The sequence below is a fragment of the Mycobacterium scrofulaceum genome, assembly GCF_001667885.1.
Taxonomy (GTDB): Bacteria; Actinomycetota; Actinomycetes; order Mycobacteriales; family Mycobacteriaceae; genus Mycobacterium; species Mycobacterium scrofulaceum_C.
In genome coordinates this window covers 1-57,176 of sequence record NZ_LZJW01000083.1, presented here as the reverse complement: position 1 = coordinate 57,176, position 57,176 = coordinate 1, and the positions used below count along the sequence as shown (strand labels likewise).

Below are 57,176 nucleotides of genomic sequence, written 5' to 3'. Positions count from 1 at the left end.
GGCGCCAGGGCGACAAGCAGCTGGGCAACCTGGCGGTGTCCTCGCCGTTCGAGCCGGGCTCGGTGAACAAGGTCATCACCGCGTCGTCGGTCATCGAGTACGGCCTGTCCAACCCCGACGAGGTGCTGCAGGTGCCCGGCTCGATCAACATGGGCGGCGTCAACATTCACGACGCATGGGAGCACGGCGTGATGCCCTACACGACCACCGGTGTGTTCGGGAAGTCCTCCAACGTCGGCACGTTGATGCTCGCCCAGCGCGTCGGGCCGGAACGCTTCTACGACATGGTCCGCAAATTCGGGCTGGGGCAGCGCACCAACGTGGGCCTGCCCGGTGAGAGCGCCGGGCTGGTGCCGCCGATCGACCAATGGTCGGGCAGCACCTTCTCCAACCTGCCGATCGGGCAAGGCCTTTCGATGACGCTGCTGCAGATGGCCGGCATGTACCAGACGATCGCCAACGACGGGGTGCGCATCCCGCCGCGGATTGTCAAGGCCACCATCGCCCCCGACGGCACCCGCACCGAGGAGCCGCGTCCCGAGGGCGTGCGGGTGGTGTCGCCGCAGACGGCCCAGACCGTGCGCAACATGCTGCGCGCGGTGGTGCAACGCGACCCGATGGGCTACCAGCAGGGCACCGGCCCCTCAGCCGCGGTGACGGGCTACCAGATGGCCGGCAAGACGGGCACAGCGCAGCAGATCAACCCGGCCTGCGGCTGCTACTTCGACAACGTCTACTGGATCACCTTCGCCGGCATGGCGACCGTCGACAATCCGCGCTACGTCATCGGCATCATGATGAACAACCCGGATCGCAACGCCGACGGGACGCCGGGCCACTCGGCGGCCCCGCTGTTCCACAACATCGCCGGCTGGCTGATGCAGCGCGAGAACGTGCCGCTCTCGCCGGACCCGGGTCCGCCGCTGACCCTGCAGGCGACCTAGCCCGCCGCGGGCCCGGGCCGTCGATCGTGCGCCCAGGGCGGGAATCAGGCCCGAATCACGTCATGAGTGCACACTGACGGCCCCCGACGCACACTCGACCGACGAGGCCACCGGGGCGGCGGCTGCCTCTCGGTAGGGTGTCATGGCCGATCATGAGGACCACGCGTGTGGACGGGAGGTGTGCCGTGCCCACTGATTTGCGCCCCAGCGCCGGGGCGGGCACGCGCCTGCCCGCGCTGGCGGCCCAGGTCGGGGCGGTACTCGCCGACCCGGGCGCGGCGGTGCCCGACGTGGCCGTCACCGGGGTGACGCTGCGCGCCCAGGACGTGCGCCCCGGCGACCTGTTCGCCGCGCTGACGGGCGCCTCGACGCACGGGGCCCGCTACGCGGCGGAGGCGATCGAACGCGGCGCCGTCGCCGTCCTCACCGACGCCGCCGGCGTCGCGGAGATGGGCGCCTCGGCTACGGGTGTCCCGACGCTGGTTCACCCGGCGCCCCGCAGCGTCCTCGGCGCCCTGGCCGCGACGGTGTACGGGAACCCGTCGGAGCGCACGACCGTCATCGGGATCACCGGAACCTCGGGCAAGACCACCACCACCTACCTGGTCGAGTCCGGGCTGCGCGCCGCGGGCCGCAAAGCCGGGCTGATCGGCACGATCGGCATCCGGATCGACGGCGTCGACGTTCCGAGCGCGCTGACCACGCCGGAGGCGCCCGCGCTGCAGGCCATGTTCGCGGCGATGGCCGAGCGCGGGGTGGACACCGTCGTCATGGAGGTGTCCAGCCACGCGCTGGCGCTGGGGCGGGTGGACGGCACCGGATTCGCGGTGGGCGGCTTCACAAACCTGTCCCGCGACCACCTCGACTTTCACCCGACCATGGCCGACTACTTCGAGGCCAAGGCGAAGCTGTTCGATCCGGCGTCACCGCTGCGGGCCCGGCGCGCGGTGGTCTGCGTCGACGACGACGCCGGGCGCGCCATGGCGGCGCGGGCCGGTGACGCCATCACCGTCAGCGCCGCCGGTGAGCGCGCGCACTGGCGCGCCATGGACGTGATGCCGATGGGCGCCGGGGGACAGCAGTTCACCGCGATCGACCCCGCCGGGGTGCGTCATCGGGTCGGCATCCGGCTGCCGGGGCATTACAACATCGCTAATTGCCTTGTCGCACTGGCAATCCTGGACGCGGTCGGGGTGTCGCCCGAGCAGGCGGCGCCGGGACTCCTGGAGACCCGGGTGCCCGGCCGCATGGAAGACATCGACTGCGGCCAGGATTTCCTCGCGCTGGTGGACTACGCGCACAAGCCGGGCGCGCTGCGGGCGGTGCTGACCACCCTGGCGCGACCGGGTCGCCGGCTGGCGGTGGTGTTCGGCGCCGGCGGCGAGCGCGACCCGGGCAAGCGGGCGCCGATGGGCGCGACGGCCGCCGAGCTGGCCGATCTGGTTGTCGTTACCGACGACAACCCCCGCGGCGAGGACCCCGCGGCGATCCGCCGCGAGATCCTGGCCGGTGCGGCCGAGAGCCGTGGTGCGGCGGAGGTCGTCGAGATCGGCGACCGGCGCGCGGCGATCGAACACGCGGTGGCCTGGGCGGGGCCGGGCGACGTGGTCCTGGTGGCGGGCAAAGGCCACGAAACCGGTCAGCGCGCGGCGGGGGAGGTCCGCCCCTTCGACGACCGGGTTGAACTGGCCCGGGCGCTGAAGGCACGGCGATGATCGACCTCACCGTCGCGCAGATCGCTGACATCGTGGGCGGCACGCTGGCCGACATCTCGCCGCAGGCCGCGGCCGAGCTCCGCGTCACCGGAACCGTCGAATTCGATTCGCGCGCGGTCGGTCCCGGCGGCCTGTTCCTCGCGCTGCCGGGGGCCCGCGCCGACGGCCACGACTATGCGAAGTCGGCGGCGGCGGCCGGCGCGGCGGCGGTGCTGGCCGCCCGGCCGGTGGGGGTGCCGGCCATCGTGGTGCCCCCGAAGCCGCGGGCGGCCGGGCGCGCCGGCCTGGCCGGGGTGCTCGAACACGACACCGACGGCTCGGGCGCGGCGGTGCTGGCCGCGCTGGCCAAGCTGGCGAAGGCGGTGGCCGCGGAGCTGGTGGCCGGCGGCCTGACGATCATCGGCATCACGGGTTCGTCGGGCAAGACGTCGACCAAAGACCTCGTCAAGGCTGTGCTCGAGCCGCTGGGCGAGGTGATCGCCCCGCCCGGGTCGTTCAACAACGAGCTGGGGCACCCCTGGACGGTGTTGCGCGCGACGCGGGACACCGACTACCTGGTCCTGGAGATGTCGGCCCGCCATCCCGGCAACATCGCCGCGCTGGCCGAGATCGCACCGCCGGCGATCGGGGTGGTCCTGAACGTGGGCACCGCCCACCTGGGCGAGTTCGGCTCGCGGGAAGCCATCGCGCGGACCAAATCCGAACTGCCGCAATCTGTTCCGTCGTCGGGTGTGGTCATCCTGAACGCCGACGACCCGGTCGTGGCGGCGATGGCCCGGGTCACCGGGGCCCGGGTGGTGCGGGTCGGCCGGTCCAGCCGCACCGATTCGGGTCCCAGCGACGTCTGGGCGGACGGAGTGTCGCTGGACGAACTGGCCAGGCCGCGCTTTACCCTGCACGCGATGGACAGCGCGGTCGAGGTCGAGCTCGGCGTGTTCGGCGACCATCAGGTCACCAACGCGCTGTGCGCCGCCGCCGTCGCGCTGCAGTGCGGCGCGACGGTCGACCAGGTGGCCGCCGCGTTGACGCAGGCGGGCCCGGTGTCGCGGCACCGGATGCACGTGACCACCCGGGCGGACGGGGTCACGGTGATCGACGACGCCTACAACGCCAACCCCGACTCGATGCGGGCCGGCCTGCAGGCGCTGGCCTGGATCGCCCACGGCGCCACCGAAAAGCGCAGGAGCTGGGCGGTGCTGGGCGAAATGGCCGAGCTCGGCGACGACGCGGTGGCCGAACACGATCGCATCGGCCGGCTGGCGGTGCGCTTAGATGTGTCTCGACTTGTCGTCGTGGGAAGTGGGAGGTCGATGAGCGCCATGCACCACGGAGCGGTCATGGAGGGCTCGTGGGGAGCCTCCGGCGATCGGGGGGCCGTCAGCGTGGCCGACGCAGACGCCGCCCTGGCGCTGTTGCGGGCCGAGCTGCAGCCCGGCGACGTGGTGTTGGTCAAGGCCTCCAACTCGGCGGGGTTGGGAGCGCTGGCCGACGCGCTGGCCCGTGACGATCGCGAGGGCGGCGAAGCCGGGCGAAGCGGGTCGTCACGAATGACCACTGACGATCGCGAGGGCGGCGAAGCCGGGCGAAGCGGGTCGTCACCGACCGACGGGGGGACGGGCTCGTGAGGCAGATCCTGATCGCCGTCGCGGTCGCGCTCGCGGTGTCAATCCTGTTGACGCCGGCGCTGATTCGCTTGTTCACCAGGCAGGGCTTCGGCCATCACACCCGCGAGGACGGGCCGCCCAGCCATCACGCCAAGCGGGGCACGCCGTCGATGGGCGGCGTGGCGATCCTCGCCGGGATCTGGGCGGGTTACCTCGGGACGCACCTGGCCGGGCTGGCGTTCGACGGCGAGGGCGTTTCCGCGTCGGGCCTGCTGGTGCTGGGCCTGGCGACCGCGCTGGGCGGCGTCGGGTTCCTCGACGACCTGATTAAGGTGCGCCGGTCGCGCAACCTGGGGTTGAACAAGACGGCCAAGACCATCGGGCAGGTCGCCGCCGCGGTGCTGTTCGGCGTGCTGGTGTTGCAGTTCCGCAACGGCAACGGCTTGACCCCGGCCAGCGCGAACTTGTCCTACGTGCGCGAGATCGCCACCGTCACATTGACTCCCGCGCTGTTCGTGTTGTTCTGCGTGGTCGTGGTCAGCGCCTGGTCCAACGCGGTCAATTTCACCGACGGGCTGGACGGCCTGGCCGCCGGCAGCATGGCGATGGTGTCCGCCGCCTACGTCCTGATCACGTTCTGGCAGGCGCACAGCGCCTGCGTCAGCTCGCCGGGGCTGGGCTGCTACAACGTGCGCGACCCGCTGGACCTGGCGCTGGTCGCGGCCGCCACCGCGGGTGCGTGCATCGGCTTTTTGTGGTGGAACGCCGCTCCCGCAAAGATTTTCATGGGCGACACCGGCTCGCTGGCGCTGGGTGGCATCATCGCGGGCCTGTCGGTCACCAGCCGCACCGAGATCCTCGCCGTCGTGCTGGGGTCGCTGTTCGTCGCCGAGGTCACCTCGGTGGTGTTGCAGATCCTGGCGTTTCGCACCACCGGGCGCCGGGTGTTCCGGATGGCGCCGTTCCACCATCACTTCGAGCTGGCTGGCTGGGCCGAAACGACGGTGATCATTCGCTTCTGGCTGCTCACGGCGATCACGTGTGGCCTGGGCGTGGCCCTCTTCTACGGTGACTGGCTGGGCGCGATCGGTGCCTGACGTGCCCGGGCTCGAGCCGCTCGCGCCGGGCGCGCCCGTGCTGGTGGCCGGCGGCGGCATCACCGGCAGGGCGGTGCTGGCGGCGCTGACCCGGTTCGGCGCGACGCCGACCCTGTGCGACGACGACGCGGCCACGTTGCGCCGCTACGCGGAGAACGGCGTGGCGACCTTGACCGTGTCGGCGGCGATGCGGGGGGTCGCGGAGTACGCGCTGGTGGTCACCAGCCCGGGATTCGCCCCGGACACGCCGCTGCTGGTCGCCGCCTCGGCGGCGGGCGTGCCGGTCTGGGGCGACGTGGAGCTGGCCTGGCGGCTCGACGCGGCGGGCCAGTACGGTCCGCCGCGGCGCTGGCTGGCCGTGACCGGCACGAACGGGAAGACCACCACGACGTCGATGCTGCACGCCATGCTGACCGCCGCCGGCCGGCGCAGCATCTTGTGCGGCAATATCGGCGACCCGGTCCTCGACGTCCTCGAGCAGCCGGCCGAGGTGCTGGCCGTCGAGCTGTCCAGCTTCCAGCTGCACTGGGCGCCGTCGGTGCGCCCCGAGGCGGGCGTCGTCCTCAACATCGCCGAAGACCACCTGGACTGGCACTCGACCATGGCCGACTACACGGCCGCCAAGGCGCGGGTGCTGGGTGGCCGGGTGGCGGTGGTGGGGCTCGACGACGCCCGGGCGGCCGCGTTGCTGGACACCGCCGCGGCGCCGGTGCGCGTCGGCTTCCGGCTCGGTGAGCCGGCGGCGGGCGAACTGGGCGTGCGCGACGGCCGACTGATCGACCGCGCCTTCGCCGAGGACCTCGCCCTCCTGCCGGTGGACTCGATACCGGTGCCCGGGCCCGTCGGCGTCCTCGACGCCCTGGCCGCGGCGGCGCTGGCCCGCAGCGTCGACGTGCCCGCCGAGGCAATCGCGGAGGCGATCGCCTCCTTCCGCCTGGGCCGGCACCGAGCCGAGGTGGTCGCGGTCGCCGGCGGCATCACCTACGTCGACGACTCCAAGGCCACCAACCCGCACGCCGCCGAGGCGTCGGTGTTGGCCTATCCGCGCGTGGTGTGGCTGGCCGGCGGTTTGCTCAAGGGCGCATCGGTGGACGCCGAGGTCGCCCGGATGGCCCCCCGGCTGGTCGGCGCGGTGCTCATCGGCCGAGATCGCCAAGAGGTTGCAGAGGCGTTATCGCGACACGCGCCGGATGTCCCCGTCGTCCAGGTTGTGACAGGCGAGGATGCTGATATGAATGCGACGGCTGTGGCCACTGGTGCAAATGTGACAGAAGTGAAACATTCGGGTGACGACCTCGGCGCTTCCGTCATGACCGCGGCGGTGGCCGCGGCCCGCGACCTGGCCCGGCCCGGCGACACGGTGCTGCTGGCACCGGCGGGCGCCTCGTTTGACCAGTTCACCGGGTACGCACACCGCGGCGACGCCTTCGCCGCCGCCGTCCGCGCGGCGACCCGGTAGGGCGGGCATGGGTAACCCGCTGGCCCGGCTCAGACGTCGGGGCAAAGACATCGCAGACGCCGGCTCGACCGAGACCACCGAGGGCGGCGCCCCGGAGCCGGCCGAGGCCCAGGCCCAGGCCCAGGCCCAGGCCGAGGCCGACGCGGCGACCGGCCCCGTCACCGCCGCCGGCAGCTCGGAAGCCAGACCGTCCACGAAACCGCAGGCGGGAGGGGACGGCCGTAACCGGTTCGGCGCCTGGCTGAGCCGCCCCATGACCTCGTTTCACCTGATCATCGCCGTGGCCGGGCTGCTGACGACGCTCGGCCTCATCATGGTGCTGTCCGCCTCGGGCGTGCGCTCCTACGACGCCGACGGGTCGGCCTGGGTGATCTTCGGCAAGCAGGTGCTGTGGACCGTGATCGGCCTGGTCGCCTGTTACGCCTCGCTGCGGATGTCGGTGCGCTTCATCCGCCGCGTCGCCTTCACCGGCTACGTCGTCACGGTCATCCTGCTGGTGCTCGTGCTGGTGCCGGGCATCGGCAACCTGGCCAACGGCTCCCGGAAGTGGTTCGTCATCGCCGGCTTCTCGATGCAGCCCTCCGAGCTGGCGAAGATCGCCTTCGCGATCTGGGGTGCGCATCTGCTGGCGGCCCGGCGGCTGGAGCGGGCCTCGCTGCGCGAGATGCTGATCCCGCTGGTGCCGGCCGCGGTCATCGCGCTGGCGCTCATCGTCGCCCAGCCCGACCTGGGGCAGACGGTGTCGCTGGGCATCATCCTGCTGGCGCTGTTGTGGTACGCCGGGTTGCCACTGCGCGTCTTCGCCACCTCGCTGGTGGCCGTCTTCATGGCCGGCGCCGTCCTGGCCATGTCCGCGGGCTACCGCTCCGACCGGGTGAAATCCTGGATGAATCCCGAGAACGACCCCATGGACACCGGCTACCAGGCCCGCCAGGCGAAGTTCGCCCTGGCCCACGGAGGTATCTTCGGCGACGGCCTGGGCCAGGGCGTCGCCAAGTGGAATTACCTGCCCAACGCCCACAACGACTTCATCTTCGCGATCATCGGCGAGGAGCTGGGCTTCGTCGGCGCGTTCGGGCTGCTGGTGCTCTTCGGATTGTTCGCCTACACCGGGATGCGCATCGCGCGCCGGTCGGCCGACCCCTTCCTGCGGCTGCTGACCGCGACCACGACGATGTGGGTGTTGGGCCAGGCGTTCATCAACATCGGCTACGTGATCGGGATTCTGCCGGTCACCGGTATCCAGCTGCCGCTCATCTCGGCGGGTGGAACCTCAACGGCCGCAACGCTTTTCATGATCGGGATCATGGCCAACGCGGCCCGTCACGAACCGGAGGCGGTGGCCGCGCTGCGCGCCGGCCGTGACGACAAGGTGAACCGGTTCCTGCGGCTGCCGCTGCCGCAGCCGTACGTGCCGACCCGACTGGAATCGTTCCGCGACCGCAAGCACGGCGGCAAGCAACCGGGCGACGGAAACCCGTCGCGCAACGGCGCGCGGAAGGCCGCCCAGGCGCCCGCCCGCAAGGGCGGCCGCAAGACGGCCCGCACGGCCGAGGAACCGCTGCGCCCGGCGTTCTCCCGCACAGCCGCACGGCCGGTACGCAGGGCGGTGCATCATGGATCTGGCCAGCGCTCCGCCGCTCGCGGAGCCGGCCAGCGTCAGGCACGGCGCGCACGCGCACTGGAAGGTCAGCGTTACGGGTGAACGACACGGTCAGCAAGCCGACCGGCGGGCGGGGGACAAGTCCCCAGCCCGCCGGTGCCGCGTTGTCGGCTTTTAAGCCCCTGTCGGTCGTGCTGGCCGGCGGCGGCACCGCTGGCCACGTCGAGCCCGCGATGGCGGTGGCCGACGCGCTCAGCGCCCTCGATCCGCAGGTCCGCATCACTGCGCTGGGCACCCACCGCGGGCTGGAGACGAGGCTGGTGCCCCAGCGCGGCTATCACCTCGAGCTGATCACGCCGGTGCCGCTGCCGCGCAAGCCCAGCGGTGACCTCGCGCGCCTGCCCCCGCGGGTGTGGCGCGCGGTCCGGGAGACCCGCGCCGTGCTCGACGCGGTGGACGCCGACGTCATCATCGGTTTCGGCGGGTACGTGGCCCTGCCGGCCTACCTCGCCGCCCGCGGGATTCCCCGCGGCCTCAGCCGTCGCCGCCGCGTCCCGGTGCTGATCCATGAGGCGAACGCCAGCGCCGGCCTGGCCAACCGCGTCGGCGCCCGCCGAGCCGACCGGGTGCTGTCGGCGGTGCCGGATTGCGGCTTACCGCGCGCGGAGGTCGTCGGCGTGCCGGTGCGGGCGGCCATCACGTCGCTGGACCGCGCGGCGTTGCGCGCCGAGGCGCGCAGGCATTTCGGCTTCGCCGACGACGCCCGGGTGTTGCTGGTGTTCGGCGGCTCGCAGGGCGCCGTGTCGCTCAACCGCGCCGTGTCCGGGGCCGCCGCCGGATTGGCGGCCGCGGGCGTGTCGGTGCTGCACGCGCACGGGCCGAAGAACACCCTCGAGCTGCGGGAGAGCCAGCCCGGCGATCCGCCGTATGTGGCGGTGCCCTACCTGGACCGGATGGACCTGGCCTACGCCGCCGCCGACCTGGCCATCTGCCGTTCGGGTGCGATGACCGTCGCCGAGGTCTCGGCGGTCGGGCTGCCCGCCATTTACGTGCCGCTGCCGATCGGCAACGGCGAGCAGCGCCTCAACGCGCTTCCGGTGGTCAACGCCGGGGGCGGCATGGTGGTCGCCGACGCCGCCCTGACGCCGGAGCTGGTGGCCCGCGAGGTGTCCGCCCTGCTCAACGATCCGCCCCGGTTGGCGGCGATGACGACGGCGGCCGCGCGGGTGGGGCACCCCGACGCGGCGCGCCAGGTGGCGCAGGCGGCGCTGGACATCGCCAGGAAGGCAGCGGCGGGAGGGCGACGGTGAACGCCGAACAGCTGCCGCCCGAGCTGCAGCGGGTGCACATGGTGGGCATCGGCGGGGCCGGCATGTCGGGCATCGCCCGCATCCTGCTGGACCGCGGCGGGCTGGTGTCGGGGTCCGACGCGAAGGAGTCGCGCGGCGTGCACGCGTTGCGGGCGCGGGGAGCGTCGATCCGCATCGGTCACGACGCGTCGTCGCTCGACCTGTTGCCGGGCGGCCCGACCGCCGTCATCACCACCCACGCGGCCATCCCGAAGACGAACCCCGAGCTCGTCGAGGCCCGGCGGCGCGGCATCCCGGTGATCCTGCGCCCGGTGGTGCTGGCCAAGCTGATGGACGGCCGCACCACGCTGATGGTCACCGGCACGCACGGCAAGACGACGACGACGTCGATGTTGATCGTGGCGTTGCAGCACTGCGGGCGCGACCCGTCGTTCGCGGTCGGCGGCGAGATGGGGGAGGCGGGTACCAACGCGCATCACGGCAGCGGCGACTGCTTCGTGGCCGAGGCCGACGAAAGCGACGGTTCGCTGCTCGAATACACGCCAAATGTCGCCGTGGTCACCAACATCGAGACCGATCACCTGGATTTCTACGGCAGCGCCGACGCCTATGTCCGGGTGTTCGACGCCTTCGTGGAGCGGCTGGCGCCCGGGGGGGCGTTGGTGGTGTGCGTCGACGATCCGGGCGCGGCCGCGCTGGCGGACCGCACCGCCGAGCTGGGAATCCGGGTGCTGCGCTACGGATCCGATGCGGGCGAAGACCGGGCCGCGACCCTGCTGTCCTGGGAGCAGCAGGGCACCGAGGCGGTCGCGCACATCCAGCTGGCGGGCGAGCGGCATCCCCGCGTGATGCGGCTGTCGGTGCCCGGGCGGCACATGGCGCTCAATGCGCTGGGCGCGCTGCTCGCGGCGCTGGAGATCGGCGCCCCGGCGGACGCGGTGCTCGACGGGCTCGCCGGTTTCGAGGGCGTGCGCCGGCGGTTCGAACTGGTCGGCAGCTCCGGGTCGGTGCGGGTCTTCGACGACTACGCGCACCATCCCACCGAGATCAGCGCGACGCTGGCCGCGGTCCGCACGGTCGTCGAGCAGAGCGGCGGCGGCCGCAGCCTGGTGGTGTTCCAGCCCCACTTATATTCGCGCACAAGGGAATTCGCCGCGGAATTCGGTCGCGCGTTGGACGCCGCCGATGAGGTGTTCGTCCTTGACGTGTACGGCGCGCGCGAACAACCCCTGGCCGGCGTCAGCGGCGCCAGTGTCGCCGAGCATGTCAGCGTGCCGGTGCGCTACCTGCCGAATTTCTCCGCGGTCGCGCAGCAGGTGGCCGCGGCGGCCGGCCCCGGTGACGTCATCGTCACGATGGGCGCGGGCGACGTGACCCTGCTGGGCCCCGAGATCGTCACGGAGCTGCGGATCCGGGACAACCGCAGCGCACCCGGCCGGCCGGGAGTGCTGCCGTGACCCAGCCGAACGACCCCGTGTCGACCGGCGTCGCCGGCGAACCGGCCCCCGACGCGGTGGACGGCGCGGTCACCGAACCCATTTTCGCCGCGGGCCCCGACGTGCAGACGCCGACGGAGGGCGAAGAATTCGAGGGGCCGCGCCGGCGGGCGCGCCGGGAACGAGCCGAACGCCGCGCCGCGCAGGCGCGCGCCACCGCCATCGAGGAGGCCCGCCGGGAGGCCAAACGCCGGGCCACCGGCCGCGCGGCCGACGAGCCCAAGCCCGTCGCCCGGGGTGTGGTCCGCGGCCTGAAGATGCTGTTGGTGACGGTGCTGCTGGTCGTCCTCGGGGTCGGGCTCGCGTTGATCCTCTACTTCACGCCCGCGATGTCGGCCCGCAACATCGTCGTCGTCGGCACCGGGGTGGTGACCCGCGAAGAGGTGTTGGACGCCGCTCGGGTGCGGCCGGGCACGCCGCTGCTGCAGATCAACACCAACCAGGTCGCCGACCGGGTGGCGGCCATCCGGCGGGTGGCCAGCGCGCGGGTGCAGCGCCAGTATCCGTCGGCCCTGCGCATCACCATCGTCGAGCGAATTCCGGTCGCCGTGAAGGATTTTCCCGACGGCCCGCACCTGTTCGACCGCGACGGCGTCGACTTCGCGACCGGGCCGCCGCCGCCGGCGCTGCCGTACCTCGACGTCGCCAATCCGGGCCCCAACGACCCGGCGACCAAGGCCGCGCTGCAGGTGCTGACCGCGCTGCGGCCCGAGGTCGCGGGTCAGGTGGGCCGGGTCGCGGCCCCCTCGGTGGCCTCGATCACGCTCACGCTGGGCGATGGCCGCGTCGTCATCTGGGGCACGACCGATCGCACCGACGAGAAGGCCGAGAAGCTGGCCGCGCTGCTGACCCAACCCGGGCGGACTTACGACGTCTCGAGCCCCGACCTGCCGACGGTGAAGTAGCGACGCCGGTCAAGCGCGGCGTGTGACGGTCGTAACAGAAAAAATTTGCGAGCCGTGCGTCGGCGCGCCTGCCGAGTTAGCACCCGTCATGCCCATACCGTTCTGGTTGCGCGGAACTACTTGACATAACTCTAACTCTATGGTTGAGGTTGAGGGTTTGCCAGGGAGGACCGCCAACGTTCGGGAGCAATCCCGTCGCGAAGAACTTGAGCCCATCAGGGAGGAAACCGAATGATGACCCCCCCGCATAACTACCTGGCCGTCATCAAGGTCGTAGGTATCGGTGGCGGCGGTGTCAACGCCGTGAACCGGATGATCGAACAGGGCCTCAAGGGCGTGGAGTTCATCGCGATCAACACCGACGCGCAGGCGCTGTTGATGAGCGATGCCGACGTCAAGCTCGACGTCGGCCGCGACTCCACCCGCGGCCTGGGCGCCGGGGCGGACCCGGAGGTCGGCCGCAAGGCCGCCGAGGACGCCAAGGACGAGATCGAGGAGCTGCTGCGCGGCGCGGACATGGTGTTCGTGACCGCCGGCGAGGGCGGCGGGACCGGCACCGGCGGCGCGCCGGTGGTGGCCAGCATCGCCCGCAAGCTGGGCGCGCTGACGGTCGGCGTGGTCACCAGGCCGTTCTCCTTCGAGGGCAAGCGCCGCGGTTCGCAGGCCGAAGGCGGCATCAACACGCTGCGGGAAAGCTGCGACACCCTGATCGTCATCCCCAACGACCGGTTGCTGCAGATGGGGGACGCCGCGGTGTCCCTGATGGACGCGTTCCGCAGCGCCGACGAGGTGCTCCTCAACGGTGTTCAGGGCATCACCGATCTGATCACCACGCCGGGCCTGATCAACGTCGACTTCGCCGACGTCAAAGGCATCATGTCGGGGGCGGGCACCGCGCTGATGGGTATCGGCTCGGCCCGCGGCGAGGGCCGCTCGCTCAAGGCCGCCGAGATCGCGATCAACTCACCGCTGCTGGAGCAATCCATGGAGGGCGCCCAGGGTGTGCTGATGTCGATCGCCGGCGGCAGCGACCTGGGCCTGTTCGAGATCAACGAAGCGGCCTCCCTGGTCCAGGACGCCGCCCACCAGGACGCCAACATCATCTTCGGGACCGTGATCGACGACTCGCTGGGCGACGAGGTGCGCGTCACCGTCATCGCCGCCGGTTTCAGCGCGGCCGGTCCCGGCCGCAGACCGGTCACCGGGGACACGGCCGGCGAAAAGGGCGGCGCGCATCGCATCGAGTCGGCGAAGGCCGGCAAGCTCACCTCGACACTGTTCGAGCCCGTCGATGCGGTCAGCGTGCCGGTTCACACCAACGGCGCCACGCTGAATATCGGTGGCGACGACGACGACGTCGACGTGCCGCCCTTCATGCGCCGCTGAGAGTCTCGATTTGCTTGCCAGTGCGCGACAAACCGGCCAAGAAAAACAAGGGTCGGATGGCGCTGCCCGCTGGCGGCCGCGGGGCTCCGGATACTGAAGACGTGAACGTGCGAATCCGGCGGGTGACCACCACCCGCGCCGGCGGTGTCTCGGGTCCACCGTTCGACACCTTCAACCTGGGCGACCACGTGGGTGACGATCCGGCGGCCGTGGCCGCCAACCGAAATCGGCTGGCCGCCGCCATCGGGCTTAAGCCCGAGCGCGTCGTGTGGATGAACCAGGTGCACGGTGACCGGGTCGAGGTGGTCGACGGGCCCCCGGGCGGCGTTGTCGAGGACACCGACGCGCTGGTGACCGGCACCGCCCGGCTGGCGCTGGCGGTGGTGACCGCCGACTGCGTGCCGGTGCTGCTCGCCGACGCGCGCGCCGGGGTGGCCGCGGCCGTGCACGCCGGCCGCGTCGGCGCCCAGCGCGGGGTGGTGGCCCGCACCGTGGAGACGATGGTGGAGCTGGGCGCCCATCCCGAGGACATCTCGGCCCTGCTCGGCCCGGCGGTCAGCGGCCGCAACTACGAGGTGCCCGCGGCCATGGCCGACGAGGTGGAGGCCGCGCTGCCCGGCAGCCGTACCACCACGGCGACGGGCACCCCCGGTCTCGATCTTCGGGCCGGAATCGCTTGCCAGCTAACGGATTTGGGTGTCACCGCCATCGACATAGATCCAAGGTGCACCGTCGCCGACCCGACGTTGTTCAGCCACCGCCGGGACGCGCCCACCGGGCGGCTGGCCTCGCTGGTGTGGATGGAGTGACCGCGATGGCGGCAGGACGGCCGGCCCCGGACAGTGGAAGCGACCGCGAAACGGAATTGACCCACGCTTTAGCGGCGGTGCGTTCGCGCCTTGCCGCGGCCGCCGAAGCGGCGGGTCGCAATGTCGGGGAAATCGAACTTCTGCCGATTACCAAATTCTTCCCAGCAACCGATGTGGCGACTTTGTCGCGATTGGGTTGCCGGGCCGTTGGCGAATCGCGCGATCAGGAGGCGTCGGCGAAAGTGAGCGAAGTCACCAAACTCTTATCGCGCGCGGACGCCCCGGCCATGCGCTGGCACATGGTCGGCCACATCCAGCGGAACAAGGCCCGCTCGGTCGCCCGCTGGGCGCATACCGCCCACTCGGTGGACAGCTCGCATCTGGTCAGCGCCCTCGATCGCGGCGTCTCGGCCGCCCTAGCGGAGGGCCGTCGCGCCGACCCGATGCGCATCTATGTCCAGATCAGCCTCGACGGCGACGATTCGCGGGGCGGCGTCGACATCTCGGCGCCGGGCGCGGTCGACCAGCTCTGCGCGCAGGCCGAGGAGTCAAAACACCTGGAACTGGCCGGGCTGATGGCCATCCCGCCGCTGGGATCGGATCCGGAGGCGGCCTTCGGGCGCCTGCGGACCGAGCATCTGCGCGTCCTCGAGTCGCATCCCAACGCGGTCGGGCTGTCCGCGGGCATGTCCGACGATTTCGAAATTGCCGTCAAACACGGTTCGACATGTGTGCGTGTCGGTACCGCGCTATTGGGTCCGCGGCCGCTACCGTCACCGTATTAAGTCACTGTAGTCACATCTTCATCACTGACACCAAGCATCAGGGGCTAGAAGGGGTCAACGCAATGAGCACACTGCACAAAGTCAAGGCCTATTTCGGTATGGCCCCGATGGACGACTACGACGACGAGTATTACGACGACCACGCGCCCTCCCGCGGTTTCCCGCGCCCGCGTTTCGACGACGGCTACGGGCGCTACGAGGGCCGCGACTACGACGACCCACGCGAGCCCGCCGACTACCCGCCGCCGGGTGGGTACCGCGGCGGTTACGCGGAGGAGTCGCGGTACGGCGCCGTCCACCCCCGGGAATTCGAGCGGCCCGAGATGGGCAGGCCCCGCTTCGGGTCCTGGCTGCGCAACTCGACCCGCGGCGCGCTGGCGATGGACCCGCGCCGCATGGCGATGATGTTCGAGGAGGGCCACCCGCTCTCCAAGATCACCACCCTGCGGCCGAAGGACTACAGCGAGGCCCGCACCATCGGCGAGCGGTTCCGCGACGGCACCCCGGTCATCATGGACCTGGTGTCGATGGACAACGCCGACGCCAAGCGGCTCGTCGACTTCGCGGCCGGCTTGGCCTTCGCGTTGCGCGGCTCCTTCGACAAGGTGGCCACCAAGGTGTTCCTGCTGTCGCCCGCCGACGTCGACGTATCGCCGGAGGAGCGTCGCCGGATCGCCGAAACCGGCTTCTACGCTTACCAATAAGCCGCACTCGGCGGCCGTGATCGGCCGCCGCCTTCGCCGGCCGGGCCGGCTGAGATGTGGCCGAGGGCGCGGAGTCGGTACGCTGGCAGGCGCCGCGCACGCCTGCGGCGCATGACATCTCATCGGTAAGGTCGGGGCTCTTCAGTTGGTGCTGTTCTTTCAGATTCTTGGGTTTGCGCTGTTCATCTTCTGGCTGCTGCTCATCGCCCGGGTCGTCGTCGAGTTCATTCGCTCGTTCAGCCGTGACTGGCATCCCACCGGCATCACCGTGGTGATCCTGGAGATCATCATGTCGATCACAGATCCGCCGGTGAAGTTGCTGCGCCGGTTGATCCCTCAGCTCACCATCGGGGCGGTCCGCTTCGACCTGTCCATCATGGTGCTGCTGCTGGTCGCGTTCATCGGCATGCAGCTCGCCTTCGGCGCCGCGGCGTAGCCGTCGCTCCCGGCCGGTTCTGGCCGTTGCGCGCGGGCCCGCTTCCGGCCCGGAGACGGTTCGGCTACGTTTTCGCCTCGGTTTGGTGGCTGCGATTTAAAAATTCTAAGGTTTCGGATTTTATTGCCCTGAGCGTTTGAAATTGGTTCTTATTTATTGGCCTAAACAGCAACGGTCGCGCCTGGTGTGACAGGATGGACGGCAGTTGCACGACGGCTACCACTGCGTTCTACACTTTCCAGAACGTTAGACAGGAACTTGAGGGGACGAAACAATGCCGCTTACACCAGCCGACGTCCACAATGTGGCGTTCAGTAAGCCACCGATCGGCAAGCGGGGGTACAACGAAGACGAGGTCGACGCCTTCCTCGATCTGGTGGAAGCCGAGCTGACGCGGCTCATCGAAGAGAACAGCGATCTGCGTCAGCGGATCGAGGAGCTCGACCAGGAGCTGGCCGCCTGCGGTGGCGCGAGCCCCGCCCCGGCCGCCGTCACCCAGGCGATTCCCGTCCCCGAGCCGGAGCCGGCGCCCAAGGCCGCGCCGGTGGCCGCACCCGCCGCGTCCGCGTCGAGCAACGAGGAGCAGGCCATGAAGGCTGCTCGGGTGCTCAGCCTGGCCCAGGACACCGCGGACCGGCTGACCAGCACGGCCAAGGCGGAGTCGGACAAGATGCTGGCCGACGCCCGCGCCAACGCCGACCAGATCCTGTCCGAGGCGCGCCAGACCGCCGAGACCACGGTCACCGAGGCCCGGCAGCGCGCCGACGCGATGCTCGCGGACGCCCAGACCCGTTCGGAGACCCAGCTGCGGCAGGCCCAGGAGAAGGCCGACGCCCTGCAGGCCGACGCCGAGCGCAAGCACTCCGAGATCATGGGAACGATCAACCAGCAGCGCACCGTCCTGGAGGGCCGCCTCGAGCAGCTGCGCACCTTCGAACGCGAATACCGGACCCGGCTCAAGACCTACCTGGAGTCGCAGCTGGAGGAGCTCGGCCAGCGCGGTTCGGCCGCGCCCGTCGACTCCAGCGCCGACGCAGGCGGATTCGACCAATTCAATCGGGGTAACAACTAGCCTCGCAGGCGTGCCGGACACTCGCCCAGCTGCGCGGTTGGCACACTAGACCTGCAGACGACCTGGCTGTTCCGCTCGCCGCTTGGAGGATGACCGATGCTGATCATTGCGCTGGTACTGGCCCTCGTCGGGCTCGTCGCGTTGGTGTTCGCCGTCGTCACCAGCAATGAGTTGGTGGCCTGGGTGTGCATCTGCGCCAGCGTGCTCGGCGTGGTGCTGCTGATCATCGACGCGTTGCAGGAGCGGCAGCGCCGCGACGCGGGCACCGCGGACCAGCACGAGGAGGAGGCCGGCGAAGAGGCCGTCGACTATCCGGAGGAAGCGTCCGACGAGGGCGGCTACGAGGCGCCGGCGGACGCCGGCACGCCGTCCTCGGAGGGACAGTCGGCGGTATCGGCCGAGGGTCGCGGCGACGAGGCCGCCAAGTAGGACTCAGCGGGTGGGCGTGGCGAGCATCTCGCGCACCTCGTCATCGCTCACCTGGTGAAAGTCGGCGTACACCTGGCCGACGGCTTCGAATCCGGCTGGCATCGTCACGCAGACCACCTCGTCCGCTTCCAGGCTGAGCTCACGGCAGGTCGACCGCGGACCCACCGGCACCGCGACGACGACCGATTTCGGTCCCGCGGCTCGCACCGCCCGGACGGCGGCCAGCATGCTGGCCCCGGTCGCGATGCCGTCGTCGACCAGGATGACCACCTTGCCGCGCGGGTCGGCCAGCGCGCGACCGCCCCGGTATGCGTGCTCGCGGCGGGCGAGTTCGGTTGTCTCGCTTTCGATTACCTCGCGCACCTGGTCGTCGCTGATCTCTAGACTCGATACCACGTCGTCGTTCATCACGACGCCACCGCCGCTGGCCAACGCGCCCATCGCGAGTTCCGACCACCGCGGCACCCCGAGTTTGCGGACCAGGAACACGTCCAGCGGGGCGTGCAGCGCCGCGGCGATCTCCCAGGCCACCGGCACGCCGCCGCGGGCCAGCCCGAAGACCAGCACGTCGTCCCTGTCGCGGTAGGACACCAGCTGCTCGGCCAGTGCGCGACCGGCCTCGCGGCGGTCGCGGAAGGTGCGCGTCGCAGTGTGCCGGAGAAATCCGTCGGGTGCCATCGGTCGCATCCCAGCCTACGGGCCCTCGGCCCGGATGGGGGTCAGCGCACCCCGGTTTCTCCCGGGGCCTTCTGGCCTGCCTCCGAGACCGGCACGGTCACCAGGTGTTCGAACGTCCCGGTGAGGTCCAGGATGCGATCGAGGAATCGCGGTCGGTGGTCGAGGTGCAGGAGCACGCCCGCCTGAGCGCTTCGTCGATGGACGAGCAGCAGGCCCGACAGGCCGGCGGAATCGCAGAAGGCGAGCTCGGCGAGGTCGAGATGCAGGTGCGTCAGGGCGGGCTGCTCGCCGAGGACCCGGACGGCCGCGTCGACCATGGCGTCCACGGTTTCGTAGACCAGGTCGCCGGAGACCCGCACGCAGGCCGACCGCCCCGACGTGGTGGTGTTCAGGGAGAGGTTCATGCGGAGGCTCCTGGGCCGGCGATGGCGGTGAGGGCATCGTTTGCTGCGGTCAGTAGACGCTGGCTGCGGGGGAACTCCTTGAGCTGCACTGTCAGCAAATCCAGCGCCGGGTGTAGCGACGCGGCCGGGACGCCACGCGCGGTCAGTATGTCGGCGGTCCAGGTGATGAACTCGGTGAACAACGCGTCGTCGTCGGTGTACAGGCTCACGGTGAGGAAGTCGACGATGTGGGCGACGTCCTCGACGGTGTGCTCGTGCTGCAGCGGTGAGTAGGCGCGCATGGCGGGAAAGCGGTCCTCCAAGTCGGCGACGGTGGACTTGACCAGCTGCGCCGCGCTCCGGCTCACCATGGTGTATTCCTGGTCGACCAGGTGCGGCAGGTCATCGACGGGCTGGCGGTTGGACGCCCGCCGCACGGGGCGGAACCCGCGGGCCAGCCGCTCGTCGGCGCTGCGCGCGTCGGGCGCCCACGCGTCGGCGCCGAGCTGGCGGGCGAAGCGGCCGTCGCGGACGAACGCCGCGCCGCCGGCCAGGACGGGGAAACCGGCGGACTGGCACGCGACGATCGCGGCGTGCGCGTTGGGCAGCCGGGTGGGGATGGAGCAGGACAGCGCCACGACGTCCGGTCCGTACTGGTGCAGGTGGGCGACCAGGTGCGGGGTCGGCACCTGGGCGCCGAGGAAGTCGACCTGCCAGCCGCGCAGCCGCAGGACCTCCGCCAGCAGCCGGGCGGGCAAAGCGTGCCACTCGCCGTCCACGCAGGCCAGGGTGACCCGGCCGCCGTGACTGCGGACTTTGCCGGCCGCGTGATGGGCCAGCGCGGCGATGACGCGATCGTTGATCGCGGTAGCCGCGTGTTCCTGGGCGACGCTGATCCGGTTGGCGGCCCATTCCGTGCCGACCTTGTGCTGGACCGGGGCGATCACCTCCAGCAGCACGTCCTCGGGCGTCATGCCCGCTTCCATCGCGGCGAACACGGTGGCCGCCGCCGCATACTCGTCACGGTCGGTCAGGGCGCCCCAGAGCCGTTCGCGGACAAGGAGATCGTCGGCGGCGCCGGTGCTGCTCGTTAACTCGGTGTCGTAGGACGTCATGCCACGTACCTGCCCCGGGTGTGGCCGTCGACGGCGCTGAGGTGCGTGCGCTGCGGTGCGGTGATGGCGACGACCGCGATGTCGTCGTGCACGCGTTGCCCCACCCATTCCGAGGCCAGCATCAGGACGCGCTCGACGACCGCCTCGGCCGGCATGCCGGCGCATCCGGTCAGCGCGGCCGCCAGGCGCTGCTCGCCGAAGAAGTCGTCGCCGAGCGGGCCGCCGCGCGCCTCGGTGATGCCGTCGGTGTACAGCACGCACGTCTCGCCCGGTGCCAGCGACGTCTCGAACGACTGCACCGTGATGCGCTCCAGGGCGCCGACAAGCGTGCCCTTGGTGTTGGCCTCTTCCACCTGCCCGTTGTCACGCACGATCAGGGGCGGCGGATGCCCGGCACAGGTCAGCCTTAGCACCACCTGACCGTCCCGGTACGCCACCGACGCCAGCACCAACGTGGCGAACCGCGTGTGGTCCGAGGACAACATGGCGCGGTTGAGCAGCGTGAGCACGCCCTCGTGGTCCTGCGCCAACGGCGTCAGGGCCTGCAGCGTGTTGCGGATCTTGCCGGTCATCACGGCGGCCTCCAGGCCCTTCCCGCACACGTCGCCGAGCACCACCAGCGTCTCGTCCTCGGGGCGCTGCGCGGGGTGGAAGTCGTAGAAGTCGCCGCCGACGACCTCGTAGTCCTTGGAAGCCCGGTAGCCGCCGGCGAATTCGATGCCATGCAGCCCGTGCAGCGGCGGGGGCAGCAGGTCACGCATCAGCGTGCGGGTGATCGCGGCCTGCTCGGCGTAGAGCCGCGCCGCCGACAGCGCCGCCCCTGCCCGCGCGGCGAACAAGCCGGCGAAGATCTCCTCGTCCGCGCCGTACATCGGCCGGTCGGCGCCGCGCAGCAACACCAACGCGCCCGCCGACACGCCGTGGCCGGGCAGCGTCAGGATCATCACCGATCCGACCGGTCCGGAGAAGTGTTGCGGGAGAAGCCAATCCGGTACCGATACGGGGTCGATCCAGCTCGAGGAAACCGGCGGGAACCCCTGCAGCGCCTCGCTCAAACCGGCCACCACGGCGGGGTCGGCGTCGACGCTGCACTGCTCCACCGCCCCGGCCGCGGCGCTGTAGAAGACCGGAAGCCGGCGGCCGCGGCCCGCGGGAGCCACCAGCACCGCCGCGTCCGCCAGGTGTTGGGCGGCCATCTGCACGGTCGCTTCCCTGCAGCGGTCGACATTGAGCGACGCCGTCAACACCGACGACGCTTCCAGCAGGATGGCCGTGCGCTCCTGCTCGCGCGCCAGCGCTTCTTGCGCCTCGCGCAACAGCTGACCGGTGTCCTCGACCAGCGACCATGCCACCTCGCCGCTGGGCAGCAGCGCCGCGTGCGCGTCGAACTTGCGGCCGCCCACGTTTCCCGACACCACCGCGGCGTCCCGGCCGAGGGAGTCGGGGTGCAGTTCGACGAGGCGATGGTGTGCGCGCGAAAGCCATTCGACGGTCTCGTCGATTCGCCCGCCCTGGGCCGCGCCGGGCAGGAGGGACTGGGCGGACCCGCTCAGGGCCTGCACGATTCCCGCGCGATCGATGACCAGGGTGGGGCAGGGCACAGCCGCCCACAAGGCATCGAGGTCGATCTCGACGCCTACGTGGGCACCATCATGCATGCGGTTGACCTGTCAACGCGGTGAATCAGATTTGGCTAGCGTTACGTCCGACTCTACGGGTGCTGGATTGCCTGGGAGGTTCGCTCGTGCGGTCGTGCGTCGAAGATGCAGTGCAGGAGCCACTTCTCGACCCCGAGTGCGGGACTGCGGCAGGCCCGCCTTGAAGACCTGCGCCACGCGTGTCCGAGGGGGGACTTGAACCCCCACGCCCATTAGTAGGGCACTAGCACCTCAAGCTAGCGCGTCTGCCATTCCGCCACTCGGACAACTCCAACGAGAGTTGGCAGCTAAGGCTAACGGATTGTCGCGCGGGCACCCAACCCAGCCGGGCCGCTCGGCGCCGAGCCGCGCGGCCTCCGCGATGGTAGGAAAGGTGGTTGTGACCGCCCACACCGAGTCCCCGACCAACCCGAGTGACGACGTGGTCGAGGTCGTCAGCCGGTTGATCCGGTTCGACACCACCAACACCGGCGAGCCTGAGACGACGCGGGGCGAGGCCGAGTGCGCGCAGTGGGTCGCCGAGCAGCTCGCGCAGGTCGGCTACTCGCCGCAATACGTGGAGTCGGGCGCGCCGGGCCGCGGCAACGTGATCGCCCGCCTCGCGGGTGCGGACAGTTCGCGCGGCGCCCTGCTGATCCACGGGCACCTCGACGTGGTGCCGGCCGAGCCGGCCGAGTGGAGCGTGCACCCGTTCTCCGGCGCGGTCAAGGACGGCTTCGTCTGGGGCCGCGGCGCGGTCGACATGAAGGACATGGTCGGCATGATGATCGTGGTGGCCCGGCGCTTGAAGCAGGCCGGGATCGTGCCGCCGCGGGATCTGGTGTTCGCGTTCCTCGCCGACGAGGAACACGGTGGCAGTTACGGGGCCCAGTGGCTGGTCGACAATCAGCCCGACCTGTTCGCGGGCGTCACCGAGGCGATCGGCGAAGTGGGTGGGTTCTCGCTGACCGTGCCGCTCCGCGACGGGGGCGAACGCCGGCTCTATCTGATCGAGACGGCCGAGAAGGGCCTGTCGTGGATGCGGCTGACCGCCCGCGGTCCGGCCGGGCACGGGTCCATGGTGCACGACCAGAACGCTGTCACCGCCGTCGCCGCGGCGGTCGCCCGGCTGGGCCGGCACCAGTTTCCGGTCGTGCTCACCGACACCGTCGCGCAATTCCTGGCCGCCGTCGAGGAGGAGAGCGGCCTGGCTTTCGACGTCGAGTCCGGCGACCTGGCCGGGGCGGTCGAAAAGCTCGGCCCCATGGCCCGCATGCTCAAGGCGGTGCTGCAGGACACAGCGAACCCGACGATGCTCAAGGCCGGTTACAAGGCCAACGTCGTCCCGGCGGTGGCGGAGGCGGTGATCGACTGCCGGATCCTGCCCGGCCGCAAGGCCGCGTTCGAGGCCGAGGTCGACGAGCTGATCGGCCCGGACGTGACGCGCGAGTGGATCAAGGACTTCTCGTCGTATGAGACGAGTTTCGACGGCGACCTGGTGGACGCCATGAACGCCGCCGTGCTGGCGCTGGACCCCGACGCCCGGACGGTGCCCTACATGCTTTCCGGCGGAACGGACGCAAAAGCCTTCGCCCGCTTAGGTATTCGCTGTTTCGGCTTCAGCCCGTTGCGGTTGCCGCCGGACCTCGACTTCACCGCGTTGTTCCATGGTGTCGACGAGCGGGTACCCGTGGATGCGCTGAGGTTCGGCACCGAGGTGCTGGCTCACTTCCTGACACACTGCTGAACGACACTCAACGAAAGGATTCGCCATGAGCACCGCGCCCGACCCGTATGCCGCGCTGCCGAAGCTGCCGACGTTCACCCTGACGTCGGAGTCCGTGACCGACGGCCAGTCGCTCGCGCAGCCGCAAGTCAGCGGAATCATGGGCGCGGGCGGAGAAGATGTCAGCCCGCAGCTGAGCTGGTCCGGCTTTCCGGGGGAGACCCGCAGCTTCGCGGTCACCGTCTACGACCCCGATGCGCCGACGGCCTCGGGGTTCTGGCACTGGGCCGTGGCGAACCTGCCGGCCGACGTCACCGAACTGCCCGCGGGCGCCGGCGACGGCAGCGACCTGCCCGGGGACGCGCTGACGTTGGTGAACGACGCCGGGATGCGCCGCTACATCGGCGCCGCGCCGCCGCCGGGACACGGGCCGCACCGCTACTACATCGCGGTGCACGCCGTCGACGTCGACAAGCTGGAGCTCGACGAGGATGCCAGCCCCGCCTACCTGGGTTTCAACCTGTTCCAGCACGCGATCGCGCGCGCCGTCATCCACGGCATCTACGAGCAGAAGTAGGCGCGGGGCTTCAGGTCCGCCGCCGCGTTCTTGTCGGTGGGCTGTTGTAGCATTCGAACATGCGTTCGATTACCGCTTACCGCATGGACGCCGTGCTTGACGGCTTCGAGGCGGCGCAAGATCTGCTCATCGCCTCCGGTGATTCGCTGACGGCTGCGGAGCTCGTCACGGCCCTCGAGAGGTACGTGTTTCTGTTGCGAAGGCTCGACGCACTCGTCTATGAGTTGTCGAGCCCGTTCGGACGGCCCAGATGACGGACCGCCAAGAGCTTCAGGAAGACGTCGACGCGCTGCACGCCGTTGTCTCCCGCTTCAAGGGGCACTCGTACGAGTCGCTCACCAATCCGGAGCGGCTGCGGCTGCTGGAGGTACTCGAGTGCGAGACGCGCCGGTTACAGGCACCGACTCACCAGCTCATCAATCAGGTTGCCCAGCAGGCTGATTCGGCCGAGCTGGGCGGCAAGCTGGGCTGGGCCCTGGCCGACCGGCTGCACATCACCCGGGGTGAGGCCAGCCGGCGCATCGCTGAGGCCGCCGAGCTGGGCCCGCGCCGCGCGCTGACCGGTGAGCCGTTGGCGCCGGTGTTGCCCGCCACCGCGGCGGCCCAGCGCGACGGGGCCATCGGCTCCGACCACGTGGCGGTGATCCGGCGATTTTTCCGCCAGCTGCCGGAATCGGTCGACTGCGAAACGCGCGAACACGCCGAGAGACACCTGGCTCGCGAGGCCACGCACTATCGCCCCGATCAACTCGCCAAGCTCGCCCGCCACCTGATGGACTGCCTCAATCCCGACGGCAACTACACCGATGCCGACAGGGCGCGGGCCCGTGGACTGACGCTGGGCGCCCAGCAGGCCGACGGCATGTCGAAGCTGAGCGGATGGTTGACCCCCGAGGCGCGCGCCAGCTGGGAGGCGGTGCTGGCCAAGCTGGCGGCCCCCGGCATGTGCAACCCGGAGGACGAGGCGCCGGTGGTCGACGGCGCCCCGACCGAGGAGGCGGTGCAGCGGGACACCCGCACATCCGCACAGCGCAACCATGACGGCCTCAACGCCGCCCTTCGCGCGGTGCTCGCCAGCGGCGAACTGGGCCGGCACAACGGCTTGCCGGCATCCATCGTCGTGACGACCACGCTGACCGAACTGGAAGCCGCCGCCGGTAAGGGTCTGACCGGCGGCGGCACCATCTTGCCGATGTCCGACGTGATCCGCCTGGCCCGGCACGCCCATCACTATCTGGCCGTGTTCGACAAGGGCGAGGCGGTGGCGTTGCATCACGGCAAGCGCCTGGCCTCACCCGGCCAGCGAATTGTCTTGTACGCCAAGGATCGCGGGTGTTCACATCCGGGTTGTGATGTGCCGGGCTATTACTGCGAAGTCCACCACGTCGACGATTGGGCCAGCACGTACCGCACCGATATCGACCGACTCACCCTGGCCTGCGGGCCGCACCACCGGCTCCTCGAGAAGGGCTGGACCACCCGAAGACGCGCCAACGGCGACACCGAATGGATCCCGCCGCCGCACGCCGATCGCGGGCAGCCCCGCGTCAACAATTTCCATCACCCGGAGAAGGTCCTGTCCGAAGACGACACCCAAGACGACACCCGAGACGACGAAAAGGGGGCGGCTTAACTCGCCGCGCCGCCGGCCGTCGGCGCCGCCGACCCCACGGCATCGCTGAGCGAGGCGAACCCGCCCTCGCGCAGGTGACGCGCGATGCCGTCGTGAATACGCTTCGGCCACAAGCCTCCTCCGTAGATGAAGCCGGTGTAGCCCTGTAGCAGCGACGCCCCCGCGGTGATCCGCTCCCACGCGTCGTCGGCCGTCTCGATGCCCCCGACGCTGATCAGCACCAGGCGATCGCCGACCCGGCCGTAGAGCCGGTGCAGCACCTCGACGGCCCGGCGCGCCACCGGCGGCCCGGAAATGCCGCCGGGGCCCAGTTCGTCGACACCCGGCGTCCGCAGGCCGTCGCGCGACACGGTCGTGTTAGTGGCGACGATGCCGGCCAGGCCCAGCTCCACGGCCAGGTCGGCGACCTCGTCGAGGTCGGCGTCGGAAAGGTCCGGCGCGATCTTCACCAGCACCGGCTTAGATGTCTCGGCGAGGACGGCCGACAGGATGGGCCGCAGCGACTCGACGGCCTGCAGGTCGCGCAGGCCGGGTGTGTTCGGTGAGCTGACGTTCACCACCAGGTACGACGCCAGCGGCCCGACAAGCCGGGCGCTGGCCCGGTAGTCGTCGACGGCCCCGGCGGCCGGGGTGGTTTTCGTCTTCCCGATGTTCACCCCGATCGGGATGTCGGGTTGATGCCGGGCGAGCTGGACCGCCAGCGCGCCGGCGCCCAGGTTGTTGAAGCCCATCCGGTTCAGCAGCGCGCGGTCGGCGGGCAGCCGGAACATGCGGGGGGACGGGTTGCCGGGCTGCGGGCTCGCGGTGACGGTGCCGACCTCGGCGTAACCGAAGCCGAGCGCGCCCCAGGTCAGCAAGCCCTTGCCGTCCTTGTCGAAGCCGGCGGCCAGCCCGAGCGGCGCGGGGAAACGCACCCCGAACACCGTGTTCGCCAGCGCCGGATCCCTCGGGCCGAGCAGCCGGTGTAGCAGCCGCCGTGCCGGGCCGAGGGCCGTGGCGCCGCGCAGCACCGCGAAAACCAGCGTGTGGATGCGCTCGGGCGGAACCAGGAAGAACAGCCGCCGCATCAGGCCGTACACCACGCCGTCGCGGGGTTGGGCCACCGTCACAGTTCCGGCTGGTCCGGAAGCCGGGCTCCCAGCCGTGATTTCTTGCGGCGCAACAACACTCGCCTACTTCCGTCGGTGTAGAGCCGTACTCGGGTCAGCTCCCACCCGCGATACTCGGCCTCGATGGACAGCCGGGTGGACGCGCTGAGTCGGGTGACCTCCGGCGGCAGGCGCAACGGCACCCACTCGTATTCGTCGGACAGCTCGGTGTCCCAGCCCGCGGGCAGCCGACTGCTGCGCGGCGCGGTCAACGCGTACCCGCCGAGTGTTCGATCACCTGGACTCCCGCACCGGACCCCGACACCACGTACAAGGTGTCTGACGCTTCGTCGAACGCCACTGAGTTCGGTTGCTGCACGGTGGGGTAACGCACCTTTTCGACGGGAATTCCGGTGGACAGATCGTAACCAACCACCATATTGGAAGCGGTCTGGGTTACCCAGCTCAACGCGCGGGAGCCGGCCAGGCCGTACGGCGCCTGGGGCACCGGATAGGCCTGCCGCAAGATCAGCGGATCCACGCCGTACACCAGCAGCTGGCCGCCGCGGGTGTCGGCGACCAGGACGCGGCCCAGCGGATCCGCGGTCATGGTGGTGGCGCCCTCGCCGGCTCGCAGTGCCTGCTGCGCCTGGCCGTCGGCGCCGATTGTCGTCACCGAGGTCTGTCCCCGGTCCAGCACGGCCGTCGTATTTCCCTGGGTGGCAAGCGAATCGACCCGCGCGAAAATCTTGCTGCGGGTTCCGACGGTCGCGGTGTTGATGGCGCCGGGCGTGGGGGAAGCGAGGGTGTAGACCGCCCCGTCGGCGCTGCCCAGCACCAGCCTGCCGTCGGCGCGCAGGGCGGCCGCGGTGAAATCGGCCTGTTGGGCGTCGGTGACGTTCACCTGCGTCGCGCGGCCGGTCGCCAGGTCCACCACGAGGTAGCCGCCCCGGGTGGCCAGGAACAGCGTTCCGTGGCCGTCGTCGGTCAGCGCGGTCGCCGGTCCCGGCAGGGCGATGACGCGCGGCGCGGCCTTCGGGTCGCCGAAGACGGTGACGGTCGCCCGCCCCGCCGGGGCGGCGCCGGGCGTCAGCACCGCCAGCTGGTGCGTGCCGCCGTCGAAGGTCGCCGCGGTCGCGGCGGCGGCCAGCGGAAGGACCTCGCCGGCCGGGCGCTGGGACGCCGGCGGGGACACGGCGGGTGTGGCCGCTTCGATGGTGGGCGGCGCGGATTTGAATGTATTGGCCGAACAACCCGCGATCGCCGTCAGCAAAATCGTGACGGCAGATAAACCGACTTGAGCTGCCAGTAGATGACGCAGGTGCCGTGACAGCAATTATTTTCCCTCGCGTAACGACTATGGACTTTCCAGTCTAAGGAACGCCTTCGCATCCAATATGGCCATGTCGCGCACATCAAGTCCCGCGGGCGAGGTATGGTCGGCTCATGGCCGTCATCGTTGACCGGCAGATCGCGGAGAAAGAGTTTGCTGTCGAAGATATGTCGACAGGAATCTTCGCCAGCGGGTATGGACAAGTCGGTGATGGGCGCAGTTTTTCGTTCCACATCGAGCACCGCTCGCTCGTCGTCGAAATTTACCGACCGCGCCTCGCCGGGCCGGTTCCGCAGGCGGACGAGGTGGTTGCCACGGCGGTCCGCAGCCTGGTCGACATCGACCTCACCGACGAACGCAGCCTCGCCGCCGCCGTGCGCGACTCGGTGGCGCACGCGGTGCCGGTATCGCACTAGTCAGCAGCGCCTTCGCACCGGGTACGGTCGTGGGCGTGGTTGCCCCAGCCTGTCGGCCGTCCCGATGGGATAACGCTGCATGGGATAACGCTGCATGACGGTCATCCTGCTGCGGCACGGCCGATCCACCTCGAACACCGCCGGGATCCTGGCCGGCCGCTCCGAGGGCGTCGACCTGGACGACAAGGGCCGCGATCAGGCCGCCGGGCTGATCGACCGGATCGGTGACCTGCCCATCCGCGCGTTGGTCAGTTCGCCGTTGCTGCGCTGCCGGCGCACCCTCGAGCCGCTCGCCGAAGCGCTCTGCCTCGAACCGCTGATCGACGACCGGCTGGCCGAGGTGGACTACGGGGACTGGACCGGCCGCAAGATCTCCGAGCTGGCCACCGAGCCGCTGTGGCGGGTCGTGCAGGCCCACCCGAGCGCGGCGGTGTTCCCGGGCGGCGAGGGCCTGGCGCAGGTGCAGGCCCGCGCCGTGTCCGCCGTCCGCGAACACGATCGCCGGCTGGCCCAGGAATTCGGGGGAGAGAGCGGCGGCGACGCCCTGTGGGTGGCCTGCACTCACGGTGATGTCATCAAGGCGGTCGTCGCCGACTCCTACGGCATGCACCTGGACGCATTCCAGCGGGTCACCGCCGACCCGGCATCGGTGAATGTGATCCGGTACACCGAATTGCGCCCGTTTGTGTTGCACGTCAACCACACCGGCGCGAAACTGGCGGCGGCGCTGCGGGCCGGACCACCGCCCAAGGACGACGCGCAGGACAAAGCGAAGGCCGAGACCGACGGCGAGTCCCCGGCGGCCGCAACGGAACAGCCGGTGCCTTCCAGCGACGCGGTGGTCGGCGGCTCAACCGATTGATTCCGCTTAAAAGATGCGCAGGGGGGCAATCGAATCGCACGGCGAAGGCAACAGCCGGTATTTTGGAGGTGCCATGGCCCGCGCAATTCACGTCTTCCGCACACCCGACCGCTTCGTGGCCGGGACCGTTGGTCAGCCTGGAAACCGAACCTTTTACATCCAGGCTGTGCACGATTCCCGGGTCGTGTCGGTGGTGTTGGAGAAGCAGCAGGTTGCGGTCCTGGCCGAGCGCATCGGCGCGCTGCTGCTCGAGGTGAATCGCCGGTTCGGCACACCGGTCCCTCCGGAGCCCGCCGAGGTGGAGGACTTGAACCCGTTGATCACCCCGGTGGATGCCGAGTTCCGCGTCGGAACCATGGGCCTGGGCTGGGATTCCGAAGCCCAGACCGTGGTGGTCGAGTTGCTGGCCGTCACCGACGCCGAGTTCGACGCGTCGGTGGTGCTCGACGACACCGAGGAGGGGCCCGACGCGGTGCGGGTGTTCTTGACGCCGGAGTCGGCGCGCCAGTTCGCCACTCGCTCGAATCGCGTGATCTCAGCGGGGCGGCCGCCATGCCCGCTGTGCGACGAACCGTTGGATCCCGAAGGCCATATCTGCGCGCGCGCCAACGGCTATAGGCGCAGCGCGCTGCTCGGGCCTGACGATGAACTTGAGGCCTGACGACCGTGAGGTGTTGCGCAACGGTGAGCTGACGGTCCTCGGACGCATCCGCTCGGCCAGCAACGCCACCTTCTTGTGCGAGTCGACGCTCGGCGAATCGACGGTGCACTGTGTGTACAAACCGATCTCCGGCGAGGCCCCGCTGTGGGATTTTCCGGACGGGACGCTGGCGGGGCGCGAACTCGCCGCGTACCTGGTGTCGACGCAGCTGGGGTGGAACATCGTGCCGTACACGGTGATTCGTCACGGGCCGGCCGGTCCTGGCATGTTGCAGCTGTGGGTGGAGCAGCCGGGCGACGCGGCCGACTCCGAGCCCCGACCAGGCCCGGACCTGGTCGACCTGTTTCCCGCCAACAAGCCGGAACCGGGTTATCTGCCGGTGCTGCGGGCCTACGACTACGCCGGCGACGAGGTCGTCCTGATGCACGCCGACGACATCCGGTTGCGGCGCATGGCGGTCTTCGACGTGCTCATCAACAACGCGGACCGCAAAGGCGGCCACGTCCTGCGCGACATCGAGGGGCACGTCTACGGGGTCGACCACGGGGTGTCCCTGCATGTCGAGAACAAGCTGCGCACGGTGTTGTGGGGGTGGGCCCACCAGCGGGTCGACCAGAAAATGCTGGAGGCGGTTGCCAAACTCACCGAGGCCCTGGGCGGCGCGCTGTGTGACGAACTGGCCGAGCACATCACGCGGGCGGAGATCGCGGCGTTGCGCAGGCGCGCGCACGCGCTGCTCGACGATCCGGTGATGCCGGGACCCAACCGGCACCGCCCCATTCCCTGGCCGGCGTTTTAGGCCGCTCACGTCGAGCCACCCACCGGGTCACGCGCGGGCGTCGGAGATACTGAACCGGTGAGCCAGGGCCCGGACGAGTTGACCGATGCCGCTCTGGCCGCCGAACTCGCCGCGGACGCGGGCGAATTGCTGCTGAAAGTGCGCGACGAGGTCGGCTTTGGACACCCGTGGGCGTTGGGCGACGCCGGCGACGCCCTGGCCAACGAGCTGATCCTGCGGCGGCTGCGCGCCGAGCGGCCCGACGACGCGGTGCTCAGCGAGGAGGCCTACGACGATCTGGTGCGGCTCAAACACGACCGGGTGTGGATCATCGACCCGCTGGACGGCACCCGTGAGTTCTCGACGCCGGGCCGCGACGATTGGGCTGTCCACATCGCGCTGTGGCAGCGACCCACCGACGGCCGGCGGGAGATCACCGACGCCGCGGTGTCGTTGCCGGCCCGCGGGAACACGGTGTACCGCACCGACACCGTCACCGCCGACGCCGCGCGCGCCGGCATACCGCACACGTTTCGCATCGCCGTGAGCGCCACCCGGCCGCCCTTCGTGCTGCACCGCATGCGCCAGTCGCTGGCCATTCAGCCGGTGGCGATCGGCTCGGCGGGCGCCAAGGCGATGGCCATCATCGACGGCGACGTCGACGCCTACCTGCACGCCGGCGGGCAGTGGGAGTGGGACAACGCGGCCCCCGCCGGGGTGGTGATGGCCGCCGGCATGCACGCGTCGCGGCTGGACGGCTCGCCGATGCGCTACAACCAGCTCGACCCGTACCTGCCCGACTTCGTGATGTGTCGCGCGGAGGTGGCGCCGATCCTGCTCGCCGCCATCCGCGACGCGTGGCGCTGACTTCCCGCGTTTAGAGTCGTTGGCATGCAGTCGTGGGAGTTTCCACCGGTGCCGGTGTTGCCGGGACGTGGCCCGGAACTCCGGCTGTTCGACACGTCCGACCGCCAGGTGCGGCCGGTGGCGCCCGGATCGACAGCGACGATGTACGTCTGCGGCATCACCCCGTATGACTCGACGCATCTGGGCCACGCGGCCACCTACCTGACCTTCGACCTGGTCTACCGGCAGTGGCTGGACCTGGGCCATGCGGTGCACTACGTGCAGAACGTCACCGATGTCGACGATCCGCTGTTCGAACGCGCGCAGCGCGACGGTGTGGACTGGCGCGAGCTCGGCGATCGTGAGGTCGCGCGCTTCCGCGAGGACATGGCGGCACTGCGGGTGCTGCCGCCGCGCGATTACGTCGCCGCCACCCAGGCGATCCCCGAGGTGGTCGAGCTCGTCGAGAAGATGCTGGCGTCGGGCGCGGCGTACGTCGTCGACGGCGACTACCCGGACGTGTACTACCGCGCGGACGCCACGCCGCAGTTCGGCTACGAGTCGGGCTACGACCGCGAAACCATGCTCCGGCTGTTTGGGGAGCGCGGCGGCGACCCGGACCGGCCCGGCAAGACCGACGAGCTGGACGCGCTGCTCTGGCGGGCGGCCCGCCCGGGGGAGCCGAGTTGGCCGTCGCCGTTCGGGGCCGGGCGGCCCGGCTGGCATGTCGAGTGCGCGGCGATCGCGCTCAGCCGCATCGGCAGCGGCCTGGACATCCAGGGCGGCGGCAGCGACCTGATCTTCCCGCATCACGAATTCACCGCCGCCCACGCCGAATGTGTAAGGGGTGAACGGCGATTCGCGCGCCACTACGTGCACGCGGGCATGATCGGCTGGGACGGGCACAAGATGTCCAAGAGCCGGGGCAACCTGGTGCTGGTGTCGGCCTTGCGCGCGCAGGGCATCGAGCCGGCGGCCATCCGGCTGGGCCTGCTGTCTGGGCACTACCGTGCCGACCGGTTCTGGAGCCGGCAGGTGCTCGACGAGGCCACCGCCCGCCTGGGGCGCTGGCGCACCGCCACCGGGCTGCCCGCCGGCCCCGACGCCGCCGACGTGATCGCGCGGGTGCGCCAATACCTGGCCGACGACCTGAACACACCCAAAGCGCTTGCCGCGCTTGACGGTTGGACAACCGACGCGCTCGAGTACGGCGGTCACGACACCGAGGCGCCGAGGTTGGTGGCAACCGCAATCGACGCGCTGCTCGGCGTCGAGTTGTGAACGCGGTACGTTGTCGGCCATGACGTCGCTGCAGGACAAGGTTGTTTTCATCACCGGTGGGGCCCGGGGAATCGGGGCCGAGGTCGCCCGTCGGCTGGGCAACAGGGGCGCCAAGCTCGTGCTCACCGACCTCAACGACGCCGAGCTGACCGCGCTGGCCGCCGAGATCGGCGACGACCGCGTGCTGACCGCCGTCGCCGACGTGCGCGACCTGCCCGCCATGCAGGCCGTCGCCGCCCGGGCCGTCGAGCGCTTCGGCGGCATCGACGTCGTGGTCGCCAACGCCGGCATCGCCAGTTATGGGTCGGTGCAGCAGGTCGATCCCGAGGCGTTCAAGCGGGTGATGGACATCAACGTGCTGGGCGTGTTCAACACCGTGCGCGCGGCGCTGCCCTCGGTGATCGAGCGCCGCGGCTACGTGCTCATCGTTTCGTCGCTGGCCGCCTACGCCGCGTGTCCGGGCCTGGCCCCCTACAACGCGTCTAAGGCCGCCGTCGAAATCTTCGCCAACGCGCTGCGGCTGGAGGTCGCCCACCGCGGCGTCAGCGTCGGTTCGTCGCACATGTCGTGGATCGACACCGCCCTGGTCCGCGACACCGAGGCCGACCTGCCGGCCTTCGGCAAGCTGCTCAGCAGCTTCCCATGGCCGCTGAACAAGACCACCACCGTCGACAAGTGCGCGGACGCGTTCGTCAAGGGCATCGAGGCCCGTCGGACCCGGATCTACTGCCCGCGCTGGGTGGCCCTCTTCCGGTGGATCAAGCCCGTGCTGTCCACCCCGGCCGGGGAGCTGCCCCTGCACAAGCCCACCGCGGAGCTGTTGCCCCAACTGGACGCCCAGGTCGTCGCGCTCGGGCGCTCCACCAGCGCCTACAACCAGGGCCTGGGCAAGAAGGCCTAGGTTCGATGGCGGCGACCCGGCGCCCGGCTACGCCGCGCTTGCGATCGCCGCTAGGTTCGATGGCGGCGACCCGCCGCGCCCGGCTACGCCGCGCTTGCGATCGCCGCTAGCAGGGCTAGCGCCCGAAGCCGGGCCGCCGTCGGCGCAGGTAGCGCTCGAACTCCGCGGCCAGCGCGTCGCCGTCGATCTTGCCCAGGGCCTCGTTCATGTCGACCTCGGCGTCGCCACGCTGTTCCAGCGACTGCACGTACTCGGCCAGGTCCTCGTCCTCTGCGGCCATCTCGGTGATGGCCTGCTCCCACTCCTCGGCGTCGGTCGGCAGGTCGGCCAGCGGCACCTCGATGTCGAGCACGTCCTCGACGCGGCGCAGCAGCGCCACCGTCGCCTTCGGGTTGGGTGGCTGCGACACGTAGTGCGGTACCGCCGCCCAAAAAGTCACGGCGGGGATCCCGGCGGCGACGCAGGCGTCCTGGAAAACCCCGGCGATGCCGGTGGGCCCCTCGTAGCGGCTCTCCTCGAGCCCGAATCGTTTCGCCGATTCGGGGGAGTAGGCGGCGCCCGAGACCGGGACCGGCCGGGTGTGCGGCGTGTCGGCCAGCAGGGCACCGAGGATGACCACGGTGTCCACGTTGAGCTTGTCGGCGATGGCGACCAATTCGGCGCAGAAGGTGCGCCAGCGCATGTTGGGTTCCACGCCGTGCATCAACACGACGTCGCGGTCGCTGCCCGGCGGCCGGCAGTGCGAGATCCGCATGGCCGGCCACACCAGCTCCCGGGTGACCCCGTCGACCTGCCGAATGACGGGCCGATTCACCTGGTAGTCGTAGTACGCCTCGTCGTCGATCTCCAGGATCGGGTCGGCTTCCCAGATGGCCTCGAGGTGCTCGAGGGCATCACTGGCCGCGTCGCCGGCGTCGTTCCAGCCCTCGAACGCCGCCACGACGATGGTGTCGTGCAGTTCGGGCAGTGCGGCTTTCCCAAACGGTGGGCCATCGGATGGGGTCACAGAATCAGCGTACGGCCTTTGCGGCCGATGTTCGGCGTTGTGGGCAGGGTCCCATCAACCGTTCAAGGGCATTCCATAGGACGACTATCCTTGTGGGGTGCGTGCCGTTCTGACCCTCGACGACATCAGCAACCGGCGCCGACGCGATCAGGGCGAAATACGTTCGGCTTCACACTGGTTAACCTTGGTAACTACCACGTCGCAGGCAGGATCCGCAGGCTGCCGATCGCGGCGATGAGTTGGGCGTCCAAACGTCGATCGGGGGACGACGTAGACTTTTTTGGGTCGAGAGGCGTTGCAACGGATCCGGCTCCCACCGGTGTCCGCCACGCTCGGCAGAGTCAAGGACGCCTTCCGCTACGGAAGGAATGCACGTGACCGTCCCTGTAAAGGCGCCAGAGCCAGAGAGCTTCGTGCCCAACATCCGTCCCGACTGCACCGACGAACTGTCGGCCGCTCTCCGTGAGCGGATCGTGGTGATCGACGGCGCGATGGGGACGGCGATCCAGCGCGACCGGCCGGACGAGGCCGGCTATCGCGGCGACCGGTTCACCGAGTGGCCGACCGCCCTGCAGGGCAACAACGACCTGCTCAACCTGACCCAGCCGCAGATCATCGAGGGCATCCACCGCGAGTACCTCGAGGCCGGCGCCGACATCCTGGAAACCAACACGTTCAACGCGAACGCGATCTCCCTGTCCGATTACGGCATGCAGGACCTGGCCTACGAGCTGAACTACGCCGGTGCCGCCCTGGCCCGGGCGGCCGCCGACGAGTTCAGCACCCCGGAGAAGCCCCGCTACGTCGCCGGCGCCATCGGCCCGACCACGCGCACCGCGTCGATCTCGCCGGACGTCAACGACCCCGGCGCCCGCAACGTCTCCTACGACCAACTGGTCGCCGCCTACCTGGAGGCCGCCAACGGCCTGGTCGACGGTGGTGCCGACCTGCTCATCATCGAGACGATCTTCGACTCACTGAACGCGAAGGCGGCGGTGTTCGCCGTCGAGACGCTGTTCGAGGATCGTGGACGCCGCTGGCCGGTGATCATCTCGGGCACCATCACCGACGCGTCCGGGCGGACACTGTCCGGTCAGGTCACGGAGGCTTTCTGGAACTCGATCCGGCACGCCAAGCCGCTAGCGGTCGGCCTCAACTGCGCCCTTGGCGCGCCGGAGATGAGGCCTTACATCGCCGAGATGGCGCGGATCGCGGACACCTTCGTCTCCTGTTATCCAAATGCGGGATTGCCCAATGCATTCGGGGAGTACGACGAGACACCGGAGCGTCAGGCCGGCTACATCGCCGACTTCGCCGAGGCCGGCTTGGTCAACCTGGTCGGTGGCTGCTGCGGGACGGCGCCGCCGCACATCGCCGAGATCGCCAAGGTCGTCGAGGGTAAGGCGCCGCGCGAGGTGCCGCAAATCGAAACGGCCACCCGGCTCGCCGGCCTGGAGCCGCTCAACATCACCGAGGACTCCCTGTTCGTCAACATCGGTGAGCGCACCAACATCACCGGCTCGGCCCGGTTCCGCAACCTGATCAAGGCCGAGGACTACGACACCGCGCTGTCGGTCGCGCTGCAGCAAGTCGAGGTCGGCGCGCAGGTCATCGACATCAACATGGACGAGGGCATGATCGACGGCGTCGCCGCGATGGACCGGTTCACCAAGCTGATCGCGGCCGAGCCGGACATCAGCCGCGTGCCGGTGATGATCGACTCCTCCAAGTGGGAGGTCATCGAGGCGGGCCTGAAGAACGTGCAGGGCAAGCCGATCGTCAACTCGATCTCCATGAAGGAGGGCGAGGAGAAGTTCATCCGCGAGGCGCGGCTGTGCCGCAAATACGGCGCCGCCGTCGTCGTGATGGCCTTCGATGAACAGGGTCAGGCCGACAACCTGGAGCGGCGCAAGGAGATCTGCGGGCGCGCCTACCGGATCCTGACCGAACAGGTCGGCTTCCCGCCCGAGGACATCATCTTCGACCCGAACTGCTTCGCGCTGGCCACCGGCATCGAGGAGCACGCGACCTACGGCATCGACTTCATCGAGGCCTGCGCCTGGATCAAGGAAAACCTTCCGGGAGTGCACATCTCCGGCGGCATCTCCAACGTGTCGTTCTCGTTCCGGGGCAACAACCCGGTCCGCGAGGCGATCCACGCGGTGTTTCTGTACCACGCCATCAAGGCCGGCCTGGACATGGGCATCGTCAACGCCGGCGCGCTGGTGCCCTACGACTCGATCGACCCCGAGCTGCGCGACCGCATCGAGGACGTCGTGCTGAACCGCCGTGAGGACGCGGCCGAACGGCTGTTGGAGATCGCCGAGCGGTTCAACAAATCGGAGCAAAGCGAGGGCCCGGCGACCGCCGAATGGCGCAATCTCCCAGTGCGCGAGCGGATCACGCACGCCCTGGTCAAGGGCATCGACGCCCACGTCGATGAGGACACCGAGGAACTGCGGGCCGAGATCGCCGCCGCGGGCGGCCGCCCGATCGAGGTGATCGAGGGCCCGCTGATGGACGGGATGAACGTCGTCGGCGACCTGTTCGGCTCGGGCAAGATGTTTTTGCCCCAGGTGGTGAAGTCGGCCCGGGTGATGAAGAAGGCCGTCGCGTACCTGCTGCCGTTCATCGAACAAGAGAAAGAGCAGAACGGCACGGCTGCTGCCAAGGACACCAACGGCACCATCGTGATGGCGACCGTGAAAGGTGACGTCCACGACATCGGCAAGAACATCGTCGGGGTCGTCCTGCAGTGCAACAACTTTGAGGTGATCGACCTCGGTGTGATGGTGCCCGCCGACAGGATCCTCGCCGCGGCCAAGGAGCACGACGCCGACATCATCGGGCTGTCCGGGCTGATCACCCCGTCGCTGGACGAGATGACCAACTTCGCCGTCGAGATGGAGCGGCAGGGGCTGGAGATTCCGCTGCTGATCGGTGGCGCGACCACCTCGCGCGCCCACACCGCCGTGAAGATATCGCCGCGTCGCAGCGGTCCGGTGGTCTGGGTCAAGGACGCGTCCCGCTCGGTGCCCGTCGCGGCCGCGCTGCTCGACGACAAGCAGCGTGGTCCCCTGCTGGAGGCCACCGAGAAGGACTACGCGTCGCTGCGCGAACGGCATTCGCAGAAGAACGAGCGGCCGATGCTCACGCTGGAAAAGGCCCGCGCGAACCGCACGCCGATCGAATGGAACGGCTACACGCCGCCGGTTCCGGCCCAAGGCCTTGGCGTGCGCGAGTTCCACGATTACGACCTCGCCGAGCTGCGGGAGTACATCGACTGGCAGCCCTTCTTCAACGCCTGGGAGATGAAGGGCCGCTTCCCCGACATCCTCAACAACCCGGCGTCCGGCGAGGCCGCCCGCAAGCTGTACGACGACGCCCAGCAGATGCTCGACACCCTGATCAAGGAGAAGTGGCTGACCGCCAACGGCGTGATCGGCTTCTTCCCCGCTAACGCCGTCGGGGACGACATCGAGGTCTACACCGACGACACCCGCACCGAGGTGCTGACCACCCTGCACAACCTGCGCCAGCAGGGCGAGCACCGCGACGGCATCCCCAACCGGTCGCTGGGCGACTTCATCGCGCCCAAGGACACCGGGCAGGCCGACTACATCGGCGCCTTCGCCGTCACCGCGGGGCTCGGCAGCCAGGAGAAGATCGCCGAATTCAAGGCGGCCCTCGACGACTACAGCGCGATCCTGCTGGAGTCGGTCGCCGACCGGCTGGCCGAGGCGTTCGCCGAACGGATGCACCAGCGGGTCCGCAAGGAGTTCTGGGGATTTCAGCCCGACGAGCAGCTGGACAACGAGGCGCTCATCGACGAGAAGTACCGGGGAATCCGGCCCGCGCCCGGCTACCCAGCCTGCCCGGAGCACACCGAGAAGGTGACGCTCTGGAAGTTGATGGACGTCAAGGAGCGAACCGGCATCGAGCTGACCGAGTCGATGGCGATGTGGCCCGGCGCGGCAGTCAGCGGCTGGTATTTCTCGCACCCGCAGTCGCAGTACTTCGTGGTCGGCCGGCTGGGCCAGGACCAGGTCGCCGATTACGCGAAGCGCAAGGGCTGGACGCTGCAGGAAGCGGAGCGCTGGCTCGCCCCCAATCTCGGCTACAACCCGGAGGACTGAGCCTAAACTCAGGGGAAGATTCAGGGGGAGAGACGTTCATGCTGGAGCGAGAGTTGAACCGCATTGCCGACATCGCCGTGGAGACCGTCAATGTCACGGTCCTGCACGTCCGGCGCATCGTCGGAGCGCTGTGTACCGCGCTCGGCCGCGCGAAACGCGAAGTCGGCGATTTGGCCTGGGACTACAGCGATCTGGCGACAAGCGTCCGATTCTCGGCCCGCAGCAGCCGCGCGGCCACAGGGGACGACGGTCAGGTAATCCGCAGCGAACATGCGGCCGACGTGATATCGATCGACCTGCACCGTCGAAAGGCCAACTGAGACAACCCCGGAGCCGCGGAGCTAGACGCGCAGCACCGGCGCCAGGGCCGACAGCGGAATGTGCGCCTGCACGGTGCCCCCATCCATGAACCACTGCATGAGGCCGGGGGTGAAGTTGAGCGGCTCGTCGTGTCCTACCGGGTAGTCGGGCATGTAGAGGATCAGCTCGTCGGGCGTCAACGCCCACGCCTTGTAGGCCCCGGAGTAGACCTTGTCCGGCGTCCAGCGGTCGACCACGAACGGGTAGGTGCCTGGATCATGGGGCGGGGGCGCCCGATTGAGCGCCGTTTCGATAAACGGTTGGGCCAGTGGGGGAATTGCGGTCAGCGGGTTCGACGTCGTCAGGTCCGCCAGCTGCATCCGCCGGCCGCTGGCCATGTCGAACGTGAAGGTGCGGTAGGCGTTGTTAGGCTTCGGGCCGTCGGCGTGGTAGTCCTCGTGGAATACGGCGCTGAGCAGGTTCCCGTGCCGGAAAACTTCGAAGTTCTCCTCGCCGTAGCTGTCGGCCGCCATGTGGGCGTTGGCGGTCTTCCAATTGTTGACCAGGGTGTGCAGGTAGTCGCGGATCACCGGGCCGGTGGTCGGGTTGTCGACCAGGTCGTCGGGCACGGCGACCTTGATGTCCCGCACGGCGTTGCGTTCCGATGTCACCGAGGTGTGGCAGTACTGGCCGTCCCAGTCACCGCCCAGTTCACCGCAGAACGACGGGGCGGATGCGTGCGCGGTGGGCGCGGTGGGAACCGTTGTCGCCGCGACCAATACGAACGCCGCCGACAGTCTCTTCAGCATCAGGTGCCTCCGCCCGGCTCAGAGGAGTTGGACTTTGCTTGCCCGCCAGCGACCATCGACCTTCTCCATGGTCATCTTGATCCGGCTGCGGTCGATGCGCGGGTCGGGTGCCGCGGTGTTGGTGACGGTTTGGTCGATGAAGACGAGCACGACGACCTTGCTGGTGGATTCGGACTGGATCGCCGAGTCGACCACCACACCGTGCGCCGTCGCCTTATTGTCGATCAGGAGCTGCCGCAGTTTGACGCTGGATTGGGTGTACATGTCCTTGAACTCGCCCGTCGCGCCGTCGAGGACCTGCCTGAAGTTGTCGTCGACCTTGTTCGAGTCAATGCTCGTCAGCACCTGCGCGTAGGCGATGGCGGCCTGCTGGGCCTGCTCGCCGGCGAGTTTGACTTGATGTTCCTGCCATTGCCGCCAGCCGAGGAATCCCGAGACGGCAAGCGAGGCAACGAGTAGCGCCGGCAGCACGCCGCGGCGCAGGTAGCGCTTCCAGCGGCGCCCGTGCTCGGTCTGGCGAGGCTTGCCTTTGAGCAGCACCCCGTCTTCTTCGTCGGGTTGCTCGTCGACGCCCACCTCCTCGGTGTCTTCGGTTGCGGCCAAACGGCTTTCGTCATCCGGATCCACGTCGACGCGCGCCTCGGCCTTCGGGTTCTTCTTGGTGGTCACGATCACGATGAGCTCCTCGAGATGGGGGTTGACGGCTTAGTGCGGCGGTTCGATCGGCAGGGGCGGACCGCCGTAGGGGGTGGGAATCGTGTAGCGACCACGCGGGGTCGGATCGGTGAGACGGCCCAGGTCCGCACCAGGCGGGGGTCCGGCGGTGTCGTCGCCGCCCGGCCGCGGCGCGTTCTTGGCTCCCCGGATCGAGACCGCGGGGTCGTCGTCGCGGCAGTAGGTGTACATGAACGGCTCGTAGTAGTCGGCGGCGGAGGAGGCGTGCGACGGCGTCCCGTAGTCGCAGACGTAGCGCGGGTACAAGTCGGCCGTGGCCCAGACCCCGTGATCGTGAAATGCGCTTGTCACCGCGTCCAACACGGACCCACGGTAATCGGGGAACAGTGCGTTGAGCGCCGGAACGCGTAGATAGAGCAGCTGCGACATGGTCGCCATGCTGCCCAGCAGCTGCACCATGGTGTCGGAGTTGTCGGTGAACAGGTTGTCGACCGCGGAAAGCGTGCGCGGGGTTTGCCCGGTCAAGCGGCGATAGCCGGCCTGCATCCTGGCCACGCCGGTCAGCGTTCGGTCGAGTTCCGTTGCGGCAGCGCCCAGCCCGGCGTTCTTGTCGCTCGCCAGCGTGAGCACGACCCGGCTCGTCTTGATGATGCTGGTGGTTTGAGGCAGCACCGAATCGAGCGTGGAAAGCAGGAACGTGCCGCCGTCGACGATCGCAGTCAGCTTCGCCGGGCCGTCCTTGCTCAGGCTCAGTTCCTTCTTGATCAGCTCGACCTTGTGCGGGTCGACCTGGGCCAGCAGCCCGTCGGCGTCACCGAGCAATTGCGCGAGGCTGACCGGAACCGTGGCGCGGTCGGAGGTGATGAGGCTGCCGTCGTGTAGATACGGCCCGGCGTCCGATGCGGCCTCGAAGTTGATGTATTGCTCGCCGGCCGGCGACAGCGCCGAGACGTGCACCACGCTGTTGGCCGGTATCCGCACGTTCGACGTGATGCTGGCGATGGCGTTGACGCCGTTGTCGGTGATCCTCAGCGACTCGACCCGGCCGACGCGCACTCCCCGTAGCGCGACGTCCTGGTTAGGCAGCAAGCCGCCGGATTCCGGCAGCTGCACGGTGACGCGGTACGCCGTGGCGAAGGGCTTCACCCGCAGCGCGCCGATGAGCAGGTACGCGGTGGCGACGACCAGTATGAGCGCCAAGCCGGCCACCGACAGCCAGACCTGCTGCCGGTGGCCGGTGCGCACCGCCCGGACGATGACGTTGGCGACGTTGTCGATCATGGGTGCGGTCCCTGCGGCGGTCCGGGGGCAACGTCGATTTGGCCGGGGATATTCGGGTCCGGAATGACCGGAACCTGAGGCGAATTCGGCCCGCGGCCGACCACGCGTTCCTGCAGCCGCCACAGGGTGTACTTGAGGGTGCCGACGAGCAGGTTCACGTTGTAGTGGTGCGGGCCGTGCAGTCCGATGTCGCCGGGGAATCCGATATCGGGAAGCGATCCCAGCATGATCTTGTCCACACCCACGTTCACCGAAATCGAGTTGCCGGCGGTCGATTTGACCAATGGCGGGATCAGCCGGTTCAGCGCCAGCCAGCTGGTGTCGGGGCTCACCGCAACGTCATTGGCGGCCCCGGCGACCGTGTTCAGGTCGCGGATGATGCTGCGGCCGCTGGTGTCGGTCCCGCCGATCGACGGGAACCGGGCCAGCAGCCGGGAGGTGTCGCCCACCTGCACGGCCAGGTCGGAGAGCTGGGCGGTGTTGTCGGCCAGGGCCGAAGTGGCGGGACGGGCGGCCGCCATCAGCTCGCTGATGGTTTGGTCCTTGGCGTCGAGTTCATCGGCCAGGCGCGACAATTGGGTCAACGCGGTCGAGATCTGATCGGACCGCGAGTCCAGCGTTCCGAGCAGCTCGTTGGACTTGCGGATCATGTCGCCGAACGCCTGGCCCTGGTCGCCGGTCGCCTTGCCGAAACCGTTGATGATGTTGGTGAAATTGCGTACCGCCCCGCCGTTCACCAGAATCGCCGCCGAGCTCAACACCGACTCGACGGTCGCGGCGGCCGCCGTCGAGTCCAGGCCGATAGTGTCGCCGTCCTTCAACAGTGGTGCGTCCGGCTCGCCGGCGGCCGGCGGCTTCAGGGCGACGAACACGTCGCCCAGCGGTGTCGCGGTCCGCAATTCGGCGGTGCTCTCCCGGGGCAGTTGCACGCCGTCCCTGATGCGGAGCCGGGTGACCGCGGTGTAGTTGCGCGCGACCATCGACTCGAGCTGCCCCACGTCGGCGCCGGCGAGTTTCACCTTGGCGTTCATCGGCAGGTTGAGTGCGTTGGAGAACACGGCGTTCAGCGAGTAGCCTCCCGAACCCAGGCCGGGGGCCGGAAGGGGCAGGCTGGCAAGGCCGTTCGTGGCGCATCCGGCGGTCACCATCGCCGCGGCCACCGCCGCCAGCAGGCCCCGCGGGCCCACGGTGATCATTTCTGCCCCATCGCGGCCATGCCGTCCAGCACGTAGGTCAAACCGAAATCTGGGCCGAAGTCCTGGATCGTCCCGGTGCTGCAGCCCAGCTGCCGAAGGCCCATCAGGTTGCAGATCTCTTTCGTGTACTGGCTATCGAAGAGCAACCGATCCGTCAGGAAGCGTGCGCGGACGCTGCCGTTGGACCGGTCGATCATGTTGTAGGCGTTGTCGGCCACCAGCGGAGCCAGGTCCAGGAGCTCGGCCAGGTCGCGCCGCTGGTCGGTCACCATCTGCAGCGTGGCGTTGCCGTTCAGCGCGGTCTGCTTGATGTTGTCGCGGTTGGCGTCGAGCAGGTCGCCGGCCCGCTGGATCAGTGCGTCGAGTTTCCGTCCCGTGCTGCCGCTGCCGAGGTCCTCGTCGGCCATGACCTGGCTGACTTGGTGGATGGTGGAGGCGAATTCGCGCAGCTTGGTGTCGTTGGCGGCCACGGCGTCGAACAGGGAGCTGATGTTCCTGACGATCGTGGTGATCTGCTCGCGGGTCGCCGCACCGCCGTCGCTGGACAGGCGCAGCGCCTTGGACAGCTCGCCGAGCGCGGACTTGATTCTTTCCCCGTTGCCGTCGACGACCTGGGTGCCGCCGTTCAGCACGTCGGCGATCGGCCCGCCGCCGCGGCCGTCGCCCTCGAGCGACTTGGTCACCTTGTCCAAAACGTTGAGGACGCTGCTGAATTCGACGGGCGTCTTGGTCCGGGGCAATCCGATGGTGTCGTGGTTTTGCAGGGTCGGTCCGCCGTGATACGGCGGTGTGAGTTCGATCTGCCGGTCGGTGAGGATGGAGGTTGACACGGTGACGGCCTGCGCGGTGGCCGGAACTTGGACGTGGCGGTCGACGGTGAAATCGACTTCGACGTAGCCGCCCTTGGCGGTGATCTTGGTGATCTTGCCGACCGGCATGCCGAGGACCGCCACCTCGTTGCCCTCGTAGAGGCCTGCGGCGCTGTCGAACTGGGCGGTCACGGTGATCGTGTCCTCGTCGGAACCGAAGCACCACCAGCCGATGCCGGCGACTGCGGCGATCGCCGCCAGGGCCGCGATGATGGCCACCGATTTCGACGCGAGCCCCTTCACTTGCAGTCCTTGAAATATTGGATCATGCCGAACTGCTTGGCGCGGCCGCTGATTGCGCACATCCACGAGTCGATCGCCGGGACGTTGGGCGCGTTGAAGTTGATCGCGTTCCCGTCACCCGTTAGGTTGGCGGCCTCCCGGAAGAAGATCGGGCTGGTTTGCAGCATGCTGTGCAGCAGGTCGTCGTGCGCGGACATCAGGTTGGTGAAGTCACGCATGTCCTTGATCAGCGCGTCCAGAGCCGGCCGGTCGCTGATTACGACCTGGCTCATGGTGTCGACCAGGCTCGACAGGGATTGCATCATCGCGTGGAAAACCGCTCGCCGCGCGACGAATTGGCCCAGCAGGTCTTGGCCCTGGTTGACCAGGGTGCCGATGTCGGCCTGTTGGCGCCGCAACGTGTTGGTCACCTGCTCGGTGCTGCGCAGGAGCTGGCCCAACTGGTCGCGGCGCACCGCGATGATCGACGACAGCGTGTGGATGTTCGAAATCGCCTGCGGCACAACCGCCGGCAGTCCTTCGAGCTGCTTGCCGAGCACCGCCAGCGATTGCGCGAACCGGTCGGAGTCGACCTGCTCGAACGTGGTGGTGGCGTCCTGCAGCGCGGCTTGCAGGTCATAGGGCACCTCGGTGTGCCGCAGGTCGAAGGTGTTGTTGGGCAGGTGCGCCGGACCGCTGGGTTCCAGCGCGAGGTACCGCGAACCCAAGATGGTGGTCACCTTGATCTGCGCGCGGGAATCCTTCCCGAGCGCGATGTTGTCCCGGATCTTCAGCCCCGCCTCGACGTGGTCGCCGACGAGTTTCATGCTGGTGACGTTGCCCACCGGGATGCCGGCGACCACGATCGGGTTGCCGGCCCGCAGCGAGGCGGCTTGCAGGAACTCGGCGGTGTAGTGCCGGTATCCGGCGCCGAGCGCGTGGACGAGCAGCATGACCGCGATGACCACCGCGACCACCGCGACGGCGATGAACCCCAGCCAGGTCTTGTTGTAGCTTTCCAGCGGACGGTTCTTCATCCGCTGCCATACGGACGCGTCAGCCATCGGCCGTGCTCCTGCATCTCGGGCTGTGCCACGCTTTGTTGCCCGGCGTGGCGGCATTGACGATGATCGGCACCACATCGTTGAGGCCGGGGAAGAACCCCATGAAGTTCACGTCGCACACGTAGGCATTGCCATAGGCGCCCTGGTTGCCGACCCGGGCCAGCCCCTTCAGCAGCAGCGGGATGTTGTCGCCGAAGAACGCCACCTGCGGTTCGACCTCCATGATGTGTTTGGTGGCACCGGGCTGGCGGTCGATGAATTCGCGCAGGGCCGGATACACGTCCGTCGCCGAGGCCGACAGCCGGCCGGTCACCCGGGCCAGCGAACCCACCGAGTCGACCAGGGCCTGCCGCCGGACGTCGAGCTCGCCGACGACACTGCGGGTTTGGGTAATGACCCCGTCGAGGTTGTCGTTCTGCTGGGCGAGGTTGGCCATCACCTTGTTCAGATTGGTGATCACGCTGCCGAGGGCCTGGTCCCGGCCCGCGAATGTCTCGGTGAGCGTGGAGGTCTGGCCGACCAGCGTGGTCAGCGATGACGTGTCGCCTTGCAGCGAGGCGATGATGCCCTTGGTGAGGTTGTCGGCGTCGTGGGGGTTCAGCAGGCTGAACAACGGTTCGTAGCCGTTCAGCAGCGTGGTGACGTCGAAGGAGGGTTCGGTGCGTTCCAGCGGAATCGTGCTGCCCGGCGGGAGCAGCTGCGGGCTGCCTTCCTTGCCCAACGACAGTCCGAGGTAACGCTGGCCGACGATGTTCTGGTAGGTGACCGACGCGAGGGTGTTTCCGAACAGCCGTTGCTCCTGCTGCACCACGAACGAGACCTTCGCGAGATTACCGTCGAGCTCGATCTTTTCGACCCGGCCGACGCGCACCCCGGCCATCCGGACGTCGTCGCCTTCGCGCAGCCCGTACACGTCGCTGAACACCGCCGAATACCTGGCGGTGTCGCCGGCCACGTCACGCCGCAGGCTCACGTACACCAGCCACGTCAGCGTAAACGAGACCACCATGAACAGGGTCAACGCGATGAGCGGGCCTCGAAACTTCATGAGCACCTCATTTGGCGTCCCCGGCTGGATGGGCCGGCGCATGGGTGATGGACACCGTGGTGCCACGTGCGACCGGTCCCAACAGCAGCTCGGTGGCCGCGGTCGCCGGCGAACCGGTGATCACGCCCAACATGTTCCGTTCGTATTGGCTCCCAACGGGTCCCACGTTCCCGCCGAATGAGGCCTGCGGGATCCACGGCGCCTTGGGCGCCACCGGGGCTACCCACGGTTCGTGCGGCTGCGGCGTGGCGGGCGCCCCCGGCGACGGGTTGTCGGGGTTCGCGCTTCCGGGCACGGGCGGAGACGGCGTGATCCCCGCGGGCAGCGGGGGATTGGGATCGGCCAGGTTGGGATTCGGGTTGATCAGCGGCGGACCAACGGCGACGAGATTTCCGTCCGGGCCGATGACGGTGCCCGGGGGCGGGGCCAGGTCCTTGGGCGGCTGATAATTCTGCGGCAGCAGGACATCGGGCAGATCGGGCCGCACCGGGATCAGCGGCGCGGTGAAACAGCTGGGCCCCTTCAGGTCGCCGTAATGAGGGCAGTCGGCGCGGGTGTAGGTGGAACTGGGCGTGAACGTCAGCATCGCGCGCATGTTGCCGAGGTTGGTCTCCGGGTTCCAGACCTGCTCCATGAACTGGTTGGCCAGGTTGTCCAGCTTGGCGACGGCGGGCACGAAGTTGTTGGACTTCTGCGCCAGCACGCCGAGCACGGGCGTGAAATCGGTTGTGATGCCGATGAGTTGATCGATGTGGTTGCCCAACGATTGGCGCGTGGTGCCGACCGTGTTGTCGGCGCCGGACAGCAGCGCGGCGAGTTGCCCGCGCGTCTCGGCGAAGGTCCGCATCGGTTCGACGGCCTGGTGCAGTGCGTCGAGAAGATCGGGGGCGGTCTGCGCCAGCCCGCGAGTCGCATCCAGCAGGGCGGACACCGTCGAGGGGCCGGTGTCGGTGCCGACGATCGAATTGAGCTGGTCGAGAAGGCGATTCAATTGCGCGCCGGCGTGCAGGAGGCTGACGCGCCGGTGGTCGGTGGCGGCGCCCAGTGCGGCCAGGATTCCCACCGACCGGTCGTCCCGGTCGCGGCCCGCCGCCGCGAGCAGGTCGCGCAGCTTGGTCACGGTCGTTTGGAACAACACGGTCGGAAGCCGCCTGTCCTCCGGAATGTGCGTGCCGTCGCGAATGGTCGCGCCGGGGCCGTTGCCCACCAACTGAACCGACGACACGGCGAACACATTGCTGGGCACCACGCGCGCGGTCACGTTGGCCGGTATCGATCCGGCGAATTCCTCCTTGAGGTCGATGTGGACATAGTTGGGGTTGCCGTGCGCCGCGGGCACGACGCCGTTGACCATGCCGACCAGCACGCCGTGGTATTTGACGTCCGACTTCTGCGGCAGGCCGTCGCCCACGTTCACCAGGTCGGCGACCACGCGCACGTATTCGTTCAGTCTGCCAGTGGATTTGACCAACATCGCGGTGGTCAGCAGGGCGGCGACCACCACCACCGCAATGCCGATGCCGAACAGCTGCCGGTCGGACGGGCCGCGCCCGTCCAGCTCAAAGGAATTCGGCATGTTCCGCCGGCCTACCCGCCGAACCGTGCGCCGGAGTCGACGCCCCAGAGCGCCATGGTGAGCAGCATGTTCACGATGATCACGACGGTGATGCTGGCCCGCATGCCGTGACCCGCGGCGACCCCGACGCCCTCCGGTCCGCCGCCCGCGTAATACCCGTAGTAACACTGGATCGTGGAGGCGATCCAGACGAAGATGACGGCCTTGATCAACGAATAGACGATGTCCTGCCCGGCCAGCATCAGCGTGAAGTAGTGCAGGTAGGAACCGGTCGACCCGCCGCTGCCCAATCCCACCACCACTTGTGTGCTCAGGTATCCGATCGCCAGGCACGCCGCGTACAGCGGGACGATCGCGACCACCGAGGCGATCAGTCGGGTGGTTACCAGGTACGGGATCGGCCGGATCGCAATCGATTCCATCGCATCGATCTCTTCGGCGATGCGCATGGACCCGAGCTGGGCGGTGAAGCGGCAGCCACCCTGCATCGCGAAGGCCAGCGATGCCATCAAGGGGGCCAGCTCCCGGGTGTTGACCAACGACGAGACGAAGCCGGTGGCGGGCCCCAGGCCGAGCAGATCCAGGAAGTTGTAGCCCTCGATTCCGACGAGCGCCCCGACCGTCATGCCGAGCACGACGGCCACGCCGGCGGTGCCGCCGCCCACCACGATCGAGCCGTTTCCCCAAGTGATGTTCGACAGCAGCCGCAGGAACTCGCCCCGGTACTGGCGCAGGGCGAGCGGGACCGCGACGAGCGCCCGGACGAAGAAGACCAGCAAGTGCCCGAGCCGGATGATGGGTATCTTGCCCCGGCGGTAGAGCCGGACGAGCGGGACCGAAATCGGTGCGAACGGTTGATAGGCGGACGCCGTCATGTCACAGCCCCGTCCTGGGCGACAACATGATGTAGAGCTGGCTGATCGCGACGTTGACGATCATCAGCAGCAGGATGGCCTCGACGACCGCCGCGTTCACCGAGTTCGCGACGCCGGTCGGTCCGCCCTTGGTGGACAAGCCTTTCTGGCTCGACACGATGGCCACGATGGCGCCGAACACGACCGCCTTGACCAGCGCCAGAATCATGTCGTCGGTCGTCGCGAACGAGGCGAACGTCGATACGAAGCTGCCCGGCGCCCCGTTCTGGAAGTACACGTTGAACATGTAGCTCGCGAAGAAGCCGGCGAAGCACACCACGCCGGTGAGGGCCACGCCGATCATCACCGCGGCGGCGAAGCGGGGGACCACCAGACGGCGAATCACCGAGACGCCCATCACCTCCATCGCGTCGGTTTCTTCGCGCATGGTTCGCGAGCCCAGGTCGGCGGTGATGGCCGAACCGACGGCCGATGCCATCAGCACGGCCGCCACCAGCGACGCGCCCTGCCGGATGACCGCGAGGCCGCTGGCGGCGCCGGCCAGCGACGTGGCTCCGACCTGGCCGGCCAGCAGGGCGAACTGGATGGACAGGGTGACGCTGATCGGCAGCGACACCAGGATCGTCGGCAACACGGCGGTGCCGGCCATGAACGCGCCCTGGCGGACGAACTCCTGCCATTGGAATCGCCCCGTCATCAGGTCGAAGAAGAAATATTGCGCGGTGCGCACGCCCAACACGAACTGTTCGCCGACGGTGGTCAGTGACGCGACGGGGTGACGTTTGACGTACCCGATCGACCATTCCTGGATGGCGGTGACGCCGTCGTGTCCAGTCGTCATCGCGTGGCTATTAGTCGTATGTCTAGCAAACTCACGGCACCCGTCATTGCGAACCAATACGTCCTGACCGCCGAGCAGAGGGGATCGGAGCCCGTGGAGCCTAACTTCACTAAAATAGCCTTATCAGGTTACGTAACTTCGCAGCTCATAGGCGTGTGCTGAGTCACACTAGCCTACTTGATAGGACCTTTCAATAGTGTAGAGTCACTCATCTGGATCGCCGTTGAGCGCCATCATCGGCTGAAATGGCGGATTGACGAAGGTGAAAGCATGCCCTCAGCAAACACCGGCTCGTTGCGAGACCGTCGGCGTGCTGAGCTAGTTTCGCAGATCCAGCAGACTGCCCAGCGGCTTTTCGCCGAACGCGGCTTCGACGCGGTGACGACCGAGGACATCGCCGCGGCGGCCGGCGTATCGATCAGCACCTATTTCCGGTACGCACCCACCAAGGAGAGCCTGCTGGTCGGTCCCGTCCGGGAGGCCAGCGCCGAGATCGTCGAGTCCTACAGCGCGAGACCACCGGACGAGTCACCGGTCGAGGCGTTGATCCGGTTGTTTGTCGCGCGCGCCAAAGAGGTCATCGAAGTCCAGACGCTGGATACCTGGCGCCAGGCCGTCGCCACCGCCCCGCGGTTGTTGAGCCAATCGGTGCTGGTCACCGAGACCGAACATCGCGAATTCGTCGAGCAAGTGGCGTCCCGCATGGGCGTCGACGCTGCGGCAGACATCCGCCCCGCGCTGTTGGTGCACACCAGCTTGGCCACAGCCAAATTCGTCATCGATCGCTGGCTCACCCAGCCCCCCGACGGGCCGGAGTTTCACGTTCAGCTCGAAGAGGCGCTGCGCATGACGCTCGCCGGGTTCGACTGACCGGCGGCTCAAAACGTCACCGGCGGAAACCGCCGTGACTTTGCTCGCCGCCGCGTGAAACAATCGCTGGCCGTGAAGACGTTTGAGGATCTGTTCGCCGAATTGGGCGAGCGCGCCCGTACCCGGCCGGCCGGCAGCGCGACGGTTGCCGCGCTGGACGGCGGCGTCCACGGGTTGGGCAAGAAGATCCTCGAGGAGGCCGGCGAGGTGTGGCTGGCGGCCGAACACGAACCCGACGAGGCGCTGGCCGAGGAAATCAGCCAGTTGCTGTACTGGACGCAGGTCCTGATGATCGCGCGTGGCTTGTCGCTCGACGACGTCTACCGGAAGCTGTGACGATGTTGCGGGTCGCGGTTCCCAACAAAGGCACGCTGAGCGAGCCGGCCAGCGAGATCCTCGCGGAGGCGGGCTACCGCCGTCGCACCGATTCCAAGGACCTCACCGTCATCGACCCGGTCAACCAGGTCGAGTTCTTCTTCCTGCGGCCCAAAGACATTGCGATCTATGTGGGTTCGGGGCAGCTGGATTTCGGCATCACCGGACGCGATCTGGTCCGCGATTCGGACGCGCCGGTGCGCGAGAGGCTGGCGCTGGGTTTCGGGTCGTCAAGCTTTCGCTACGCCGGCCCGGCCGGACGTGAATGGACGACGGCGGATCTGGCCGGCAAGCGGATCGCGACGGCCTACCCCAACCTGGTCCGAAAAGATTTGGCGGAACGCGGTATTGAAGCGACCGTCATTCGACTCGACGGGGCGGTGGAGATTTCTGTGCAACTCGGCGTGGCCGACGCCATCGCCGACGTGGTCGGCTCCGGGCGCACCCTGAGCCTGCACGACCTGGTGGCCTTCGGGGATCCGCTGTGCGACTCCGAGGCGGTGCTGATCGAGCGCGCCGGCCCGGACGGCCCGAACGGGACGCAGGCGGCGCGCGATCAACTGGTGGCGCGGATCCAGGGGGTGGTCTTCGGGCAGCAATATCTGATGCTCGACTATGACTGCCCGCGTTCCGTCTTGGACAAGGCCACGGCGATCACGCCGGGTTTGGAGTCACCGACCATCGCGCCGCTCGCCGATCCGGGCTGGGTCGCGATCCGCGCGATGGTGCCCCGTCGTGGCGTCAACGAGATCATGGACGAGTTGGCCGCCATCGGCGCCAAAGCCATTCTGGCTTCCGACATCAGGTTCTGCCGGTTCTGATCGAACGGGTGCCGCGGTCGCGGCTGTGTTAGCGTCCGCCTAGGGCTGTTCGCCCGTGTTACCCCCATGGGCCCTCATCCTCACCATTGCCGGGCTGTTCGATTCCCAGGAGGGTCCTCGTGACACACGCGCTTATTCTGCTGCTGGCCCTATTGATTGGCGTCATCGCCGGGTTGCGGTCGTTGACGGCCCCCGCCGTCGTCGCCTGGGCCGCCTACCTCGGTTGGATCGACCTGCACGGCACGTGGGCGGCGTGGCTGGCCAACATCATCGCGGTCATCGTCTTCACGCTTCTCGCGGTCGGAGAACTGGTCAACGACAAGCTGCCCAAGACGCCCGCCCGCACGGCGGCGCCGATCTTCGCCGCCCGGATCCTCACGGGTGGACTGGCGGGCGCGGCGCTGGGCGCGTGGCCGCACTGGACGTTCACCGCGCTCGGAGCCGGCGTCATCGGCGCGGTGCTGGGCACCCTGGGCGGGTATCAGGCGCGCAAGCGGCTGGCCGCGGTGGCCGGCAAGGACCTGCCGATCGCGCTGCTCGAGGACGCCGTCGCGATCGCGGGCGGGTTCGCCATCGCCGCGGTCACGGGTCATGTGCTGACGGAGTACCTGCTGACGGCGGTTAAGTGACAGAGCATTTCGACGCGATCATCGTCGGCGCCGGGCAGGCCGGCCCACCGCTGGCGGGGCGGCTGACGGCTGCCGGGCAGCGCGTCGCGCTGGTGGAGCGCAAACTCATCGGCGGCACTTGCGTGAACACCGGATGCATCCCGACGAAGACCCTGGTGGCCAGCGCGTACGCCGCCCACCTCGCGCGCCGCGGCGCCGATTACGGTGTGGCGACCGGACCCGTCAGCGTGGACATGGCGAAAGTCAAGGCGCGCAAAGACGAAATCATGTTGGGCGACCGGAAGGGCGTCGAGGACTGGCTTGCGGGGATGGACGGTTGCACCGTCTTTCGCGGGCACGCCCGCTTCGAAGACCCGCACACGTTGCGTGTCGACTCCGAAGGTGGGAACGAGGTTCTGCACGCCGACCGGATCTTCCTCAATGTGGGTGGTCGTGCGGTGGTGCCGGAAATCCCGGGGCTTTCCGACGTCGAGTTCCTCACTAACGTCTCGATCCTCGAACTCGACACGCTGCCAAGCCATCTCGTTATCCTCGGCGGCAGTTACATCGCCTTGGAGTTCGCCCAGATGTACCGGCGTTTCGGCGCCCGGGTGACGGTCGTCGAGCGCGGCTCGCGGCTGGCCTCCCGCGAGGACGAAGACGTGTCGGCCACCGTCCGTGACATCCTGGAGAACGAGGGCGTCGACGTCATCGTCGGTGCCGACGACGTGCGAATCACCAAGATCGACAACGGGTTTGAATTGACTCCGAGCGCTGGCGCCGCCCCGATCGCCGGGAGCCACCTGTTGCTGGCCGTGGGCCGGCGGCCCAACACCGACGACCTGGGACTCGAGGCCGCTGGTGTGCAGACCGACGCCCGCGGCTACATCGTCGTCGATGACCAGCTGAAGACCAACGTCGAACACATCTGGGCGATGGGGGACTGCAACGGCAAAGGCGCCTTCACCCATACCTCCTACAACGATTTCGAAATCGTCGCCGCCAACCTGCTCGACGACGACCCGCGCCGGGTGAGCGACCGCATCACCACCTACGCGCTCTACATCGACCCCCCGTTGGGGCGGGCCGGGATGACCGTCGACCAGGTCCGTGCGTCGGGGCGCAACGCGTTGGTCGGCAAGCGCCCGATGACGCGGGTCGGCCGGGCGGTGGAAAAGGGTGAGACGCAAGGCTTTATGAAGGTGGTGGTGGACGCCGACACCCGGGAGATCCTGGGAGCGGCCATCTTCGGCGTCGGCGGCGACGAGGCCGTTCACGAGATCCTGGACGTCATGTCGGCCAAAGCGCCCTACACGACACTGGCCCGCACCATGCACATCCATCCCACCGTCAGCGAGCTCATCCCCACGATGCTGCAGGAGATGACACCGCTGCAGTAGTGGCGATCGCAAGCGCGGCGTGAGCCGGGCGCGGCGGGTCGCCACCATCGAGCATCGGTTACCGAGGCGCCGTCGCGGGGCGACGCGAACCGCGCCTCCTGTTGCGCGCGGCGCTCGGCCGGGGCGGACGAGCCGCCACCGGCGCCGGCGCGATGACCTCGCGTGGAGCGGGCTGGCCGGCCAGGGCGTGGATGACGGGGGAGGCCGCGGTGACCTGCTGGGGAACGGCGCGGATGGCCGCCTTGCGCATCATCGATTCGGCGTCCCTGCGTTGGTCGGGCAGCACGATGGTGACCACGTCGCCGGAGGCACCCGCCCGGGCCGTGCGGCCGGACCGATGCAGATAGGCCTTGTGCTCCGGCGGCGGGTCGACATGGACCACCAGCTCGATGTTGTCGACGTGCACGCCGCGCGCGGCGATGTCCGTCGCGACAAGCACTCTCGCGTGACCGGCCGCGAACGCCGCCAGGTTTCGGTCGCGCACGTTCTGGGAGAGGTTGCCGTGCAACTCCACCGACGGGATGCCCGACTGCGTGAGCTGGCGGGCCAGCTTGCGGGCCTGATGCTTGGTTCGCATGAACAGGATTCGCCGGGATTGTCCCGCGGCCAGCCGGTGCACCAGCTCCTTTTTGGCCTGGGGCCCGTCGACGCAGAAGAGGTGGTGTGTCATCGCGGGAGTCACCGACGCCGGTTCGGCGACCGATCGCGTCACCGGGTTGGAGAGGAATCGCTTCACCAGGGTGTCGACGGCGGCATCGAGAGTCGCCGAGAACAGCATCCGCTGGCCGGCCGCCGGCGTGGCCGCCAGGATCCGGGTGACGGTGGGCAGGAAGCCCAGATCGGCGAGGTGGTCGGCCTCGTCGATGACGGTGACCTCAACCGCGCTGAGCTTGACGATGCCCTGCTTCATCAGGTCGTCCAGCCGGCCCGGGCAGGCGACGACGATGTCGACGCCGGATCTGAGCGCCGCGGCCTGCCTGTTCTGCGGCACCCCGCCGAAGACGGTGGTCACGCGCAGGCCCCGAACCGTGGCGAGCGGCGCGATGGTCGCGGCGATCTGTGTCGCGAGTTCGCGGGTGGGCGCCAACACCAGCCCGGTCGGCTTGCCCGGCTGGCGATGACCGGCGTCGAGCCGGCTCACCAGCGGGATCGAGAAGGCGAGCGTCTTGCCGCTGCCGGTTTTGCCGCGGCCCAACACATCACGTCCGGCGAGCGTGTCGGGCAAGGTCTCGATCTGGATCGGGAATGGCCGGTGGACGCCGCCCTTGGCGAGCGTGTCGACCAGCGATGGGCTCACCCCGAGGTGAGCAAATGTGGTGTCTTCAAGCATGTTTCACTGTCCCTTAAGCGTCGGTGGTAGCGAGATTGCCCGTCGGGCAACATCGATCGCCGCGACTCGAGGCTGTGCGGAGCGCACCTAGTCATCTCGGACTCGGCGCCCCGCGGGGATCTGAGAAGAAATAACGAATCGATCACGACGTGCTGGCAGGCCATTCGGCGCCAACGTTGACAACAGCCTACCGCACCCGCCGGTGAACTTCTCCGTTCGGGCGGCCTATGCGGCAATGACCCTTGTCACACCGGCGGGCCGCCCTGCGCTCAGGCCGCCGGTTCGGTAGGCTGCGAAATGCCTTGCGGCAGAATGTGATCCGGCCATCCCGGATAGGTTGGCGGGGTACCGCCGAACAGTGGGCAGTGCTGCTGGTGGGGACACCAGTCACACAACCGCGACTGGCTGGGGCGGAAATCGCCCGTTTGGCCGGCGGTTTGGATCGCGCGCCAGATCGCCATCAGGGTTTTCTCGAAGCGCAGCAACTCATCATGCTCGGGCGAATAGTCCAACACCTGCCCATCGGCGAGGTAGATGAGCCGCAGCCGGGTGGGTGCGACACCGCGGGTGCGCAGCAGGGCCACCGCGTAGAACTTCATCTGGAACATCGCCTTGAACTCGGCCAGGGCCCGCGCCGCCGGCGGGGCCTTGCCCGTCTTGTAATCGACCACCCGCATCTCCCCGGTGGCGGCGAGGTCGATCCGGTCGATGAATCCGCGCAGCAGGGTGCCGTCGGCGAGCTCGACCTCCACGCGCTCCTCGCAGCACTGCGGATCGAAGCGCGTCGGGTCCTCGAGGCGGTAGTAGCCCGAGAGCAGTGCCCGAGCCTCGGCGATCAGCTGGCTGCGCTGCTCGGGATCAAAGCCGCCGGCAAGGTCGGGCGCCGCGGCGATCACCTGGTCCCAGGCCGGCTCGACCAGTGACAGCGCGGTCTGCGGGCCGCGCTGCGCGGCGGGCAGCTCATAGAGCTGTTGCAGGGTGGCGTGCACCACGGAGCCGCGGAGCTGTGCGGCCGACGGCGCCTCGGGCAACCGGTCGATCGCCCGGAACCGGTACAGCAGCGGGCACTGCTTGAAGTCAGCCGCCCGTGACGGGGACAGTGCCGGTTTCGAAGCCGGTCTTGCAGCCGGCCGCGCGAGGGTCTGCGGCTGGTCGGTCATGTCCGCAGCGTAGAACCGGGTGCCGACAACCCCGAGCACCGCCCGCGGCGAGTCGGCTGGCACGCTAGACGGCGTGTCCGCAACCGGCCCGTTCACCGTCGGGGAACGCGTCCAACTCACCGACGCCAAAGGCCGGCATTACACGATGGCACTCACGCCCGGCGCGGAGTTCCACACCCATCGCGGCTCGATCGCCCATGACGCGCTGATCGGGCTGGAACAGGGCACTGTGGTCAAGTCCAGCAACGGCGCGCCCTTCTTGGTGCTGCGGCCGCTGCTCGTCGACTACATCATGTCGATGCCCCGCGGGCCGCAGGTCATCTATCCCAAGGACGCCGCGCAGATCGTGCACGAGGGCGACATCTTCCCGGGCGCGCGGGTGCTGGAGGCCGGGGCCGGGTCGGGGGCGCTGACCTGCTCGCTGCTGCGCGCGGTCGGACCCGACGGGCGGGTGGTCTCTTATGAGCAGCGCGCCGATCACGCCGAGCACGCCCGCCGCAATGTCTCGGTGTTCTATGGGCAGCTGCCGGACAACTGGGAGCTGATCGTCAGCGATGTCGCCGACTCCGATTGGACCGACGCCTCGTTCGACCGGGCCGTGCTCGACATGCTCGCGCCGTGGGAGGTGCTCGATGCGGTTGCCCGACTGCTGATCCCCGGCGGCGTTCTGATGGTCTACGTCGCCACCGTGACCCAGCTGTCGCGGGTCGTTGAGGCCCTGCGGGCTCAGCAGTGCTGGACGGAGCCGCGGTCGTGGGAGACGCTGCAACGCGGCTGGAACGTTGTCGGCCTGGCCGTTCGGCCGCAGCACTCGATGCGCGGGCACACCGCTTTCCTGGTTTTCACGCGACGGCTCGCGCCCGGCGTCGTCGCGCCGGCGCCGCTGGGGCGCAAACGCGAGGGCCGCGACGGCTAGTGGTGATCGCGAGCGCGGCGTAGCCGGGCGCGGCGGGTCGCCACCATCGGCACTAGTGGTGATCGCGAGCGCGGCGTAGCCGGGCGCGGCGGGTCGCCACCATCGGCACTAGTGGTGATCGCGAGCGCG

Annotated in this window: 53 protein-coding genes, 1 tRNA gene and 2 pseudogenes (1 of these 56 running past the window's edge); 35 read left to right on the top strand and 21 right to left on the bottom strand. The window is 69.0% G+C overall.

Going from position 1 to position 57,176, the window contains the following annotated elements:
• The 16 genes from A5681_RS12395 to A5681_RS12320 form a co-directional block, all read left to right on the top strand.
• Nucleotides 1-944 carry the final stretch of a peptidoglycan D,D-transpeptidase FtsI family protein gene (locus tag A5681_RS12395; RefSeq protein ID WP_156737952.1) on the top strand. 1,096 nt of this gene lie to the left of the window's left edge, so the window shows 944 of its 2,040 coding nt (coding positions 1,097-2,040); the start codon falls outside the window, past its left edge; the stop codon is at nt 942-944.
• A 152-nt stretch (nt 945-1,096) separates the two neighbouring features.
• On the top strand, nt 1,097-2,659 hold the full coding sequence (locus A5681_RS12390; RefSeq protein WP_067274615.1) for a UDP-N-acetylmuramoyl-L-alanyl-D-glutamate--2,6-diaminopimelate ligase: 1,563 nt from the start codon (nt 1,097-1,099) through the stop codon (nt 2,657-2,659).
• Nucleotides 2,656-4,284, top strand: a complete 1,629-nt coding sequence (locus tag A5681_RS12385) for a UDP-N-acetylmuramoyl-tripeptide--D-alanyl-D-alanine ligase (RefSeq protein ID WP_067274482.1) — start codon at nt 2,656-2,658, stop codon at nt 4,282-4,284. The genes A5681_RS12390 and A5681_RS12385 overlap by 4 nt, the downstream gene beginning before the upstream one ends.
• The gene (gene mraY, locus A5681_RS12380; RefSeq protein ID WP_067274478.1) at nt 4,281-5,360 is read left to right on the top strand and encodes a phospho-N-acetylmuramoyl-pentapeptide-transferase; all 1,080 of its coding nucleotides are present in this window, start codon (nt 4,281-4,283) and stop codon (nt 5,358-5,360) included. The genes A5681_RS12385 and mraY overlap by 4 nt, the downstream gene beginning before the upstream one ends.
• A 1-nt stretch (nt 5,361) precedes the next feature.
• Nucleotides 5,362-6,819 (top strand): UDP-N-acetylmuramoyl-L-alanine--D-glutamate ligase, encoded by a 1,458-nt coding sequence (murD, locus tag A5681_RS12375; protein ID WP_156737951.1) that lies wholly within the window; start codon nt 5,362-5,364, stop codon nt 6,817-6,819.
• Nucleotides 6,820-6,826: 7 nt separating this feature from the next.
• The gene (ftsW, locus tag A5681_RS12370; protein ID WP_067274471.1) at nt 6,827-8,524 is read left to right on the top strand and encodes a putative lipid II flippase FtsW; all 1,698 of its coding nucleotides are present in this window, start codon (nt 6,827-6,829) and stop codon (nt 8,522-8,524) included.
• Nucleotides 8,521-9,732: an undecaprenyldiphospho-muramoylpentapeptide beta-N-acetylglucosaminyltransferase gene (gene murG / locus A5681_RS12365; protein ID WP_067274468.1), complete on the top strand. Its 1,212-nt coding sequence runs from the start codon at nt 8,521-8,523 to the stop codon at nt 9,730-9,732. The genes ftsW and murG overlap by 4 nt, the downstream gene beginning before the upstream one ends.
• Entirely contained in the window at nt 9,729-11,189 is a 1,461-nt protein-coding gene (gene murC, locus A5681_RS12360) for a UDP-N-acetylmuramate--L-alanine ligase (protein WP_067274465.1), read from the top strand. Before murG ends, murC begins: the two co-directional genes overlap by 4 nt.
• 17 nt (nt 11,190-11,206) lie before the next feature.
• Nucleotides 11,207-12,133, top strand: coding sequence for a cell division protein FtsQ (ftsQ, locus tag A5681_RS12355; protein WP_419866318.1), 927 nt, complete (start codon nt 11,207-11,209; stop codon nt 12,131-12,133).
• A gap of 234 nt (nt 12,134-12,367) precedes the next feature.
• Complete coding sequence (ftsZ, locus tag A5681_RS12350; RefSeq protein ID WP_067274613.1) at nt 12,368-13,519, top strand: cell division protein FtsZ; 1,152 nt, start codon at nt 12,368-12,370, stop codon at nt 13,517-13,519.
• A 101-nt stretch (nt 13,520-13,620) separates the two neighbouring features.
• Nucleotides 13,621-14,328 (top strand): peptidoglycan editing factor PgeF, encoded by a 708-nt coding sequence (gene pgeF / locus A5681_RS12345; protein ID WP_067274609.1) that lies wholly within the window; start codon nt 13,621-13,623, stop codon nt 14,326-14,328.
• A 5-nt stretch (nt 14,329-14,333) separates the two neighbouring features.
• On the top strand, nt 14,334-15,113 hold the full coding sequence (locus A5681_RS12340; RefSeq protein WP_067274605.1) for a YggS family pyridoxal phosphate-dependent enzyme: 780 nt from the start codon (nt 14,334-14,336) through the stop codon (nt 15,111-15,113).
• A 62-nt stretch (nt 15,114-15,175) separates the two neighbouring features.
• Entirely contained in the window at nt 15,176-15,817 is a 642-nt protein-coding gene (locus A5681_RS12335) for a cell division protein SepF (protein ID WP_067274456.1), read from the top strand.
• Nucleotides 15,818-15,962: 145 nt separating this feature from the next.
• Nucleotides 15,963-16,253: a YggT family protein gene (locus A5681_RS12330; protein ID WP_007170773.1), complete on the top strand. Its 291-nt coding sequence runs from the start codon at nt 15,963-15,965 to the stop codon at nt 16,251-16,253.
• Between the two features lie 274 nt (nt 16,254-16,527).
• Nucleotides 16,528-17,325, top strand: coding sequence for a DivIVA domain-containing protein (locus A5681_RS12325; protein WP_067274453.1), 798 nt, complete (start codon nt 16,528-16,530; stop codon nt 17,323-17,325).
• A gap of 96 nt (nt 17,326-17,421) precedes the next feature.
• Nucleotides 17,422-17,754 carry a hypothetical protein gene (locus A5681_RS12320; protein WP_067274451.1) on the top strand — a complete coding sequence of 111 codons (333 nt, stop codon included), beginning with the start codon at nt 17,422-17,424 and terminating at the stop codon, nt 17,752-17,754.
• A 3-nt stretch (nt 17,755-17,757) separates the two neighbouring features.
• Here A5681_RS12320 and A5681_RS12315 read toward each other — a convergent pair.
• The 5 genes and pseudogenes from A5681_RS12315 to A5681_RS12295 form a co-directional block, all read right to left on the bottom strand.
• Nucleotides 17,758-18,441: pseudogene (locus A5681_RS12315) on the bottom strand (phosphoribosyltransferase); the annotation flags it as partial.
• Nucleotides 18,442-18,473: 32 nt separating this feature from the next.
• A complete protein-coding gene (locus A5681_RS12310) occupies nt 18,474-18,836 on the bottom strand; it encodes an STAS domain-containing protein (RefSeq protein ID WP_067274447.1) in 363 nt (120 codons plus the stop codon).
• The gene (locus A5681_RS12305; RefSeq protein WP_067274444.1) at nt 18,833-19,930 is read right to left on the bottom strand and encodes a cobalamin B12-binding domain-containing protein; all 1,098 of its coding nucleotides are present in this window, start codon (nt 19,928-19,930) and stop codon (nt 18,833-18,835) included. Before A5681_RS12305 ends, A5681_RS12310 begins: the two co-directional genes overlap by 4 nt.
• Nucleotides 19,927-21,588 carry a PP2C family protein-serine/threonine phosphatase gene (locus tag A5681_RS12300; protein WP_067274442.1) on the bottom strand — a complete coding sequence of 554 codons (1,662 nt, stop codon included), beginning with the start codon at nt 21,586-21,588 and terminating at the stop codon, nt 19,927-19,929. The genes A5681_RS12305 and A5681_RS12300 overlap by 4 nt, the downstream gene beginning before the upstream one ends.
• 180 nt (nt 21,589-21,768) lie before the next feature.
• Nucleotides 21,769-21,854, bottom strand: a tRNA-Leu gene (locus A5681_RS12295).
• Nucleotides 21,855-21,949: 95 nt separating this feature from the next.
• On the opposite strand from A5681_RS12295, the gene A5681_RS12290 reads away from it, so the two are divergent.
• Genes A5681_RS12290 through A5681_RS12280 form a run of 4 tightly spaced genes read left to right on the top strand, consistent with a single transcriptional unit; the run spans nt 21,950 to nt 25,503 of the window.
• The gene (locus A5681_RS12290; RefSeq protein WP_067274439.1) at nt 21,950-23,314 is read left to right on the top strand and encodes a M20/M25/M40 family metallo-hydrolase; all 1,365 of its coding nucleotides are present in this window, start codon (nt 21,950-21,952) and stop codon (nt 23,312-23,314) included.
• A gap of 25 nt (nt 23,315-23,339) precedes the next feature.
• The gene (locus A5681_RS12285; RefSeq protein WP_067274436.1) at nt 23,340-23,870 is read left to right on the top strand and encodes a YbhB/YbcL family Raf kinase inhibitor-like protein; all 531 of its coding nucleotides are present in this window, start codon (nt 23,340-23,342) and stop codon (nt 23,868-23,870) included.
• A 59-nt stretch (nt 23,871-23,929) separates the two neighbouring features.
• Nucleotides 23,930-24,124: a hypothetical protein gene (locus tag A5681_RS27105; protein ID WP_156737945.1), complete on the top strand. Its 195-nt coding sequence runs from the start codon at nt 23,930-23,932 to the stop codon at nt 24,122-24,124.
• Nucleotides 24,121-25,503 carry an HNH endonuclease signature motif containing protein gene (locus A5681_RS12280; protein ID WP_067274433.1) on the top strand — a complete coding sequence of 461 codons (1,383 nt, stop codon included), beginning with the start codon at nt 24,121-24,123 and terminating at the stop codon, nt 25,501-25,503. Before A5681_RS27105 ends, A5681_RS12280 begins: the two co-directional genes overlap by 4 nt.
• Nucleotides 25,504-25,513: 10 nt before the next feature.
• Here A5681_RS12280 and A5681_RS12275 read toward each other — a convergent pair.
• The 3 genes and pseudogenes from A5681_RS12275 to A5681_RS12265 form a co-directional block, all read right to left on the bottom strand.
• A pseudogene (locus tag A5681_RS12275) lies at nt 25,514-26,582 on the bottom strand (quinone-dependent dihydroorotate dehydrogenase); the annotation flags it as partial.
• Between the two features lie 26 nt (nt 26,583-26,608).
• A complete protein-coding gene (locus A5681_RS12270) occupies nt 26,609-26,863 on the bottom strand; it encodes a DUF5703 family protein (RefSeq protein WP_067274428.1) in 255 nt (84 codons plus the stop codon).
• Nucleotides 26,860-27,867 carry a YncE family protein gene (locus A5681_RS12265; RefSeq protein ID WP_231996297.1) on the bottom strand — a complete coding sequence of 336 codons (1,008 nt, stop codon included), beginning with the start codon at nt 27,865-27,867 and terminating at the stop codon, nt 26,860-26,862. Before A5681_RS12265 ends, A5681_RS12270 begins: the two co-directional genes overlap by 4 nt.
• Nucleotides 27,868-28,037: 170 nt before the next feature.
• Here A5681_RS12265 and A5681_RS12260 point away from each other — a divergent pair, with 170 nt between their 5' ends.
• The 7 genes from A5681_RS12260 to A5681_RS12230 all read left to right on the top strand — a co-directional run bounded on the left by A5681_RS12260 (nt 28,038) and on the right by A5681_RS12230 (nt 33,669).
• Nucleotides 28,038-28,340, top strand: a complete 303-nt coding sequence (locus A5681_RS12260; protein ID WP_067274422.1) for a hypothetical protein — start codon at nt 28,038-28,040, stop codon at nt 28,338-28,340.
• Between the two features lie 94 nt (nt 28,341-28,434).
• A complete protein-coding gene (locus tag A5681_RS12255; RefSeq protein ID WP_067274418.1) occupies nt 28,435-29,202 on the top strand; it encodes a histidine phosphatase family protein in 768 nt (255 codons plus the stop codon).
• A gap of 73 nt (nt 29,203-29,275) precedes the next feature.
• Complete coding sequence (locus A5681_RS12250) at nt 29,276-29,863, top strand: DUF3090 domain-containing protein (RefSeq protein WP_046186213.1); 588 nt, start codon at nt 29,276-29,278, stop codon at nt 29,861-29,863.
• Entirely contained in the window at nt 29,847-30,662 is an 816-nt protein-coding gene (locus A5681_RS12245) for an SCO1664 family protein (protein WP_082968330.1), read from the top strand. The genes A5681_RS12250 and A5681_RS12245 overlap by 17 nt, the downstream gene beginning before the upstream one ends.
• 57 nt (nt 30,663-30,719) lie before the next feature.
• Complete coding sequence (locus A5681_RS12240) at nt 30,720-31,508, top strand: 3'(2'),5'-bisphosphate nucleotidase CysQ (protein WP_067274406.1); 789 nt, start codon at nt 30,720-30,722, stop codon at nt 31,506-31,508.
• Nucleotides 31,509-31,532: 24 nt separating this feature from the next.
• Nucleotides 31,533-32,768: a cysteine--1-D-myo-inosityl 2-amino-2-deoxy-alpha-D-glucopyranoside ligase gene (mshC, locus tag A5681_RS12235; protein ID WP_067274403.1), complete on the top strand. Its 1,236-nt coding sequence runs from the start codon at nt 31,533-31,535 to the stop codon at nt 32,766-32,768.
• 19 nt (nt 32,769-32,787) lie between these two features.
• Nucleotides 32,788-33,669 carry an SDR family oxidoreductase gene (locus A5681_RS12230; RefSeq protein ID WP_067274593.1) on the top strand — a complete coding sequence of 294 codons (882 nt, stop codon included), beginning with the start codon at nt 32,788-32,790 and terminating at the stop codon, nt 33,667-33,669.
• 115 nt (nt 33,670-33,784) lie between these two features.
• On the opposite strand, the gene A5681_RS12225 is transcribed toward A5681_RS12230, so the two are convergent.
• Nucleotides 33,785-34,675, bottom strand: coding sequence for a PAC2 family protein (locus tag A5681_RS12225; protein ID WP_067274400.1), 891 nt, complete (start codon nt 34,673-34,675; stop codon nt 33,785-33,787).
• A gap of 368 nt (nt 34,676-35,043) precedes the next feature.
• Here A5681_RS12225 and metH point away from each other — a divergent pair, with 368 nt between their 5' ends.
• On the top strand, nt 35,044-38,811 hold the full coding sequence (metH, locus tag A5681_RS12220; protein WP_067274398.1) for a methionine synthase: 3,768 nt from the start codon (nt 35,044-35,046) through the stop codon (nt 38,809-38,811).
• 38 nt (nt 38,812-38,849) lie between these two features.
• Complete coding sequence (locus A5681_RS12215; RefSeq protein ID WP_067274395.1) at nt 38,850-39,131, top strand: hypothetical protein; 282 nt, start codon at nt 38,850-38,852, stop codon at nt 39,129-39,131.
• A 21-nt stretch (nt 39,132-39,152) separates the two neighbouring features.
• Here A5681_RS12215 and A5681_RS12210 read toward each other — a convergent pair whose 3' ends face one another.
• Genes A5681_RS12210 through A5681_RS12165 form a run of 10 tightly spaced genes read right to left on the bottom strand, consistent with a single transcriptional unit; the run spans nt 39,153 to nt 49,567 of the window.
• Nucleotides 39,153-39,920: a mannan-binding family protein gene (locus A5681_RS12210; protein ID WP_067274393.1), complete on the bottom strand. Its 768-nt coding sequence runs from the start codon at nt 39,918-39,920 to the stop codon at nt 39,153-39,155.
• 18 nt (nt 39,921-39,938) lie between these two features.
• A complete protein-coding gene (locus A5681_RS12205; protein WP_067274391.1) occupies nt 39,939-40,595 on the bottom strand; it encodes a tetratricopeptide repeat protein in 657 nt (218 codons plus the stop codon).
• A 30-nt stretch (nt 40,596-40,625) separates the two neighbouring features.
• On the bottom strand, nt 40,626-41,876 hold the full coding sequence (locus A5681_RS12200; RefSeq protein WP_067274390.1) for an MlaD family protein: 1,251 nt from the start codon (nt 41,874-41,876) through the stop codon (nt 40,626-40,628).
• Nucleotides 41,873-43,072, bottom strand: coding sequence for an MlaD family protein (locus A5681_RS12195; protein ID WP_067274387.1), 1,200 nt, complete (start codon nt 43,070-43,072; stop codon nt 41,873-41,875). Before A5681_RS12195 ends, A5681_RS12200 begins: the two co-directional genes overlap by 4 nt.
• Nucleotides 43,069-44,190 carry an MCE family protein gene (locus A5681_RS12190; protein ID WP_419866317.1) on the bottom strand — a complete coding sequence of 374 codons (1,122 nt, stop codon included), beginning with the start codon at nt 44,188-44,190 and terminating at the stop codon, nt 43,069-43,071. Before A5681_RS12190 ends, A5681_RS12195 begins: the two co-directional genes overlap by 4 nt.
• A complete protein-coding gene (locus A5681_RS12185) occupies nt 44,181-45,227 on the bottom strand; it encodes an MCE family protein (protein ID WP_067274381.1) in 1,047 nt (348 codons plus the stop codon). The genes A5681_RS12190 and A5681_RS12185 overlap by 10 nt, the downstream gene beginning before the upstream one ends.
• Nucleotides 45,220-46,275, bottom strand: coding sequence for an MlaD family protein (locus A5681_RS12180; RefSeq protein WP_067274589.1), 1,056 nt, complete (start codon nt 46,273-46,275; stop codon nt 45,220-45,222). Before A5681_RS12180 ends, A5681_RS12185 begins: the two co-directional genes overlap by 8 nt.
• 7 nt (nt 46,276-46,282) lie before the next feature.
• Nucleotides 46,283-47,851: an MlaD family protein gene (locus A5681_RS12175; RefSeq protein WP_067274379.1), complete on the bottom strand. Its 1,569-nt coding sequence runs from the start codon at nt 47,849-47,851 to the stop codon at nt 46,283-46,285.
• A gap of 11 nt (nt 47,852-47,862) precedes the next feature.
• Nucleotides 47,863-48,726 (bottom strand): ABC transporter permease, encoded by an 864-nt coding sequence (locus A5681_RS12170; protein ID WP_067274377.1) that lies wholly within the window; start codon nt 48,724-48,726, stop codon nt 47,863-47,865.
• A gap of 1 nt (nt 48,727) precedes the next feature.
• Nucleotides 48,728-49,567: an MlaE family ABC transporter permease gene (locus A5681_RS12165; RefSeq protein ID WP_067274374.1), complete on the bottom strand. Its 840-nt coding sequence runs from the start codon at nt 49,565-49,567 to the stop codon at nt 48,728-48,730.
• 270 nt (nt 49,568-49,837) lie between these two features.
• On the opposite strand from A5681_RS12165, the gene A5681_RS12160 reads away from it, so the two are divergent.
• The 5 genes from A5681_RS12160 to A5681_RS12140 all read left to right on the top strand — a co-directional run bounded on the left by A5681_RS12160 (nt 49,838) and on the right by A5681_RS12140 (nt 53,641).
• The gene (locus A5681_RS12160; RefSeq protein ID WP_067274371.1) at nt 49,838-50,437 is read left to right on the top strand and encodes a TetR family transcriptional regulator; all 600 of its coding nucleotides are present in this window, start codon (nt 49,838-49,840) and stop codon (nt 50,435-50,437) included.
• Nucleotides 50,438-50,491: 54 nt separating this feature from the next.
• A complete protein-coding gene (locus A5681_RS12155) occupies nt 50,492-50,773 on the top strand; it encodes a phosphoribosyl-ATP diphosphatase (RefSeq protein WP_046183102.1) in 282 nt (93 codons plus the stop codon).
• Between the two features lie 2 nt (nt 50,774-50,775).
• On the top strand, nt 50,776-51,633 hold the full coding sequence (gene hisG, locus A5681_RS12150; RefSeq protein ID WP_067274367.1) for an ATP phosphoribosyltransferase: 858 nt from the start codon (nt 50,776-50,778) through the stop codon (nt 51,631-51,633).
• Nucleotides 51,634-51,752: 119 nt separating this feature from the next.
• On the top strand, nt 51,753-52,262 hold the full coding sequence (locus tag A5681_RS12145) for a DUF4126 domain-containing protein (protein ID WP_067274364.1): 510 nt from the start codon (nt 51,753-51,755) through the stop codon (nt 52,260-52,262).
• The gene (locus tag A5681_RS12140) at nt 52,259-53,641 is read left to right on the top strand and encodes an FAD-containing oxidoreductase (protein ID WP_067274361.1); all 1,383 of its coding nucleotides are present in this window, start codon (nt 52,259-52,261) and stop codon (nt 53,639-53,641) included. Before A5681_RS12145 ends, A5681_RS12140 begins: the two co-directional genes overlap by 4 nt.
• A 58-nt stretch (nt 53,642-53,699) precedes the next feature.
• Here A5681_RS12140 and A5681_RS12135 read toward each other — a convergent pair whose 3' ends face one another.
• Entirely contained in the window at nt 53,700-54,971 is a 1,272-nt protein-coding gene (locus A5681_RS12135) for a DEAD/DEAH box helicase (RefSeq protein WP_067274357.1), read from the bottom strand.
• A 269-nt stretch (nt 54,972-55,240) separates the two neighbouring features.
• Entirely contained in the window at nt 55,241-56,131 is an 891-nt protein-coding gene (locus tag A5681_RS12130; RefSeq protein WP_067274586.1) for a RecB family exonuclease, read from the bottom strand.
• Between the two features lie 73 nt (nt 56,132-56,204).
• On the opposite strand from A5681_RS12130, the gene trmI reads away from it, so the two are divergent.
• Nucleotides 56,205-57,047, top strand: a complete 843-nt coding sequence (gene trmI, locus A5681_RS12125; protein WP_067274350.1) for a tRNA (adenine(58)-N(1))-methyltransferase TrmI — start codon at nt 56,205-56,207, stop codon at nt 57,045-57,047.
• Nucleotides 57,048-57,176: the final 129 nt, after the last annotated feature.

Bases quoted from the DNA above. Each gene is read 5' to 3' on its own strand.
- A5681_RS12180 (WP_067274589.1), bottom strand. From the start codon at position 46,275: ATGAAGTTTCGAGGCCCGCTCATCGCGTTGACCCTGTTCATGGTGGTC.
- A5681_RS12170 (WP_067274377.1), bottom strand. From the start codon at position 48,726: ATGACGGCGTCCGCCTATCAACCGTTCGCACCGATTTCGGTCCCGCTC.
- A5681_RS12255 (WP_067274418.1), top strand. From the start codon at position 28,435: ATGACGGTCATCCTGCTGCGGCACGGCCGATCCACCTCGAACACCGCC.
- A5681_RS12305 (WP_067274444.1), bottom strand. From the start codon at position 19,930: ATGACGTCCTACGACACCGAGTTAACGAGCAGCACCGGCGCCGCCGAC.
- metH (WP_067274398.1), top strand. From the start codon at position 35,044: ATGCACGTGACCGTCCCTGTAAAGGCGCCAGAGCCAGAGAGCTTCGTG.
- A5681_RS12130 (WP_067274586.1), bottom strand. From the start codon at position 56,131: ATGACCGACCAGCCGCAGACCCTCGCGCGGCCGGCTGCAAGACCGGCT.
- A5681_RS12135 (WP_067274357.1), bottom strand. From the start codon at position 54,971: ATGCTTGAAGACACCACATTTGCTCACCTCGGGGTGAGCCCATCGCTG.
- A5681_RS12325 (WP_067274453.1), top strand. From the start codon at position 16,528: ATGCCGCTTACACCAGCCGACGTCCACAATGTGGCGTTCAGTAAGCCA.
- A5681_RS12200 (WP_067274390.1), bottom strand. From the start codon at position 41,876: ATGATCGACAACGTCGCCAACGTCATCGTCCGGGCGGTGCGCACCGGC.
- A5681_RS12300 (WP_067274442.1), bottom strand. From the start codon at position 21,588: ATGCATGATGGTGCCCACGTAGGCGTCGAGATCGACCTCGATGCCTTG.
- A5681_RS12280 (WP_067274433.1), top strand. From the start codon at position 24,121: ATGACGGACCGCCAAGAGCTTCAGGAAGACGTCGACGCGCTGCACGCC.
- A5681_RS12175 (WP_067274379.1), bottom strand. From the start codon at position 47,851: ATGCCGAATTCCTTTGAGCTGGACGGGCGCGGCCCGTCCGACCGGCAG.
- A5681_RS27105 (WP_156737945.1), top strand. From the start codon at position 23,930: ATGCGTTCGATTACCGCTTACCGCATGGACGCCGTGCTTGACGGCTTC.
- A5681_RS12290 (WP_067274439.1), top strand. From the start codon at position 21,950: ATGGTAGGAAAGGTGGTTGTGACCGCCCACACCGAGTCCCCGACCAAC.
- hisG (WP_067274367.1), top strand. From the start codon at position 50,776: ATGTTGCGGGTCGCGGTTCCCAACAAAGGCACGCTGAGCGAGCCGGCC.
- A5681_RS12385 (WP_067274482.1), top strand. From the start codon at position 2,656: ATGATCGACCTCACCGTCGCGCAGATCGCTGACATCGTGGGCGGCACG.
- A5681_RS12285 (WP_067274436.1), top strand. From the start codon at position 23,340: ATGAGCACCGCGCCCGACCCGTATGCCGCGCTGCCGAAGCTGCCGACG.
- A5681_RS12230 (WP_067274593.1), top strand. From the start codon at position 32,788: ATGACGTCGCTGCAGGACAAGGTTGTTTTCATCACCGGTGGGGCCCGG.
- A5681_RS12215 (WP_067274395.1), top strand. From the start codon at position 38,850: ATGCTGGAGCGAGAGTTGAACCGCATTGCCGACATCGCCGTGGAGACC.
- A5681_RS12390 (WP_067274615.1), top strand. From the start codon at position 1,097: ATGAGGACCACGCGTGTGGACGGGAGGTGTGCCGTGCCCACTGATTTG.
- A5681_RS12250 (WP_046186213.1), top strand. From the start codon at position 29,276: ATGGCCCGCGCAATTCACGTCTTCCGCACACCCGACCGCTTCGTGGCC.
- mshC (WP_067274403.1), top strand. From the start codon at position 31,533: ATGCAGTCGTGGGAGTTTCCACCGGTGCCGGTGTTGCCGGGACGTGGC.
- A5681_RS12340 (WP_067274605.1), top strand. From the start codon at position 14,334: ATGGCGGCAGGACGGCCGGCCCCGGACAGTGGAAGCGACCGCGAAACG.
- A5681_RS12160 (WP_067274371.1), top strand. From the start codon at position 49,838: ATGCCCTCAGCAAACACCGGCTCGTTGCGAGACCGTCGGCGTGCTGAG.
- A5681_RS12320 (WP_067274451.1), top strand. From the start codon at position 17,422: ATGCTGATCATTGCGCTGGTACTGGCCCTCGTCGGGCTCGTCGCGTTG.
- A5681_RS12195 (WP_067274387.1), bottom strand. From the start codon at position 43,072: ATGATCACCGTGGGCCCGCGGGGCCTGCTGGCGGCGGTGGCCGCGGCG.
- A5681_RS12185 (WP_067274381.1), bottom strand. From the start codon at position 45,227: ATGGCTGACGCGTCCGTATGGCAGCGGATGAAGAACCGTCCGCTGGAA.
- A5681_RS12335 (WP_067274456.1), top strand. From the start codon at position 15,176: ATGAGCACACTGCACAAAGTCAAGGCCTATTTCGGTATGGCCCCGATG.
- A5681_RS12210 (WP_067274393.1), bottom strand. From the start codon at position 39,920: ATGCTGAAGAGACTGTCGGCGGCGTTCGTATTGGTCGCGGCGACAACG.
- A5681_RS12310 (WP_067274447.1), bottom strand. From the start codon at position 18,836: ATGAACCTCTCCCTGAACACCACCACGTCGGGGCGGTCGGCCTGCGTG.
- ftsZ (WP_067274613.1), top strand. From the start codon at position 12,368: ATGACCCCCCCGCATAACTACCTGGCCGTCATCAAGGTCGTAGGTATC.
- A5681_RS12245 (WP_082968330.1), top strand. From the start codon at position 29,847: ATGAACTTGAGGCCTGACGACCGTGAGGTGTTGCGCAACGGTGAGCTG.
- A5681_RS12165 (WP_067274374.1), bottom strand. From the start codon at position 49,567: ATGACGACTGGACACGACGGCGTCACCGCCATCCAGGAATGGTCGATC.
- A5681_RS12260 (WP_067274422.1), top strand. From the start codon at position 28,038: ATGGCCGTCATCGTTGACCGGCAGATCGCGGAGAAAGAGTTTGCTGTC.
- ftsW (WP_067274471.1), top strand. From the start codon at position 6,827: ATGGGTAACCCGCTGGCCCGGCTCAGACGTCGGGGCAAAGACATCGCA.